Origin of the sequence: Lentzea nigeriaca, assembly GCF_016907955.1 — a bacterium.
Classification (GTDB): domain Bacteria; phylum Actinomycetota; class Actinomycetes; order Mycobacteriales; family Pseudonocardiaceae; genus Lentzea; species Lentzea nigeriaca.
The window spans coordinates 1-54,599 of record NZ_JAFBCX010000028.1; the positions used below are offsets into that span (position 1 = coordinate 1).

Consider the following 54,599-nt stretch of genomic DNA (forward strand, 5'->3'; position numbering starts at 1 on the left):
GGCTGGAAAACCCCGGCCGAAGCCCTCCACGAGCTACTGTTCCCACCAACACCACGTGTTGCGACGACCACGTGAATCCGCCCGTTTTCTGATCACCCCAACTGCTGCCAACCGTGCAGTTGGCAGCCATGAGAGCGCGACCTTCATGATCGAAGCGCGGCTGCCTGCCGGCCACATCGCAAGAGATAGCTGCAACACGCTACTAGAACCGTTCAACGCCCAGCGCGGTCAGTGCCAGGTCGAGGTTGCTCAACCCCTGCAGGGCCCTGCCGCGGCCGGTCTGCGCGTCCAGTTCCACGATCGCCGTGTTGCGCTGGTCGTCCGCCGACATGTGCCGCAACGCGGCGTCGTCGCGAATCCCGGTCTCCCGCAGGAACACCATCACCGCGCCCACGCCGGCGAGATCGGCGTCGTTGTAGGCCTGGTAGTCGTTCTGGTTGCTGTGGGCTGTCATCTCGACGATCAACGTGTTGCGCATGTCGTCGTCGGACATGGTGTTGAGCTGGTGCTGCGTCCGGAACCGCCCGGCCAGCAGCACACCGCGGATGTAGAAGCTCACCGAGCCGGGACGCCGGCCTCGGGTGGCGAGGTCGCTGCCCAGTCCTATTTGGACAAGCTGGAGGTTCGTGAACCCCTGCAGCTCGCGGCCGGCACCGGTCTGGGCGTCGAGTTCCACGATAAGCGTGTTGCGCTGGTCGTCGGAGGACATCTGCTTCAGGGCGTCGTCGTATCGCAATCCGTTGCGGCGGAGGAAGACCATCACCGCGCCCATGCCGGCGAGCGTGTCGTTGTCGTAGCGCTGGTAGTCGTTCTGGTTGCTGCGCGCGGTCAGCTCGACGATCAACGTGTTCCGCATGTCCTCGTGGGACATCGTGTCGAGCTCGTGCTGGGTGCGGAACCCGCCCGCCAGCAGCACACCGCGGATCGGGAACGAGATCACCGACCCCGCCCGCACCTCCACGTCGGCGAAGTCACCGCCCACACCGTTGATGCGCAACGTGAAGTCACCGGCGGGACAGGCCCAGTCGGTCTCCGTCAACCGCGCGACGCCCTCGTACTTGATGCGGCCGTCGGGGTTGCGTGAATGCACGGCCAGGCCCTCGAACCTGATCGCGCTGTCGTAGCCGCGGCGCTGGCGCAGCTCCACGAAGAACATCCGCCCGTCGCGCTTGAGTGACGGCACGGCGAGCAGCACGGGTTTGCCCGAGCCCGGCGACACGTAGTTGATCGCGTGAAGGCGTGCCGTCGCCGGGAAATCGCGCACGTGGACCACGGACGAGCTCACGCGGAACACCGGTTCGCGGTACAGCTGCGCCGCGGGCAGCATCGGGCCGACGATGCGGTTCGCCGGCTGTCCGACGTGCGGCGCCTGCTTGTTCGGTCCGCCGTCGGGCAGTTCCGGCTTCGGGGCGCGGATGAAGCTCGGCTGGAACTGGATGGGCAGGCCGTAGATCCGTGCGCTCATCATGGAGTACGGCGAGCCGTAGTCGGACGTGCCGTCGAGGCCGAGCTCGTGCTCCAGGCCGTAGCTGTGGCCGACCTCCTGACACGCCGCGTCGAACGGCGTGATCGAGTCGACCACGGTCACGGCGATCTCCTTCTCGCCACCGGGAACCGGCACGGACACGGTTCCGCCGCCCCACCAGCCGGTCGGCCGCGCGAGCCAGATCAGCAGGATGTCGGTGTGCTGCCAGTCGACCTGCGTGGCGGCCTTGACCACGGCGGAGTGCAGGTCGCCGCGCTTGTCGTTGGTGACCTGACCGGGGTCGGGAATCTCGACGGGGTCGTACACCTGGCTGCTCACGTCGAAGATCCCGCGCGAGGAGCGCCACCAGAAGTCGCCCATGCCGAACTCGACACCCGGCCGCATCCAGTGCTCGAACTGTTCGCGCGACCAGACGCTGTCCGTGGCCGCGTACCGCACCGGAACGACCGCGATCATGACCGCCTCCTCCGTGCCGCCTGAGTGGACACAGAGGAACTCGGTCGCCGCGCCAGAACGTTACGCGGCGGCCTCGTACACGCTCACGTGGCGCGTGCTGGCCGCCGTGAACTCCTCGCCGTTCCAGCCACCCCAGCGGTCGCGCAGCCGCAGCCCGGCGATCCTCGCCATGAGGTCGAACTCGGCCGGGTAGGCGAGGCGCTGCCGGATCGGGCCGAACCGGATGCCGTCCGCGCTGATCTCCACGTGGTTCTCGTCGAGGATCTGCGTGGCGGGGTCGTAGCGGTTGACGTCGAACCCGACGCGGTCGATCTCCAGGCTCTCCACGTCGATGAACTGGTGGCGTTGCCGCGCGGCCCAGCTCGGCAGGCCGCACTCGATCACGAACACGCCGCCGGGTGCGAGGTGCCGTGCCGCGTTCTCGAAGCAGCGCACCTGGTCGTCCTGGGTGAGCAGGTTCGTGATCGTGTTGTACACCAGGTAAACCAGGTCGTAGGCGCGGCCGGTGGTCGCCCGCGACATGTCGCCGATGACCACGTCGATGGCGTCGTTGCCGAGTTTCTCCCGCAGGCGGGCGACCATGTGCGGGGAGAGCTCGATGCCGTCGACGTCGACACCGGCTTCCTTGAGAGGCAACGCGATCCGGCCGGTGCCGATCGCGAACTCCAGCGCGTTCTTGCCGAAACCGGCGAGAAATCTCACGGTGTCGGCCTCGTCGCCGCGAGGCGAGTTGTCGTAGGTGACGGCTGTTTCGGGACCGAAGCTCGGGTTGAATCCCTTCACGCCTCCACGCTAACCACGGCCGCTACCCAATTTTCTCCTCCACGTCCCACGTGATCGGCAGGTGCCTCACGCCGAAGATCGTCGACGTCGTGCGCACGTGAACCTCTTCGGCGGGCACCGCGAGCCTGATCCCGGGCAGGCGCCGCAGCAGTTCGCGAAAGCTCACCGACATCTCGATGCGCGCGAGTTCGTTGCCCAGACACTGATGCACGCCGTGGCCGAACGAGAGATGCCTGCTGCGCGGCCGGTCGACGCGGAACCGGTGCGGCTCCTCGCACTCGGCGGGATCGCGGTTGGTGGCGATCACCGAGCACATCACCGTGTCGCCCTCGTTGATCGTGACGTCGCCGATCTCGATGTCCTCCAACGCATAACGAACGATCCCGGTGTCGACAATGGACAGATAGCGGAGCATCTCCTCGACCGCGGTCTCCATCAGCCCGCCGGGATCGTCCCGCAGCGCCTCCAGCTGGTCCCCGTGGTCCAGCAACGCGAGCACGCCGAGACCCAGCATGTTCGTCGTCGTCTCGTGGCCGGCGATCAGCAGCAGGTTCGCCAGGCCGACCATCTCGTCGTCGGACATGTCGCTGGTGTGCGCCAGCTCGGACAGCAGGTCGTCCTCGCGGTGGGCGCGCTTCTGCTGCACCAGGCCCCACATGTAGCGGTGCATGCGGGTGCCGACCTCGATCAGGCCCTCCAGGTCGGTGGCCAGGTCGAGCAGTTCGATGGTGTCGTCCTGGAAAAGCCCGCGGTCGGCCACGGGAACGCCGAGCAGCTCGCAGATCACCAGTGACGGCACCGGCAGCGCGAAGTCGCGGATCAGGTCCGACGGCGGTCCCGCGGCGATCATCGCGTCGATGCGGCCCGCGACGATCTCCTCGATCTGCGCGGTGAGCGCCCGCATCCGGCGCATCGTGAACTGCCGGGCGAGCAACCTGCGGTAGCGGGTGTGCTCAGGAGGATCCGTGGTGATGAACGACCCGGCGCGGCTCTCGGCGTCCGCGAACTTGTCGCGCATCTCCGCGCTGAGCTTGTCCCGCAACCGCTCCACCTTGAACCGGTCCGCGCTCATCCGCGGGTCGGCCAGCAGCGTTCTGGCGGTGTCCTGGCCGGTGACCAGCCAGAGCTGCTCGTCGTCGTGCTCGACGCGGTGGATCGGCCCGGCTTCGCTGAGGCGGGCGAGGCGCGGCGCCGGGTGGAACGTGTTCGCGCGGTCCATGAGGTCGGACGGCAGCACCGGTCTCATGGCTTCGAGTGCGGCGTCCGGTTTCGAGGCTGTTGTCATCGCGATCCTCTTCCGGGGAGTGGGATGTGCGATTTCTAAGCCGCGAGAAACTGGGGAAAGAACTGAACCGCCGCGCGTTCCGGAACGGCCGAAACTGGTTCGTGCCCAGTCGAGTTGGCCTGGTTGGCGCTGTGGCCTGCACTTACGGGGTTGACACGAGAATGACTTCTTTTGTCATCGGTGAAGGTCGGTTCTGAGAAATGTACTTTTGGGCCGACTTTGTCATACGTAATTCAAATCGATTGTTGCGGCAGATGGCGCAACTGGGCCAGGTCGTGCAGGTCACGTTCGCGCGGTTCGTAGCCCTGGTGGAAGTAGAGCTGCTGTTCGGCGGACAGGCACGGCACGGTCGTCCCGAGGATCGTGCCGGTGACGAAGCACCTCGCGGGGTAGCGGAACGGTTCGCCCGGCGTCGGCGAGGACTGCTCGGCGCTGCCGTCCGGCGAGAACCGGAGCGGGTGCAGGTCGATCTCACGGCCGCCGGGATCGGTGAGGACGAAACGCACCGGCCGCCACGACAACGTTTCGACGAACCCCAGGGCGGCCAGGGCGGTGAGGACAGCGGGTTCCTGGTCCTCGCGGTGCATGAGGTCGAGATCGTCGTGAGGACGGGTCTGCTCGCCCACCAGCGCGTCGACGCCCCAGCCGCCGCCGATCCAGACGTCGTGGCCCTGCAGCGCGGCCAAGATCTCCAGCACGTCCTCAGCCATCATGCGACAAACGCTATCGCTCTCGTCTACCGTGAAAACGTGCCGGATTTCAAGCTGCCGCTCTACGGCGCTGACACCGAACGCGGCGACCTCGCTCCCTGAGTCGCCCCGTCCCGACACCCTTCACCTCATCTCTCTCAGGGAGCTTTGCCATGCGCTCGTTCATCCACGCCCTGCCCAAAGTCGAGCTGCACGTCCACCTCGTCGGCTCGGCGAGTGCCGACACGGTTCTCGAGCTCGCCCGCCGCCACCCCGAGGCTGGCGTGCCGACCGACCGCGCCGAGTTGGAGCGCTTCTACACGTTCCGGGACTTCGACCACTTCCTGAAGGTCTACTGGGCGGTGCAGTCGATGCTGAAGGACCGCCACGACATCCACACCCTCGTCGTGGGGCTGGCCGGTGAGCTGGCGCGGCAGAACGTCCGGTACGCCGAGGTGACCGTGACGCCGTACAACCACTTCCTCGACGGGGTTTCCGGGGACGAGGTGCTGGCCGGCCTCGAGTCGGGCCGTGCCGCGGCGGCGGCGTTGGGCGTTGAACTGGCCTGGTGCTTCGACATTCCAGGTGAGAAGGGACTCGTCGCCGCGCGGGAGACTCTGGCGTTCGCCCTGAACGAGCGCCCGGAAGGCCTGGTGTCCTTCGGACTCGGCGGACCGGAGACCGGTGTCGGCCGGGCCCAGTTCGCGCCGTTCTTCGCCGCGGCGCGGGAAGCGGGCCTGCACTGCGTTCCGCACGCGGGGGAGACCACCGGGCCGGAGACGATCTGGTCGGCGCTGCGGGACCTGAAGGCCGAACGGATCGGGCACGGCACGAGCTGCGTCGATGATCCGGCGCTCCTGGCACACCTGGCGCTGAAAGGGATTCCGCTGGAGGTGTGCCCGACCTCGAACGTCCGCACCCGGCAGGTGGCGTCGATCGAAGCGCATCCGGTGCGTCGGATGCTGGAAGCCGGGGTGGTCGTCACGGTGAACACCGACGACCCGCCGTTCTTCGGTGCCAGTCTCGAAGGTGAGTACCTGGCGGTGGCTTCGGCGTTGGACCTGAGCCACGCGGACGTCGCCCGGCTGGCGGAGAACGCCGTGCTGGCTTCGTTCCTGCCCAACCCGCGCAAGACTTCGTTGCTGGAAGAGATTTCCACGGTGCTGGCGGCGGTCAGATGAAGATCTCGCCTGCAGGCCGGACCGTGACCGTCCCTCCATGATGGACGGCCGCGCTGAGGACCCCGGTGTGCCGCGTTCGCGTGCTTCGGCCGTCAGCTCCATGCCTTTCCACACGACCGGGATCACGTCCACTTCGGACAACCCTACCGGCGCCACTCTCGACCCGATCCGAACCGGTTCGACGGCCAGGAGCGGTCAGAAGAGGTATTCCACCCCATCCAGGATGGGCCCGTTCTGGCGATGGACACCGCCGGGCTGGACGAGGATCGTGCTGCACGTGGAGCAGATCGTCGAACTGACCGATCTGGACGAGGCGCAACACGTCCTCAGCGCGGCCTACGGCACGATGCGCATCGACGGTGGTCGTGAGCGATCGTGGATGCGGATGGCGTCGCGGCAGCTGGGGTCGATCCGTTTCGACGACGTCCGTGGTCTCATCGGGCTCGAGGTCACGAGCGAGCCGCAGCAGAGCTACATCTTCGGGCACCTGGAGAGCGGCAGGGTTCGGTATCGGACGAACCGCGACGAGTGCCTGGTGGCTCCGGGGGACGCCTTCCTCACGGCGCAGCCAGATCTGCCCTACACGGCGGCGATCGAAGACCCGCGGGCCATGCTGGTCATGGTCGACCAGTCAGTGGTCGACGGCGTCGTCGACGGTGCGCGGTTCGGCGGGGGCCAGGCTGTTTCCGCCTGTGACGCTGAGGCGTGGCGGTCGACGTGCGTTCATCTGCGGGACCAGGTTCTCGTGGGGTTCGCGCACGAGCCGTTGGTCGTGGCGAATGCGACACGTCTGCTCGTGGCTGCCACCCTCGCCACCTTTCCGCACTGCCGGCCGGAGGAGAGGGCGGCCGATCGGCGTGATGCGCACCCTTCGACCGTGCGGCGCGCAATCGCGTTCATGGAGGCCAACGCCACGAAGGACATCACGGCCGTCGACATCGCGCGCGCCGCACGCGTGTCCATCCGCGCCGTGCAACTCGCGTTTCGCCGTCACCTGAACATGACGCCGATGGCATATCTCCGCCGCGTGCGCCTCTCCTGCGCCCATGCCGACTTGCGCGCGGCCAACGGCACCGTCACGACGATCGCGGCCAGGTGGGGCTACGCCCGTCCGAGTGTCTTCGCCGCTCATTACCGCGCCGCTTACGGGGTGTCGCCGTCGAAGACCCTGCGGTCACGCTGAGGCACTTCGCTTTCCGGGTCGAAGGGTTCGCTTCCGCTGCTATCGCTCGGTCCCGGGGTGCGGTGAAGTGAAGTCCCTTTCCCCGATGCGAGGTCCGATGACCGCCAGTGAGACCAGTCCGTTCACCGTGCGGACGCAGCGCTCGGGCACCCGGTTCGTGGCCACCTGCCGCGGCGAGATGGACTTGACGACCTGCGAACTGTTCTTCGCCGCGGTGCTGCCCGGCATCACCGACCACACCGTCGACCGAGTGTCCATCGACCTGGACGAGCTGACCTTCATGTCCGCGAGCGGCCTGCGCAGCCTCCTGCTGGTGCTGTGCGCCGCGCACTACAACGGCAAGTCGTTCGACCTGCGCAACACGCAGCCCCCGGTCCGCCGGGTGCTGGACCTGTTCGGCTTCACCACCTTCAAGGCGGGCCTTGTGTGGGACGCGACCATGTCGCCCGAGGAGGGCCGTTCACTAGCTTGACCAGCTATGTTGCTCCCGCTGGTACTCGTACTCGCGCTGACCCCGCCCACAGTGGCGCTGACGGTCCCAGGCGCCGAACATCAGCAACTGGCCCGCCTCGCCGACCTCACCACCACCGGCACCACGGCCACCGGCCACACCGACCCGGCCGACTGGGCGGGCCTCACGAGCGCCGCGCTGCCCGTGCCCGCCGCCGTCCCCGGCATCCAGATCGACGGCTACTTCCCGGACACGTCCCACACCAACACCAACCACGGCTGGCACGACTCCCAGTTCGTGCTGAGGCTGCCGGACCGCTGGAACGGCGGCCTCGTCGTGACGGGCGCCCCCGGCGTGCGCGAGCAGTACGCCAACGACCGGGCCATCTCCGACTGGGTCCTCTCCCGCGGCTACGCCTTCGCCGCCACCGACAAGGGCAACACCGGCGCCCAGTTCTACCGCGACGGCCACGCGATGGAAGAGTGGAACCACCGCTTCACCCAGCTCACGATCGCGGCAAAGGCCACCGTCGCCCAACGCTACGGCCGCGCCCCGCGCCGAACCATCGCCACCGGCATCTCCAACGGCGGCTACCTCGTCCGGTGGCAACTGGAAAACCGCGCCCACCTCTACGACGGCGGCGTCGACTGGGAGGGGACACTGTGGACGGTCGACGGCCCGAACCCGCTGACCTTCCTGCCTCCCGTGCTGCGCGCCTACCCGGCCTACCTGGCCGGCGACCCGTCGGCGCATGCCGCGATGGTCGCGGCGGGCTTCCCGGCGGGCACGGAGTTCCTGTGGGACTACCACTACCGCTACTACTGGGATCTCACGCAACGGATCTACCGCGAGGAGTTCGATCCCGGCTACGACGGTTCGCTGGAGGCCGGGATCCCGTTCTGCGCCTCGGGAACACCGTCCTGCGATGCGGACTACTCCTATGCCGCACGACGTGCTGTCGCCGGGCCTGCCGTGGCGCCGATCGCCTTGACGGGCAAGGTGAAGAAGCCGCTGCTGACGGTGCACGGAACGGCTGACGTGCTGTTGCCGATCAGCCAGGACTCGGATGTGTACGCGTCGATGACGCCCGATCGGCTGCATCGGTACTACCGGGTGGAGCAGGGCACCCACGTGGACGGGCTCGTGGACGCCTACCCGGACCGGCTGCGGCCGCTTGCGCCGTGCCACCGGGCGGCGTTCGTGGCCTTGGAGCGGTGGCTGGACGGCATCGCGCCGCCGAAGTCCGCGACCCTGCCCAGGCCGGCTGACGTGGCCACCTGTCCGCTGTCGTGATCCAATCGACGGTGTGGCCACCATCGAGTACGTCCTGGGCGACATCACCGAGCAGCACGTCGACGTGATCGTGAACGCCGCCAACTCCTCGCTCCTCGGCGGCGGTGGCGTGGACGGCGCGATCCACCGCAAGGGCGGCCCCGAGATCCTCGCCGAGTGCCGCGGGCTTCGGGCGGGCCACTACGGCGGCGGCCTCAAGACCGGGCAGGCCGTGGCGACGACGGCCGGACGGCTGCCCGCGCGGTGGGTCGTGCACACGGTCGGCCCGGTGTGGTCGGCCACCGAGGACCGGTCGGAGCTGCTGGCCGACTGCCACCGCAACTCGCTGAAAGTCGCGGCCGAGCTCGGTGCGAAAACCGTGGCCTTCCCGGCGATCTCGACGGGTATCTACCGGTGGCCGCTGGAATCAGCGGCGGAGATCGCACGGTCTGCGGTGGTGGACGCACCCGTCGACCTCGTCCGGTTCGTGCTCTTCGACCGCGCGGCGTACGAGGCTTACGCCCGGCCGTAGACCGTCACCGGGTCACCGTGCTCTCCCTGACCAGCAGCGAAAACGGCGTCTGCACGTCGGCCAACGTCACGTCGGGGGCACCGGCGCGCTGGTGCAGCAGGTCGACGGCGGCGCGGGCGATGGCGGCCTTGTCGGGAGCGATGGTCGTCAGGGACGGTGAGCTGTAGGCGCTCTCGTCGTTGTTGTCGAAGCCGACGACGGCGAGGTCGTGGGGCACGCGCACGAATCGTTCGGCGGCGGTGCGCATGGCCCCGACGGCCAGCAGGTCGTTGAAGCAGAACACCGCGTCGGGCGGGTTTCGCAGGTCCAGCAACGCTTTCATCGCGGCGGCGCCGTCCGCGCGGTGGTAGTTCAGCGCGGGCACCACCAGCTCGGAGACGAACGGCAGCCCGGCTTCGGCCAGGGCTGTTCGGTAACCCTCCAGGCGCAGCGCCGCGGTGCTGCGGTGGGGGTGGGCGCCGATCGCGGCGATTCGCTTGTGGCCCAACGAGATCAGGTGGCGGACGGCGGTCGTGGCGGCGGCCACGTTGTCGATGCCGACGCGGGAGATCGGGACGTCGACGGCGTGTTCGCCCAGCATCACCGCGGGCACGGAGAGCTGGAAGTCCTCTACGTGCAACGCTTCCGGGCTCAGGATCGCCGCGTCCACCAGGTGCGGGCCCAAGGAGGCCAGCGCCTGGCGCTCGCCGGTCAGCGTGCCGAAGGTCTGCTCGATGAGCACGTTCCACTCGTGCTCCTGCGCGGCGGTGATCACGAGACCGGCCAGTTCGGCGAAGTACGGGATCGAGAGCTCCGGCAGGACGAGGGCGATGAAACCCGTGCGGCCGCGGCGCAGGTTGCGGGCGCCCAGGTTGGGGCGGTAGCCGGTTGCCTCCAGCGCCTCCTCGACGCGGCGGCGGTTGTCGGGTTTGACGAACGAGTAGCCGTTGACCACGTTCGACACGGTCTTCACCGAGACGCCCGCCAGCCGGGCGACGTCCTTGAGCGTGGCCAACGCAGTCTCCTCGCCGACAGTGCCGGTACCGGTACCGGGAAAAGTACCGGGAAGTCACGGTCTTTACATCGTTGGAACGGCGATGCAAATCTAACTGTGAGAGCGCGACCACGCACAGCCCGTGTAGGAGCCAACGATGTCTCGCATCCTGCTCATCGCCGTTGCCGCCCTGCTCGTCACCGGCTGCACCAGCAGAGAGAGCCGACAGGCCGCGGCCAGTGGCGGGGCGGCCGCGTGGCAGCAGAGCGGTGGTCCCGGTTGCGCGCGGAGCAGGACCGGCTATCCGCAGGTCGACGTGAAGGGCGCGACCGTCGGGTTCTCGCAGTCCGAGAAGGACGAGGCCGGGAAGAAGGGTGTGAACCTGCTCGTCACGAACGCGCAGAGCGACCTGAACAAGCACATCAGCGACATCAAGTCGTTGCTGAACCGCGGGGCGAAGCTGCTGATCGCGGCGCCGCTCAACTCCGACGGGCTGCAGCCGCGTTCGACGCGGCGAAAGCCAAGCAGGTGCCGGTGATCACCATCGACCGCAAGGTGACCTCGCAGGAGGGTTCTGGCGGCACCGCGCTGGAGTCGTACAACGTGCCCGGCTCCTTCGTGCGGCACTTCAACGAGACCGTGTACCTGGCGCGCAGCGGCGGCCCGAATCCTTGGGACACACCGAACCTGTTCGCCGCGGACACCACGTGGGCGATCGGCGTCGCGTTGTGGCGCAGCGGCGCGGACCTGCCGGTGGACCAGGCCCGGTCGTTCCGGGTCACCACGCCCGGCTTCACGGACCGCTACCTGCGCCACCGCGACGGACTGGCGCGCACCGACGTCGTGACCGGTTCGAGCGGCAGCCTGCTGAAGGCGGACGCGACGTTCGTGATCAGGCGCGGGCTCGCCGACCCGTCCTGCTACTCGATCGAATCCCGCGACTTCCCTGGCGACTACCTGCGGCACGCGGACTTCCGCGTGCGCCTCAACGGCAACGACAACACCGACCTGTTCCGCCGTGACGCCACGTTCTGCGCCCAGCCGGGCGAGGGTGGCGTCCGGCTGGAGCCGGTCAACGAGCTCGGCACCAACATCCGGCACTACGCGGAGGAGGTCTGGGTCGCCTCGAACGGCGGCGCACACACGTACGACAACCCTGCCTCGTACCACCAGGACGTGAGCTGGGCCGTGGGCTCACCCTGGACACCGTAGGAGAAAACATGCTGCTACGCATAGTTTCCGTGTCCGCGATCGTGTTGAGCACGATCACCATCCCTGCCGCGGCGGCTTCCGCGGACGTCGTCGACGCCATGAGCCGCGACTTCGGGATCAGCGCCGCGCAGGCGCTGACCAGGATCCGCCAGGAGAAGGTGGCGCTGAAGATCGCGCCGGCCGCCCAGGAAGCCGCTGGCGAGGCGTACGGCGGCAGCTGGTTCGCCGATGGCAAGCTGCGCGTCGCGGTGACCGACCCCGCGAAGGCCGACGCGGTCAAGGCCGCCGGTGCCGAACCCGTTCTGCGGACGAGGACCTTCGCTTCGCTGACCGCGGTGAAGACGGGCATCGACAGGCTGTCGAAAGCCGGTGCGGTCTCGAAGGACGTCGTCGGGTGGCGGGTCGACGTCCAGCGCGGCGCCGTGGTGGTCGACGCTCTGCCGGGCGCCGATCTTTCCGGCCTGCCCAAGGATGTTGTCGTCAACACCGACGGTGTCCAGCGGCCCCGGCCGTTCGCGGCCGGAACCGTGGGCGGTGACCCGTTCTACACGGGCAACGTCCGGTGCTCGATCGGCTTCTCCGTGCAAGGCGGGTACGTGACCGCCGGTCACTGCAACGTCGGTGCCTGGAACGTCTATGGCTGGGACCGGTCGTGGCAGGGCGAGTTCGTCGGTTCTTCCTTCCCCACCAACGACTACGGCTGGGTCCGCACCGGCGGCGGCTGGTGGAACGTGCCCGTGGTGCTCGGCTGGGGCCAGGTGAGCGACGCGCTCGTCCGCGGCTCGTGGGAGGCGCCGCCCGGCACGTCGGTGTGCCGTTCCGGCTCGACGACGCACTGGCACTGCGGTGTCGTCCAGGGCCGCAACGAGACCGTCAACTACGAGCAGGGCCCTGTCTACGAGATGGTCGGCACCAGCGTCTGCGCGGAACCGGGCGACTCCGGTGGCTCGTTCATCACCGGTGACCAGGCGCAGGGCGTGACGTCCGGCGGGTACGGCAACTGCTCCAGCGGCGGCCGAACCTGGTTCCAGCCCGTCAACGAGATCCTGCGGGTTTACGGGCTCACCCTGCTGACCGCCTGATCGGTCGTTGTCCACCGGGACACAGACGCGTAGTTTCTTGACGTCTGAGTCCCGGTGGATCTTCCCGAGGTGATCACGTGCTGGATCCTCGTGAACCCGGCGAGCACTCGGTGGTGTACCGGGTCGACACGGTCATCTCGGCGCCCCAGGAGCGTGTCTACGGCCTCATCACCGACTTCCCCGGTTACGCGCGCTGGAACCCGTGGGTGGTCAAGGCTTCGGGCAGCACCGCGCCCGGTGACGAGGTGAGGGTCGACGTCGTCCTCGGCTCGATCACCATGGCCGCGAAGCACACGGTGCTGGGCGGCGTGCCCGCTCGGCGGTTCTGCTGGAAGGACGCCGGGTGGAACGCGTGGTTCGTCTACGGTCAGCGTTGCCGCACGCTCACAACGCAGTCGGACGGGACCGTGCTGCTGTCCAACGAGCTGTTGATCGACGGCATCCTGTCCGGCTGGACCGACCACTTCATGGGCAGGGCGATGCGGGACGGCATGCAGGCCGAGAACGCTGCCCTGAAGCGCATCGCCGAGTCCTAAGTGAACAGAATCCGTTTGGCCGCGGCCTTCCCGATCGGGGTGCGCAACCCGGTGAACGCCAACTCCGCCAAGCCCGGCCCGCGAACCAGCGAAAGCCCGCGCCGCATCGTCGACCGGATGAGGTAACGGCGGCGCATCGCCGCGGCGTCGTAGTGCTCGAGGACGTACTTGTTGCCGCTGCACAGGTAGTCGAACGTGACCGAGGCGGCCAGCTCGGACATCCGCAGGCACGGGTCGAGCCCACCGGCGGTGAGCGGGGAGACCGCGCCCGCCGCGTCACCGACCAGCAGCCCTTGCGGCGACACGATTTTACGCAGCAGCCCTCCGACGGGGATCGGTCCGCCGCGGCGCTGGACCGGCCCGGCGGGTTCCGGTGTGGGGAAGCTGTCGCGGAACCGTCGCAGCAGCTGGGGGAGCGGCGCGGTGAACCGGTCGGCACGGCCGGCCAGACCGACGTGAGCATGCTCGCCGTCGTCGATGACCCACGCGATGTAGCCCGGTGCGAGGCGCGGGTCGACCACGCAGTGGAACGTCGGCGTCGAGCCCGTCCTGATCGGGTAGACCTCCTCGATGCCGGTGATCAGCTTCCGGTTGACGTCGAGGCCGAGCTGTTTCGCGACGGTGGAACGGGCACCGTCCGCACCGATCGTGAAGCGGGCCTTCGCCGCCTTCGCCGGATAGCCGGCGTTGAGGATGACCTGCGCACCGGCTCGTTCGGCGTCCTTGACGGCCTGGGCGTAGATGCCGGCCATGTCACCGACCCGGAACTCGTCGTGAGCGCTCACCAGCTCGACCGGCTCCCCGAGCGACGGCGGGTAGAGCAACACGCGCCGGACCGCAGGTCCGAGGTGCGGCAGCCGGTAGTCGGTGAGGGTGCGCCGGACGAAGATGCCGGTGGTGCGGATGCCGGTCTCGAGCGTTGTCCTGCGCTCACACACGGCCACGTCGAGGCCTGCTTCCGCGAGCAGCCGAGCGGTGTTCAGCCCGGCCAGCCCGGCGCCGACGACGAGCACGTCCACGGTGTCCATGCCCGACCGTAGAACTGATCAACGCGGCGGTTTCCGGTTCGCCGCAACACCTTCACCGGATCTGCACGGGTCCTCCACAAATGTGAGCCCTTGACACGTCGGAGGTCTGTCGCAGATCGTGGTCGGCACCGCCGCCTCGAACTCTGGTTCGAGGAGGAACCGATGCAGTTGTTCACCCGCCGCACGGCGATGCGAGGGGCGCTCGCCATCGCGGCAACGCCGTTCGCCGCCGGTGTCGCGTCCGCTGACGTGGGCGCCACGGCGTTCGTGCAGAAATGGGCGGCGAACCCCGCGACGGCCGGTCTCAAGGCGTTCGTCGGCATCGAGGACGACCGCGCCAACTCGCACCCGTCCGCCACGCACATCTTCGCCGAGCAGGACCAGTACCGGTTCGTGATGCACAAGTCCGATCGCGACGGATCCGACCGGCAGCGCCAGGAGGTCCGCGCGATCCAGACCGGCGGCACCCGCCACGACATGAAGAAGGGCGAGACCTGGCGCTTCACCCACCAGATGTACATTCCCACCTCGTTGAAGGGCACGACCAGCTTCACGCACATCTTCCAGGTCAAACACACCGGCGTGGCCTCGCCCGTCGTGACGATGTCGTTGTTCCGCTCGGGTTCGGCGGAGTCGGTCGAGATGCGGCTCTTCGGTGCGGGACAGGCGAAGCTCGGCAGCACGCCGTTGTCGCCGCTGCACAACAGGTGGATCGACGTCGCGATCGAGATCAAGGTCGCCGACTCCGGACGGGTGCGCTTCACGCTGAAGGACGGCGCCACCACGGTCGTCGACGCGTCGCGGTCCGGGTTCGACACTTGGCTGGGCGGTGACCAGGCGCATCCGAAGTGGGGCATCTACCGCTCGCTCGGCGACTCCGCGCAACTGCGGGACACCTATCTGTTGCTGCGCAACATGAAGGCATACCGCGACGAATGAGGTGTTCCCTCCTGGTCGTCCGGAGGTGAGAATTACTCGCGTGGGGGACCTTCACGGACGGACTGCCGAGAGCAGGGCCGGTGTCGCCGCCTTCCTGGCGGGCGTGTGGCTGATCGCCGCACCACCGGTCCTGCACTTCAGCGCGTCCCTGCACGCTTTCCGGCCCTATTGGTGGTCGATGGGACTGGCCGTCGTGATCATGCTGCTCGGCATGGTGCGGGCGATGGCACCGTTGGACGTGCCGTTCCTGCAGCCCATCACGATCGCTCTCGCCCTTTGGCTGATCATCATGGCGTTGCGCGCGGCAGAAGGTGGCGTTTGGGCCGTTTGGCTCAACCAGCTCGTCGTCGGTGTGCTGATCGCGTTGTCCGCGGGGCTGGCGCTGTTGATCGGTCACCGCCGGTGAAGAGCTGGCACATGGCGTCGGACGACTGCCTGATCTGCCGCGGCGAACAGGAAATCGTCATCGGCATCCGCGAGCGTGGCCCGTACGAGCGCATGCACGACTACACGCGCGTGCTGTTCTGCGCGGCCTGCGATGTCGGTGAGCTGCGAGCGTTCAGCTACGACGACTACGTGGTGTACGGGGAGGAAGACGACGTCATGGTGTGGTCGTCGCTGCTCTCGGCCGCGGACATCTCGCGGCTGCGCACCGGCTTCGCGTGCGCCACCCCGCTCGATCACGGATGCGCTTGTGCTCAGCACGTCCGGGCCTACAACACGAGTGTTGGCGCGAACAAGACCAAGCTGCCGGAGTACGGGCCCGACCGGCACAGTCCGGCCGGGCGTACCACCGTCACGGTTCAGGTGATCGACGGACTCGTGGAGTTCAGCAGCGCTCGCCCGTGTTCTTGAACAGGATGTAGCTGCTCCCGTCGACCTCGCCGTGAGCGCGCGTGCAGCTGTCGAGGGTGTCCGCAGGGCCGGACCACAGCTCCCGCTGCCCCCGCGCACCGGTCTTGTAACCGTGCGTGTTGTTGTCGCGCGTCAGGATGTACGTGCGGAGGGTGAAGTCCCTGCCGGCCCGCGCGATCCACGAGTCCCACACATACACGTAGGAGAAGTTGTAGCCGCAGCCCCTGAACTGCTTCACCGACGCCACGGTCTCTTCGTAGTTCTTCACGTGGACCGTCGACCCGATCTGCGTGACGCGGTCGCAGTACCGGTTGGACTCGGCGTGTGCGGTGCCGGTGCTCAGCAACGTGGCCGCCGCCGCCGCAGCGCCTGCCGCGGCCAGGATCTTGCGCATGGTGCTCCTCTCGTTTGCGAGGAGCCTCCGCCCGGCCGGTTGGCCGCCGGTAAATCAGATCACCGCGACCGCCTCGATCTCGACCAGGTGCTCCGGCACGTCCAGCGCGGCCACACCGATCAGCGTCGCGGGCGGCTTGGCGGTCTCGCCCACCTCGCTCATGGCGTTCTCGATGCCCTTGAGCAGGTCCGGCATCTTGTCCGGCGTCCAGTCCACGACGTACAGCGTGACCTTGACGAGGTCTTTGAACGACGCACCTGCCCCTTTGAGCGCGGTGTGAACGTTCATGTAGGCCTGCTGCGTCTGCCGTGCGAGGTCCGGCTCGGCGTCCCAGGCGACCTGGCCGGCCACGTAGATCGTCTTCGTCCCCGACGTGACGGCCACCTGGTGGTAGACGTCGATCTGCGGCAGGCCTTCGGGGTTGATCAGGGTGATGCTCATGGCTTCCTCTCTTGTGGTTACTGGGAAACCATAGGAGAGTGAGGCCTGACCTGGAAGAACGCACTTTTTCGTGAGTGGGGAACCTGAAGGTGAGTAAGCAGCTCAGCGGGGATCTGGCGCGTGCGGATTCGTTGGCGCGCGAGATCTTCTCCGACATCGCCAACAAGTGGGCGTTGCTGATCATCGAGACGATCGGCGACTCGACCAAGCGCTTCACCGAGCTGAAGGTCGAGGTCGACGGCATCAGCCACAAGATGCTGACCCAGAACCTGCGCCTGCTGGAGCGCAACGGGCTGGTGACGCGGGTCGTGTACCCGACCGTGCCGCCCCGCGTCGACTACACGCTCACCGAGCCGGGACAGGCGCTGCGGGCGACCGTCGACGCGATGTGCGACTGGACGCAGCGCTACCTCGGGGAGATCGAGGAGGCACGCAGCCGCTTCGACACCTAGTTGATCGACTCGGCGATCTGTCGCAGCGTCCGCAGGGCTCCTGGGCATCGCCGCATTCGCGATGTCCAACCGCGGACACCAGTTCGAGACCGCGGCCGAGTTCTTCGCGGCGTCAGTCCGAAGAGGACTGAAGAGGCACCGGCGAGTGCTGGAAGCCGGAGATTCGTTGCACCACCTGCACGGCGCAGACGGCGGCCACGATGCCGGTGACCGCGGCGATGGTTGAGAACACTGCCGCGTTGAGGAACGAGTCGGTCGTCATCTCGCCGTTGATGTAGGTACGCACGTACGCGCGGTCGAACAGCCACATGAGGACGAAGGCGATCCACCATTGCGTGGTCAGCCGGGCTTTCACCCGTTGCTGCAGCGGCACTCCCTGCTGCCGGGGGTCGCTGGCGCGCCAGATGTCGTCGATGATCTGCTTGGGGAACCAGAGGTTCACGACCGGCACGAGCCAGCCCAGCCACACCCACACCCTGCTCTGGCGGTGCTCGTTCGCGTACGTCAGGCGCTCGGCGTTGATGCGCGCGTTGTACGTCCACATCATGAACACGATGCCCGCCACGAGCGTCAGCAACGTCACGGACGTGCCGGTCAGGAGGCTGATCTTGTCCGCGGTGCGGAGATCCGCGACGGGCACCACTCGGTCGCGGTAGTCGCGGATCGTCGCGTAGGTGAACCAGTCGCTGGCGGCGTTCGCGACGTTGCCCACCGCGACGACGCCCACGAGGATGGACGCCGCGCGCGCCAAGCCATGTACGGGCTGGAAGTGCTCCATGAAATCCCCCCTGAAGATCGGTTCACGGCGTAGACGTGCTCCAGGGAGGAATTGTTGAGTGGCCCGTCGCGGGACGGACCACTCAGGTGATCAGCTCCGCGGTTCGTAGAGGCTGAACGGCGTGCCCTGGTCGTCCCAGCAGTGGGCGATCCGGCCGACGTCCGGCACCGTCTGGACGTCGTCGCTCTTGCCGCCGAGCTCGGCGACCTTGTGCACGGACGCGTCGATGTCGGTGGTGTGGAAGTAGATACGCGGCTGGGTGAGCTGGGCGTCCTTGGCGGCGATCGCGCCCGACGCGCCGTTGGTGATCACGTGGTAGTCCTCGCCCATCGGGCTCGTCTCCCAGCCGAACACACCGGCGAAGAACGCCCGTGCCCGCGCGGTGTCCTCCGCGGGCAGTTCGAACCAGTTGACCTGTCCGGACATCTCTCGCTCCTTCTGTGTTGTCGTGCTTTGAGCGGAGGACGAGCGAGCGGGCCGGAACTCGACATCAGCCGCCGAGAATGTCGAGACTTTTCGTGGTGGTCCAGAGCTGCGCTGACGGCGGTGACGTTCACCGGGGCTGGTGTCGCGCGTGCGGATGTCCGACGTGCCGAAAGCCCTGTTGTACCGTCCCGATTTCAGCCGAGGAACAACCGGGCGTGCAGGCGGTGAGCGCGGTGAGACGTATCAGGAGGTCTCCAGGGAACGCAGGCGCCCGGCGAGGAAACGGCGATCGGCGGGGCTGACCGCCAGCTCGTGGGCGAGCCGGTACGCGGCGATGGCTTCGTCGCACCGGTTCAGGCGGCGCAGCAGGTCGGCGCGGGCGGAGTGCAGCAGGTGGTAGTCGTTCAGGCCGGTGATGCCGTCGATCAGCTCGAGCCCCGCCTCGGGTCCGTCGACCATCGCGACGGCGACCGCGTGGTTGAGCTCGATCACCGGGGTCGGTGCCACGGCGAGGAGTTCGGCGTAGAGGGCGGCGATCCGCGTCCAGTCGACCCGATCCTGCACGTGCAGCGCGGCGATCACGGCGTGCAGCACGTACGGGCCGGGCGTGCCGAACCGCAGTGCGCGGTCGAGCAGCGTCATGCCCTCGGCGATCTCGTCGGCGTTCCACAGCGCGCGGTCCTGGTCTTCGAGCAGCACGACGTCGCCTTCGGTCGTCAGGCGCGCGGCGCTGCGGGAGTTGTGCAGTAGCATCAACGCGACCAGGCCGTGCGCCTCGGGTTCGTCGGGCATCAGGGCGGCGACGAGCTTGCCGAGCCGGACCGCCTCGTGGCGCAGCTCGGCGTCCGCGGTCGTGTAGCCCCTGGTGAAGATCAGGTAGATCACCGTGAGCACGCCCGACAGCCGTTCGGGCAGCAGATGGTCCGCGGGCACCTCGAACGTGATGCCGGCGTCGCGGATCTTGCGCTTGGCCCTGACCAGGCGCTGGGCCAGCGCGGGTTCGGCGACGAGGAACGCCCGCGCGATCTGGGCCGCGGTGAATCCCGCCACCGCTTGGAGCGTGAGCGCCAACCGCGCCTCCTCGTTCAGCGCGGGGTGGCAGCACGTGAAGATCAGGCTCAGCCGTTCGTCGCCGATGTCCACCAGCTGCTTCTCTGTCATCGTGACCGGTTCGGGAGGAGGCGCCGGCAGCTTCGCGCGCGCCATCTGAACGTGCCGGAGCCGGTCGAGCGCGTGGTTGCGGGCGACCGTGAGCAGCCACGCGAACGGGTCGTCCGGCACCTGTGAGCGTGGCCATGTGCGCAACGCCTGGGAACAGGCCTCCTGCAGCGCGTCCTCGGCCAGCTCGAAGTCGCCCAGCGCCCGCACGAGTGCGGCGAGCATCCGGGTGCGATGCTCGCGGTACACCCGTTCGACCGCGGCCGACGCCAGGTCGCTCATGCCACCCCGTGGTTCAGGCCGGGGATGTGGTCGACCGGGCGCACCTCGATCGTGGCGCCGAAGTGCGCCTGCGGAACCATCTCGGCCAGTTCCAGCGCCTCGTCGAGGTCGCGGCAGTTGAGCAGGTAGTACCCGCCGAGGTGCTCGTGCGTCTCGGCGAACGGCCCGTCCGTCAGCACCGCCTTGCCCGCCTTCACCCGCACCGTCGTCGCCGTGCTGACGGGCTTGAGCGGGTCGCCGCCCACGAAGACACCTCGCCGCCGGCACTCGTCGGCGAACGCGTTGACCCGCGTGAGGATCTCCTCGAACCGCGGGTCACCCGGCTTCGGGCGGTCCTCGCAGTTGTAGATCAGGAACATGTAGTGCATGCGTGCCCTCCAGTCGTCGTTCCGAGGACGAACGAGCTCCCCGGAACTCGACATTCGAGCACGACTTGTTTCTCAGGGCGCGGTGAGTGCCGCCGCGATCGGCGCGACCAGCTCGTAGCTGACTGCCACACTGGGGAGATGCGTATCGATCGGCTCGACCACCTGGTGCTCACCGTCGCCGACCTGACCCGCACGATCGGCTTCTACGCCGGTGTCCTCGGCATGGAGGAGGTGACGTTCGGCGACGGCCGCAAAGCGCTCGCGTTCGGTCGCAGCAAGATCAACCTGCACGAGGCGGGGCACGAGTTCGAACCCAAGGCGCGCCAGGCCGTTCCCGGCAGCGCGGACCTGTGCTTCATCACCGAGGACCCGCTCGACGACGTGATCGCGACCCTGCGGAACCACGGCATCGCGATCATCGAAGGCCCGGTCGAGCGCACGGGTGCGGCGGGCACGATCCGCAGCGTCTACGTCCGCGACCCGGACGGCAACCTCGTCGAGATCAGCAACTACTAGGCCCTGCATCGAGGTCAGCGCTGACTCTGATGGCGTCTGCAAGTACCACCAACTCAACATCGACAGGCACTTTCCCACTACCAACAGATCTCGCGGCCTGCTGCGGGCGCGAGCGTCGTTCGGCAGGCGGCGAACAGGTTGGGGGTAGGTAGCGGCTGTTCGATCAAGTGTTGGCGGTACTTGCAGACGCCGGCCAGGCCAAGGCGGACTTCGACACAGGCGTTAGCAGCGCTCGTCCGTCTGTGCCCAGTAGACGTTGCCGTCGCCCCACACCTCGCCGTACGCCCTGGTGCACTTGTCGAGCGTTTTGGTGCCCTTGGACCAGACGTCCTGGTCGTTGGTCCCGTTGACGGTGCTGTTGAGGTCGCGCGTGCCGTTCACGACGATCTCCGCGCTGGAGGAGAAGTTGCCCGGCTTGGACGCCCACGAGTCCCACACGTAGGTGTAGCCCCAGTTCTTGCCGCAGCCCTTGAACTGCTTCACCGAGGCGATGATCGTGCTGCCCTTCTTCACGTGCCCGGTGGAGCCGATCTGCACCGTCGACGAGCATCCCGGCGCCCGCTCGGCCTGGGCGGTGCTCGTCAGGCCCAGCACGGACAGCGCCACCGCGGGCAGGACAACCATGACTTTGCGCATTGCCCCACGGTGGCGCGTGCCGGTAAGTCAGCGGTAAATCGCCGTACCGGTCCGTTCTTGAGCCGTTTCGAAGGTGACGTCCGGTGCCAGTTCGACGAGCCGCAGGCCGTCCGGCGTCACGTCGAACACCCCCAGGTCGGTGATCACGCGGTCCACGCACGCCTTGCCGGTCAACGGAAGCGTGCACTCGCCGACGAGCTTCGGGCTGCCGTCCTTGGCGTTGTGCGTCATCACGACGATCACCCGGCGGGCGCCGTGCACGAGGTCCATCGCGCCGCCGATGCCGGTGACGAGCTTGCCGGGCACCGCCCAGTTCGCCAGGTCGCCGTGTGCGGACACCTGCATCGCGCCGAGCACCGCCACGTCGACGTGACCGCCGCGGATCATGCCGAACGACAACGCCGAGTCGAAGAACGACGCTCCAGGAAGGACGGTCACGGTCTCCTTGCCCGCGTTGATCAGGTCGGGGTCCACTTCGGAGTCGAGCGGGTACGGACCGACGCCGAGGATGCCGTTCTCGGACTCCAGCACCACCTCGACGCCGGGCGGCAGGTGGTTCGGGATCAGCGTCGGCACGCCGATGCCGAGGTTGACGTACTCGCCGTCACGCAGTTCCGCGGCCGCGCGGGCCGCCATCTCGTCACGACTCCACACGGCGCACCGTCCTGAACTCCACGCTCTTGTCGGCGACCTGCTCCTGCGACAGCTCCACGACCCGTTGCACGAAGATGCCCGGCAGGTGCACCTCGTCGGGGTCGACGGCGTCGACGAGCTCCTCGGCCTCGGCGATCGTGACCCGGCCGGCCATCGCGGCGAGCGGGTTGAAGTTGCGGGCCGACTTCTCGAACACGAGGTTGCCGAACCTGTCGGCGCGCGCTGCTCGCACGAGCGCGAAGTCGGTGCGGATGCTGTGCTCCAGCACGTAGGAACGACCGTCGAACTCGCGCACCTCCTTGGGCGGAGAGGCGATCGCGACGGTGCCGTCCGGGTGGTAGCGCCACGGCAGACCGCCGTCGGCGACGAGCGTGCCGACGCCGGCGGGCGTGTAGAAGGCGGGGATGCCGGTGCCGCCCGCGCGCAGCCGTTCGGCGAGCGTGCCCTGGGGGATCAGCTCGACCTCGATCTCGCCCGCAAGGTACTGGCGGGCGAACTCCTTGTTCTGGCCGATGTACGAGCCCGTGACGCGGGCGATCCGGCCCGCCGACAGCAGGACGGCGAGGCCCTGGTCCATCGCGCCGCAGTTGTTCGACACGATGCCCAGCGAGCCGACACCCTTGTCGTACAGGGCGTTGATGAGCACCTTCGGCACCCCGCACAACCCGAACCCACCCACGGCGACGGTTGCGCCATCGTCCACATCGGACAGCGCGTCCGCCGCGGACGCCACGACCTTGTTCATGACACCCTCTCGAAGACCGCCGCGAGCCCCTGCCCGCCGCCGATGCACATCGTTTCCAGGGCGTAGCGTCCGCCGCGGCGTTCCAGCTCGCGCAGCATCGTCGCGAGGATCCGCGCGCCGGTCGCACCGACCGGATGACCGAGCGCGATGCCGGACCCGTTGACGTTGAGCCGCTCGAAGTCGGAGAGGCCCCACTCGCGCGTCACGGCCAGCACCTGCGCGGCGAACGCCTCGTTCAGCTCGATCAGGTCCATGTCGTCGAGCTTCAGCCCGGCGATCCGCAACGCCCGTGCGGACGACGGCACCGGCCCGATCCCCATCCGCGACGGCTCGACCCCGGCCGAGGCCCACGACACGAGCCGCGCCAACGGACGCAGGCCGAGCTCGGCAGCACGAGAAGGGTGCGTGACGACGCAGATCGCGGCGCCGTCGTTCTGCCCGCTCGCGTTGCCCGCGGTGACCGTCGCGCCCTCGACGTCCATGACGGGCTTCAACGACGCCAGCTTCTCCAGCGTCGAACCGGGTCGCGGGTGCTCGTCCGCCACGAAGTCGCCGACAGGAACGAGCTCGTCCGCGAAACGATCCCGTGCGGCCACCGCGCGTTCGTGGCTGCGCAACGCCAGTTCGTCCTGCTCCGACCGGGAGATGTCGTACTCGCGCCGAAGGTTCTCGGCGGTCTCCAGCATTCCACCCGGTACCGGGAAGTTGACTCCACCCGCGGTGACCCTGCCGCGTGCCAAGGCTTCCACACCCGCGTTCGACATGCTCTCGACACCGCCCGCGAGCACGAGGTCCTGCACGCCGGTCTGCACGGCCATCGCCGCGTTGAGCACGGCCTGCAGGCCGGACCCGCAACGGCGATCCAGCTGCACACCCGGCACACCGACACCGAGACCGGCGTCGAGGGCCACGACGCGGCCGATCGCCGGTGCGTCCATGGTGGGGTAGCAGTGGCCGAGGACCAGATCGTCCACATCGGACGGATCGAGCCCGGTGCGGCGCATCAGCTCCTGAACGACGATCGCGCCGAGCTCCTGGGCGGTGCGGTCCTTGATCGCACCGTTGTAGCGGCCCACCGGTGTGCGGATGGGCTCGCAGATCACGGCGTCACGCATGAACTCTCCTCGTCGACTGGATCACGGTTGGGCCGCCAGATCGGAGGGGTGTTGCGCCAGCGGCGTCACCTCGACCCGCATGAACTCCCACAGCGGCAACGACGACAGGAAGGCATGCAGCTCGTCGTTGGACGGCACGTCGAAGATCCCGATGTCGCCGTACTGGCCGACGACTCGCCACAGACACGGCAACACACCCAGTTTCTGCAGCTCCACCGTGCGTTCCTGCTCGGCGGCGGTGAGTTCGGCGCGGCGGTTGTGGTCGAGGTCGTGAGGGAGCGAGACGTCCATGCGCACGTGGAAGAGCAACGGTTACCTCCTGGTGAAGGCCGCAACTGCGGCGTGGCCAGGAATACCCGTCGTCGCGGCGATCGAAGCGATGGCGACCAACTCCTCATGTACGCTCTGCGTACAACCTGTACGGGATGCGGTTACATGAGGGTGCCCCGAGTTCGTTGAACTGTCAACCGGGAGGATGGCGCGATGGCGGACGAGCGCGACTTCATCCAGAGCATCGAGCGCGGATTCGCGGTGCTGCTCGCGTTCGACGAGGAGCGGATCACACCGAACCTGGCCGAGCTGGCCGCGGCGACCGGGTTGTCACGCCCGGCGGTGCGGCGGATTCTCCTCACCCTGCAACGACTCGGCTACGTGAAGTCAACGGGCAGCAGGTGGTCGCTGACGCCTCGCGTGCTGAGCATCGGGCAGCACTACTCGGCGTCGAACGCGATGATCGAGATCGCGCAGCCGCACCTGCTGGAGCTGTCCGCGCACACCGGTGAGTCGGCGTCGCTGGCGGCGCTCGACGGACGCGACGCGGTGTACGTGGCACGCGTGCCGGTGCGGCGGATCATGAGCATCAACGTGTCGATCGGCACCCGGATCCCCGCGTTCGCGTCGTCGATGGGACGGGTGCTGCTCGCGTGGGCGCCGGACGCCGTGGTCGACGAGATCATCGCGGCCGGCCTGCCCGCGTTGACGAAGCACACCGTCACCGACGTCGAGGCGTTTCGCGCCGTGCTGCGGCAGGTCCGCTCGGACGGGTGGTCGATCGTCGCGGAGGAACTGGAGATCGGCCTGCTCTCGGTGTCCGCTCCCGTCCGCGACCGCACCGGCGATGTCGTGGCGGCCCTCGCGTCCTCCACGTCGGTCGGACGATCCTCCGTCGAGGAGATTCGGCGTGACGTGGTGCCAGTGCTGCTCGACGTCGCCGAACGGATCAGTGCCGACCTGGGGTACCGGGTCACACCCCCGTGACGCCGTCGATGCCCTCACGCAGGAAGTCCGCGTGGCCGTTGTGCCGCGCGTACTCGTGGCACAGGTGGTGCATGACCAGCCTCAACGACACGTGCTCCTCCCACCGCGGCTGGTAGCCCGTCACGTCCAGCGACTCGGCCTCGCGCTCGATCTTGCGCGCGTGCTCGACCTCGTTCTGCCAGGCCGCGAACGCCTCGCCGCGGCTCGACCGCGAGGCGTCGTAGGCGACCTGGTAGTCGTTCTCGTCCGACCACACCAGCGGGATGTCCTCGCCGTTGATGACCTTGCGGAACCAGGTGCGTTCGACCTCCGCCATGTGCCGGACCAGGCCGAGCAACGTCAGCGTGGACGGGGCCATCGAGCGGCGGCGCAGGTCGTCGTCGGACAGGCCTTCGCACTTCATCGCGAGGGTGGCGCGGTGGAAGTCGAGGAACGCGCGCAGGGTCTCGCGCTCGTCTCCCTGAAGCGGCGGGCTGATTCGTTCGGTGGTCATGCGGCCAGTCTTTCACCACGATGATCTAGTAGACCGTCGCCTCTAACCTTTGGTATGGGCGGGTCGTCCGCGTGTCGCGCGGCGTGTCGGCGATGTGATCGTGAGTTGGCGGTAGGTGGCGTGATCAGCAAACGTTTGCCTCGGCTCGCAACTACAACCAACTCAAGATCGCGGACCACACAACTAAGCCGCGACGGCCTACTAGTAGAGCGTCGCGGCTTGGTTGTGCTCCGTTGAGTCGGGCAGGGGGCTGGGCGGTCTGGTGCTCGTCACCGAAAGCCCGGATGGTCGCGCTCTCATGCACGTCGCTGCCGAGTTGGCGGTAGAGAAATGCTGACGCAAACGTTTTCTGATCAACCCCGACTGCTGCCAACCGTGCAGTTGGCAGAAGCTGCGACACGCTACTAGCGGACCTGGAGGAGGTGTTGGAATCGTCGGTGACGTGCGCGCCACACGAACCGCTTCGACGATCGGCGCTACGGTGGCGATCGGAGGAAGGGAGCGGTTCGATGACGCAGCTGGAGCAGGCTGAGTCGGTGTTCGCGGCGGCTCGGCCGAGGCTGTTCGGCATCGCCTACCGCATGACCGGCAGTGTTGCCGACGCCGAGGACCTGGTGCAGGAGGTCTGGGTGCGCTGGCAGCTCGCGGACCGCACGGCGGTGGTCAACCCCGAGGCCTACCTGGCGACGGCGATCACCCGGCTTGCGATCAACGAGTCGCAGACGGCGCGTGCCCGCAGGGAAACCTACGTCGGGCCGTGGCTGCCAGAGCCGGTCGACACGGCCGCCGACCCGCAGCTCGGTGCCGAACAGGGCGCAGTGCTGGAGCTCGCGGTGTTGCTGCTGCTGGAGAAGCTCACACCGACCGAGCGGGCCGCGTACGTGCTGCGCGAGGCGTTCGACTACCCGTACCGGGAGATCGCCGAGATCGTGCAGACCAGCGAGGTGGCGGCACGGCAGCTGGTCAGCAGGGCGCGCAAACACCTCGCCGACGAGCGCAGGGCGCCCGTCGAACGCGCAGAGCAGCGCAAGCTCCTCGAAGCGTTCGTGGCGGCCGCGCAGGCCGGTGACCTGGCCGGACTGGAGAAGCTCTTCGCCGAGGACGTCGTGAGCTACTCCGACAGCAACGGCACGGTGCGTGCGGCCGGGCGGCCGCTGTTCGGCGCCGCGACCCTCGCGAGGATCTTCGCGGGGTGGGCGCCGAAGTTCTGGGAAGGCGCGGACGTCAGCTACGTCGACGCGAACGGCCTGAGCGCGGTCCGGTTGCGCAAGAACGGCACCACCTATGCGGTGATCACCGTGACGGCCTCCGCGGAGGGGATCGACCAGGTGATGTGGCTGGTCAACCAGGAAAAGCTGAACGCCTTCCAGTAGGTCTGTCACAACGGCGGGGGCTGTCCTGTCCTAGCTCGTGAACACCCGCACGGGGCGGGCTCACGAGAGGGACGGACCCATGAGGATCGTTGTCATCGGCGGCACCGGGTTGATCGGCAGCCAGGTAGTGAAGCGGCTCGCTGAGCACGGCCACGACGCCGTGCCCGCGTCCCCGAACAGCGGTGTGAACACGGTGACCGGCGAGGGCGTCAAGGAGGTTCTGCAAGGCGCCGACGTGCTCGTCGACGTGTCGAACTCGCCGTCGTTCGCCGACGACGACGTCATGAACTTCTTCACCGCCGCCACCACCAACCTGACGCAGGCCGCCGAGGCCGCGGGCGTCGGCCACTACGTCGCGCTGTCGATCGTCGGCGCCGACGAGCTGCCCGACTCCGGCTACCTGCGGGCGAAGGTGGCCCAGGAAAACCTGATCACCTCGTCCGGCCTGCCGTACTCGATCATCCGCGCGACCCAGTTCTTCGAGTTCGCCGGTGCGATCGCCGACTCGGCGACCGTCGACGGCGTCGTGCGCCTGCCCCACGGCGGCGTGCAGCCGATCGCGGCCTCCGAGGTCGCGGCGGTGGTTGCCAGGACCGCGGCGACCGGTCCGATCAACGGCGTGCAGGAGATCGGCGGGCCGGAGGAGTTCACGCTGGACGGCTGGATCCGCACCGTGCTCCAGGCGCGCGACGACTCGCGCGAGGTCGTCAGCGACCCGCAGGCCCAGTACTTCGGCACGTTGCTGACCGGCAAGCAGCTCGTGCCGAACGCGGGCGCGCAGCTGCAGGCGACCAGCCTGGAGCAGTGGCTGGCCGCGGGCAACTGAGCGTCCACAGTGGACGGGCGGACAGCCCGTCCACTGCAACGGCCGTCACAGTGCGGAGAAGTGGGCCGCGTCCCCGGTGACCGGTGTGCTGGCCACGCCGTCGACGCTGACCGGGACGTCACCCGCGATGGTGACCCGGTGCAGCCGGCGGCGCTGGTCGTCGTAGTCCGCGACACCGTAGTGCTGGGTGGCGCGGTTGTCCCAGATCGCGATGTCGCCGTCGGACCATTGCCAGCGCACCGTGTTCTCCAGCCGGGTCACCCGCTGCTGCAGCAGCGCGAAGATCGCCTGCGACTCCGTCGGCGTCACGCCCACGATCCGCTTCACGAAGTGGCCCAGCAACAACGCGCGTTCGCCGGTCTCCGGGTGGACGCGCACCAGCGGGTGCTCGGTCTCGAACACGTGCGAGCGGAACTCGTCGCGGTACGACTGCTCCTTGACGTCGATGCCGCCGATGCGGGTCGAGTCCACGTGTCCCGCGTAGTCGTAGAGGTTGGTGTGCACAGCCCACAACCGGTCCACCAGCGCCCGCAACGCTTCCGGCAGATCCGCGTACGCCTGCACGGTGTTGGCCCACACCGTGCTGCCACCGTACGGGGGCAGTTCGATCGCACGCAGGATGCTGATCGCGGGCACCCTGTCGACGAACGTCACGTCGGTGTGCCAGCTGTTGGCCTTGCCGTACTCGGAGTCGATGGCGAGGACCTGAGCGTGCTCCTGGCCCTTGACGGTCGGGTGGGCGAGCGTCGGCTGGCCGAGCAGGCGGGCGAACGCGAGCTGCCCCGCGTCGTCGAGGTGCTGCTGGCCCGAGAAGAACACGACCTTGTGCGCCAGCAACGCGGCCCTGATCTCGGCCACGGTGTCCTCCGGCAGGTCGCCGGAGAGCTGGACGCCGTCGATGCGCGCACCGATGTGCGCTCCCAGTCGGTGGACGGTGATCGTTCTGGTGAGTTGCGCTGTCATGCCTCAACCATTCCGTTGCCCGTCGGCCGGATCTAGTTTGCACGCTGGGAAAATAAGTTCGTCCCACGAAGCGGACGACTTTCTTGCGGCGGGAAAATTAGGTCACGCTGTCCAGCGCGGCTTCACCATGTGAGACGTCTGATCACGTCGTTGACCCTGCTCCGGGCGGATGTGACGCTCTGCGCCGTGAGCCAAGCCGCCTTCCTCACCTCGCGCCGGCACGTCGATCTCCGACGGCACGCCAGCGCTTTCTGTCGCGCCGGTCGCTGAACCCCAAACCGTCAATTCCCCCCGTTCAGCAAAGGAATCGGCCGTGACCACCACACGACGGAACTTCCTCGGACTCACCCTGCTCGGCCTCACCACGGCGACCGTCGGCTGCTCGACCGCCGCCGGGGCCGGCCAGGAGACCAAGACCCTGCGCTACCAGGGCTGGGCGGGCGACGTCACCCTGCCCGAGCTCGCCGCCGACCTCGGCTACCTGGGCGACGTCAAGCTCGAGTGGGTCGGCAACACCACGAGCGGCCCGCAGGACATCCAGTCCGCGGCCACCGGCCAGGTCGACTTCGGCGGTGCCTTCAACGGCGCGGTCGTGAAGCTCAAGGCCGCCGGAGCACCGATCAGGTCCGTGATCGGCTACTACGGGTCCGACGCCCAGGCCTACAGCGGTTTCTACGTGCTCGAGGACAGTCCTATCAGGACGGCACGGGACCTCATCGGCAAGAAGGTCGGCATGAACACGCTCGGCGCCCACCACGAGGCGATGCTCGGAATCTACCTCAAGCGCAACGGGCTGAGCCAGGACGAGGCCAAGAAGGTCGAGGCGACGGTCGTGCCGCCGGTCAACACCGAACAGGCGGTGCGGCAGAAGCAGATCGACGTCGGCGTGCTCGGCGGAATCCTGCGGGACAAGGCGCTGGAGAAGGGCGGGGTGCGCAAGCTGTTCTCCGACTTCGACCTCCTCGGCGCGTTCACCGCCGGCACCTATGTGTTCACCGAGAAGTTCCTGAGGGACAACCCGAACACCGTGCGCACCTTCGTGTCGGGCGTCGCCAAGGCGATCGAATGGGGCCGCACCACGCCGTCGGAGCAGGTCGTCGCGCGCAAAGTCGAGATCCTCGCCAAGCGCGGCCGCAACGAGGACCCCGGCGCGCTCAAGTACTGGAAGTCCACCGGTGTCGCGGAGAAGGGCGGCAAGATTCTCGACCGGGAGCTGCAGGTCTGGGTCGACTGGCTCACCGAACGCGGTGAGATCAAGGCCGGTCAGGTGAAGCTTTCCGACCTCTACACCAACGAGTACAACGAGCTCGCGAAATGAGCCCGCACATCAGCTTCCGCGGCGTCACGAAGCGGTTTCCGGTCAAGGGCACCGAGTTCACCGCCGTCGACGGCATCGACCTCGACGTCGCCCGCGGCGAGTTCCTGGTGCTCGTCGGCCCGAGCGGGTGTGGCAAGTCGACGTTGCTGGACCTGCTGGGCGGCCTCACATCGGCCTCCGAGGGCGAGATCCTGCTCGACGATGTCCCGATCACCGGACCGGGGCTGGACCGCGGGATCGTGTTCCAGCAGTACGCGCTGCTGCCGTGGCGGACCGCGCAGGGCAACGTCGAGTTCGGCCTGGAGGCCACGGGTGTGCCGCGCCGGCAACGGGCGGAGCGCGCCAGGGAGTTCCTGAACCTGGTGGGCCTCACCGGGTTCGAGGACCGGCATCCGCACCAGCTCTCCGGCGGTATGCGGCAGCGGGTCGCGATCGCCCGCAGCCTCGCCTACGACCCGGCCGTGCTGCTGATGGACGAGCCGTTCGCCGCGCTCGACGCGCAGACCAGGGAATCGTTGCAGGACGAACTGGTGCGCATCTGGCAGCGCACCGGCAAGACGATCGTGTTCATCACGCACGCCATCGACGAGGCCGTGCTGCTCGGGCAGCGCGTGGCCGTGCTGACATCGCGGCCAGGCCGGGTGAAGGAGGTCGTGCCGATCGACCTCGGCGACCGGCGCGGCACCGGCGACCCGCGGTCGAGCCCCGAGTTCGCCCGCTACCGGCACCGCATCTGGGATCTGCTGCACGACGAGGTCACCCGCGCACAGCAACTCGAGAAGGAGGTGGTGGGGCGATGACCGCACTGCTGGAAGCCCGTCCCGCGACCAGGACCACACCGGTCGCCATCCGTCCACAACGGACTCGCCGGGCGCTGGACGCGCTGCTGACCGGCGTCGGCAAGAGCGTCGCGATCGTGGCACTGCTGGTGGTGTGGGAGGCCGCACCCCGGCTCGGCCTGGTCGACGCCACGTTCCTCCCGTCGTTCTCCACCGTGCTGGGCGCGTGGTGGGACCTCCTGGTGAGCGGCCAGCTGCTGGAGAACACGCAGGCGAGCCTCGCGCGGTCGCTGGCGGGCTTCGGCCTCGCGGTGGCGGGCGCGGTGCCGCTCGGGTTGCTGATCGGCTGGTACAAGCCGGTGGCCACGGTGCTCGGCCCGCTGCTGGAAGTGTTCCGCAACACCGCCGCGCTCGCGTTGCTGCCGGTCTTCGTGCTGCTGCTCGGCATCGGCGAGACGTCGAAGATCGCGATCGTCTTCTACGCCTGCACCTGGCCCATCCTGCTGAACACGATCAGCGCGGTCGGCGGCGTCGACCCGACGTTGCTGCGCCTCGCGAAGTCCATGAACCTGGGCGGCTTCCGGCTGTTCCAGAAGGTGATCCTGCCGGCGGCGGTGCCCACCGTGTTCACCGGCATCCGGCTGGCGGGCGCGGTGTCGATCCTGGTGCTGGTGGCCGCCGAGATGATCGGTGCCAAGGCCGGGCTCGGCTACCTGATCAACGCCTCGCAGTACAACTTCGCCATCCCGCAGATGTACGCGGGCATCATCACGATCTCCGCCATCGGCGTGCTGTTCAACCAAGTGCTGGTCAGCGTGGAACGCCGCTTCACGTCGTGGCGCGTTCCGGTGGGAGCCTGAGATGACACTGGAACTCACCACGGACGTGCTGGTGGTCGGCGGAGGACCGGCCGCGACCTGGGCCGCGTTGAAGGCGGCCGAGGAAGGTGCCTCGGTCGTGCTGGCCGACAAGGGTTACTGCGGAACGAGCGGTGCGACGGCCTCGGTCGGCACCGGCGTCTGGTACGTGCCGCCGGAGCCCGATGCCCGCGAGGCCGCGATGGCGAGCAGGGAGGCGCTCGGCGGTTACCTCGCCGACCGGCGCTGGATGGCCAGGGTGCTCGACGAGACCTACGAGCGGATCAACGAGCTGGCCGACGCGAAGTACCCGTTTCCCGCCGGGCCGGACGGCACGTCGCTGCGCACCGGCCTGCAGGGGCCGGAATACATGCGGCGCCAACGGATCCGCGTGCGCCGGGCCGGTGTCACGATCCTCGACCACAGCCCGGTCACCGAGCTGCTGACGTCGTTCGACGGCGCGGTGGCCGGGGCCGCGGGGCACCAGCGGCAGGCGGACCGGCCGTTCCGGGTTCGCGCGGGCGCGGTGGTGCTCGCGACCGGTGGGTGCGCGTTCCTGAGCAAGGCTTTCGGCTGCAACGTGAACACCGGCGACGGTGCGTTGTTCGCGGCCGAGGCGGGCGCCGAACTGTCCGGAATGGAGTTCTCCAACTCCTACGGCATCGCGCCGGAGCACACGTCGGTGACCAAGACGGCGTTCTACAACTACGCGACCTTCTACCGCGCCGACGGCTCGGTGCTGGAGGGAGCGGGCAGCCAGCGCGGCCGGTCGGTGATCGCACGAACCCTGTTGTCCGAGAAGGTGTTCTGCAAGATCGACCTCGCCGACGAGGCAGCCCAGAAGGCGATGCGCCTGGCGCAGCCCAACTTCTTCCTGACGTTCGACCGGCTGGGCGTCAACCCGTTCACCGACCCGTTCGCGGTCACGCTGCTCGCCGAGGGCACGGTCCGCGGCACCGGTGGCATCCGGATCGTCGACGACGGCTGCGCCACCACCGTGCCCGGCCTGTACGCGGCCGGTGACGCGGCGACCAGGGAGCTGATCTGCGGCGGGTTCACCGGCGGTGGCAGCCACAACGCGGCCTGGGCGATCTCGTCCGGTTCGTGGTCTGGTCGTGCCGCTGCCCGGTTCGCCCGCTCGATCGGCCGCGGGACCCGGCGTGTACAGGCCGTGGGCGGCGCCGGGCTGCGGCCGGCGGGGAAGGTGGCGGACGTCGACGTCGCCGAGGTCGTGCGCACGGTACAGGCCGAAGTGCTGCCGTACGACAAGAACTACCTGCGGCACGGCGATGTGCTGCGCGACGCGCTGGGCGTGCTGGACGGTGTCTGGGAGTCGTTGCGGTCGCTGGAGTCGGTGGGCACCGCGTCGGTGACGGCACGGCAGGCGGCCGCGATGGTCGCTCATGCCCGATGGATGTACACGTCGGCCTTGGTGCGCAACGAAAGCCGGGGCATGGCCAAGCGGCTGGACCATCCCGAGCTGGATCCGTTGCAGCATCACAGGATCACGAGTGGCGGCCTGGACCGGGTCTGGGCACGGCCGGAGGTGGTGGCGGCGTGATCGAACTGATCTCCACCCAGCAGTGCATCGCCTGCGACAAGTGCATCCTGGTGTGCCCGACCAACGTCTTCGACCGCGGCGCCGACGGTCTGCCGGTGATCAGCAGGCAGTCCGACTGCCAGACGTGCTTCCAGTGCGAGGCGAACTGCCCGGCCGACGCGCTGTTCGTCGCCCCGCACACGCATCCGTTGCCGGAGGCGTCGTTCGCGCACGACGAGGAACACCTGCGCCGCACCGGACTGCTGGGCAGCTATCGCAGGGACATCGGCTGGGGCAAGGGCCGCACGCCGGGAGCAGCGCTCGCGGTCGGGCCCGCGCTGTCCCCGTCCGGCCCTCCGCTGATCTCATGACCACCCCGGCCGGAACCGCGCTGCGGGCCCTGCTGCGGCACGGTCCGATCGCCCGCAGCACGATCGCCCGCGAAACGGGACTGAGCCCCGCCGCCGTGACCCGCACCTGCTCGGCGCTCGCCGAGGCAGGGCTGCTGGTCGAGGCCGCGCACCCCGTGCCGTACCAGGGGATCGGGCGGCCGCACGTGCCGGTGGACATCGCCGCCGGACGGCACGTCGTGGCGGGGCTGCACGTCGCGCACGAGTACTGCACGCTGGCGTTGCTCGACCTGCGCGGCCGGATGCTGACGCGGGAGGTGATCACGCACCGCGACCCGTCCGACCCGCTCGACGTCCTGACCACGGCCGCCGACCGGTTGCTGCGACTGCACGAGGAGCAGCTGCCCGGCCTCGTGCCGATCGGCCTCGGCGTGGCGGTGGGCGGCTGGGTGGACACCGAGCAGGGCGTGCTGGTCCAGCACGCCTCGCTCGGCTGGCGCGACGTGCGGTTGCGGGAGCTGCTGACCGCGCGCACCGGGCTGCCCGTGCTCGTGGACAGCCACGCCCGTGCGCTCGCCCAGGCCGAGCAGCTCTTCGGCCGGGCGGGGAACCGGGAGTCGATGCTGCACCTGTTCGTCGGCAACGTGGTCGACGCGGCCATCGTCACCGGCGGCACGCCGCACCGCGGCGCGCGGTCGGCCGCGGGCGATGTGGCGCATCTGGCGCTGGGCGATCCCGCGGTCGACTGCCCGTGCGGCCGTTCCGGCTGCCTGCAGGCCACCGTGGCCGACCAGGCCTGGGCACGGCGGGCCTGGCAGGCCGGGGTGGTGGCGCGACCGTCCATGATGGACCTCGCCCACCTCGCCAAGGCCGGTGACCCGGCCGCCGTCGCGGTGCTGGTGGAACGTGCCGGGATCGTCGGGCGGGCCGCCGCCGTGCTGTTCGACTTCATCAACCCCGACGTGCTCGTCGTGACCGAGATCGGCACGAACTGGCTGCCCGAGTGCGTCGACGCGCTGCGCGCCGAGGTGGCGGCGGCGTCAGGTCTCTGCACGTCGCCCGAGCTCGTGCTGCCGAGCAGTTTCGGCGAGGACGTGCTCGGGGTGGCAGCCGGTGCCGTCCAGCTCGGCGCCCTGTACGCCGATCCTCTGCAATTCTCGTTGGCAGGAGTCTGAAAGTGACCGAACGTCAGCTGCACCTGAACGCGTTCCTGATGGGCGTCGGCCACCACGAGGCGGCCTGGCGGCATCCGCGCACCGACCCGAAGGCGCTCGACGACGTCGCGCACTTCCAGAACCTCGCCCAGATCGCCGAACGCGGCACGTTCGACTCGGTGTTCCTCGCCGACGGCGTCCAGATCTGGGGCGACGTCCGGCACACCGCGGCCGGCCGGTTCGAACCGCTCACCCTGCTGACGGCGCTCTCGCAGGTGACCGACCACATCGGACTGATCGCGACCGCGTCCACCGGCTTCAGCGAGCCGTACAACCTGGCGCGGCTGTTCTCGTCGCTCGACCACATCAGCGGCGGCAGGGCGGGGTGGAACATCGTCACCACCGCGCAGGACCGGTCGGCGCAGAACTTCAACCGCGACAAGAACACCGAGCACGGTGAGCGTTATCAACGCGCGGACGAGTTCCTCGACGTCGTCACCGCGCTGTGGGACTCGTGGGAGGACGACGCGCTGGTCGTCGACCAGGACTCCGGCGTTTTCGCCGACGAGACGAAGGTCCACGAGATCGGGCACAGGGGCCGGTTCTTCTCCGTGCGTGGCCCGTTGAACGCCGTGCGCAGCCCGCAGGGACATCCGCTGCTGGTGCAGGCGGGGTCGAGCGAGGACGGCAAGGCGTTCGCGGCACGGTGGGCGGAGGCGGTCTTCACCGCTCAGCAGACGCACGAGGAAGCCGTGGCGTTCTACGGCGACCTCAAGCGCCGCGTCGTCGCGTCCGGTCGTTCCGCCGACGAGCTGAAGGTGCTCCCCGGCATCGTGCCGGTGCTCGGCGGCACCGAGCGGGAGGCCGCGGCGCTCGCGGACGAACTCACGTCGCTGATCATCCCGGAGCGGGCGGTACGCCAGCTCACCGACATGATCGGCGTGGACCTCACCGGCCACCCGCTCGACGCGCCGCTGCCGGAACTGCCGCCGGTGACGGACATCAACGGCGCGAAGAGCCGGTTCGAGCTGGTGCGCGACCTGGCGGTGCGGGAGCGGCTGACGCTGCGCCAGCTGCTCGGCAGGCTGGGCGGCGGGCGCGGGCACCAGGTCGTGGCCGGTACGCCCGAGCAGATCGCCGACCACATCGAGCTGTGGTTCCGCACGGGTGCGGCGGACGGCTTCAACGTCATGGCGCCGCTGCTGCCGTCCGGGCTGGAGGAGTTCGTCGACCAGGTGGTGCCGTTGCTGCGGGCGCGGAAGCTGTTCCGCACCGAGTACACCGGACGGACGCTGCGTGACCACTACGGGCTGGCGCGGCCGGCGAGCCGGTACGCCGCCGGCTGAAATCCGCTCCTCCGGGTGAGAGCGATCATCTGGTCGCTGCGGTGACGGCGACCGTCGTCAACGACGCGGGTGTGGTGAGCTGACTGCTCAGAACGTGGCGTCGCGGAGCTGCCTCCGCGACGTCACGCCGAGCTTGCCGAACACCTTGCGCAGGTGCCATTCCACGGTCCGAGGACTGATGAACAGGCGAGTGCCGATCTCCGGGTTCGAGAAGCCCTCACGGGCCAGCCGCGCGATCTGGTACTCCTGCGCGGTCAGCTCGTCGGTGGGCTCGGCAGTGCGCTTGCGGGCCGTTTCGCCCGTCGCCTGCAGTTCTCGCCACGCGCGCTCGGCGAACGTCGTCATACCACACGACGTCAGCATCTCGTGAGCCGTCCGAAGATGCTCGCGCGCTTCGACGCGTTGACCCTCGCGGCGCAACCACTCGCCGTAGAGCAGGTGGGCGCGGGCCAGTTCGCTCTTCAAACCCGTACGGGCGAAGCAGTCGATCGACTCCCGGAAGCCGTCAGGAGAGCCGTTCAACGCGCGCAGCCGAGCCTTGAGGCCCAACGACCAGTCGGTGTCGACCCAAGCCGATGACCGTTCCAACGCCTCGGAAACCAGCCCTGCGTCACCGGTGCGGGAGGCCGCCTCGGCCAGCTCGGCGGTGGCCAGGCCGCCGTAGACGAGGGCGTCGGAGTCGACCACGCGCACCGCGGCCTCGCGGGCGAGGTCGTGGCGGTCCAGTCCGTTGTGGAGGATCGCGAGCGTCCAGTCCGCGATGACCGCCAGGCGCCCCTGACCGTCCGCACGTGCTTGCGCGCCAACGGTTGTGGCCAGGTCCTCGCCGCGGTAGGCGGCCTGCAGCAACATCGCGTAGGCGACCGGGGGCGTGCCGGTGACCTCGGAGATCCGCTGGTCCTCCTCGATCAACGCCTGCGCGGCGGCCGGTTCGCCCGCCAGGAGTTCGTTGTCCGCCAGGAAGTTCACCGCGAACTGCAGCTGGACGAGGGCACCGGCGTCACGGGCCAGGCGGACCTGCTGCTGGGCGAATACGTGGCGCGTCTCGAAGTCCCACATCTCGGTGGCGACGATGCCGCCCGCGCGGTAGCCGAAGAGCCACGGCAGGCGGCTGATGTCCTCGGCGCCGACCTTGAGCGCACGCACCTCGTCCAGCGCGCGGGTCATGTGCGGCACGGACGCCGCGTAGCCCGCCGTGACGCGGGTGCTGAGCGCTTCCAGGACCAGATCGATCGCGCACGGCGGGGTGCGCGGCGGGGGAGCGGTGCGGGAGGCGTCGGCCGGTGCGGAACCGGCCCAGATCGCCGCCGACAGCGCCTCCAGGTGCGTCTCGCGGGCGAGGTCGGCGTCGAACGGGGTGAGCCGGCGGGCCGCGCTGAACAGCAGCGAGGCGGCCTCGGCGACGCGGCGCCGGTCGAACGCGACGTGCCCGCGCAGGTGTTCGATCTCGGCGCTGCGGCGCTCGTCCGGCGGACCGGCTTCCACGGCCGACAGCAACCGCAACGCCGCATCCAGCGCGCCCGCGTCGCGTTTGGCGCGTGCGGCGGCGAGTTCCCGGGAAGCGCGGAGGCCGGGTTCCGGCGTGAGCACCGCCGCCTGTTCGAGGAACGCGGCGGCGGCGAGCAGTCCGCCGCGGGCCTGGGCGCGTGACGCGGTGTTCTCCAGGTCGGCGGCGACCTCCTCGTCCGGCGAGGTGGTGGCCTGGGCCCGGTGCCACGCCCGGCGGTCGGGGTCGATCGCGGGATCGGTCACGTCGGCCAGCGCCCGGTGCACGCGTTGACGGTCCACAGTGGACGCCGACCGGTACACGGCCGAGCGCACCAGCGGGTGCCGGAACTGGACCCGCGCCCCGAACTCGATCAGCCCGGTGCCGAGCGCCGCCGCCGCCGGGTCCGCGCCCAGCCCGAGCAGCCCGGCCGCGCGCCACAGCAGCGTCGCGTCACCGAGCGGTTCGGCGGCCGCGGTGAGCATGAGCAGGCGGGTGTCGGCGGGCAGCGGTTCGACCTGGCGGACGAAGCTCTGCTCGATCCTGCTGGTCAGCGGCCCGGCGTGGAGCCCGTCGGCCACCTCGCGCGGCAGTTCCAGCAGCGCGAGCGGGTTGCCGCGGGCCTCGGCGACGATCCGGTCGCGCACCCGGCCGTCCACCGGCCCCTTGATCACCGAGTCCAGCAACGCGCGGGCGTCCGCGTCGTCCAGGCCCCGCACGAGAAGCTCGGGCAGCCCGTCGAGGTAGTCGTTGTCCTCGCGCAGCCCGAAGACCAGCACGATCCGTTCCGCGAGCAGCCTGCGCGCGACGAACCCGAGCACCGCCGACGACATCGAGTCGAGCCACTGCGCGTCGTCGACCAGGCACACCAGCGGCTGCTCGTCGGCAACCTCGGCGAGCAGCGTCAGCACCGCCAGACCGACCATGAACCGCGTCGGCCGGGGCCCGGACGCCATCCCGAACGCCGTGCCGAGCGCCTCGCGCTGGGGTGCGGGCAGCCGGTCGACCCGGTCGAGGAACGGCACGCACAGCTGGTGCAGCCCCGCGTACGGGAACGCGCTCTCCGCCTCGACACCCGCGGCCCTGGTCACGCGGAACCCCGTGGCCCGCGCCGACACGTGGTCGAGCAGGGCGGTCTTGCCGATCCCCGCCTCGCCCCGCAGCACCAGGACCTGGCCCGCACCCGACCTGGCCAGTGTCAACAGGCGGTCCAGGTGTTCGCCCTCGGTGCGTCTGCCCAGGAGATCGTCCGACACGGGCCCGAGCCTACGGGCCAGGGCGTCACCAGGGTGTTCCACGGGTTCGAAGGGGTCCCTGGCCGGAGCAATCTCGAGTCATCGACAACGAGGGAGATGAACGAGATGGACTTCAAGCTCGAGGTGGCGGTCCTCCCGGTGGCGGACGTGGACCGCGCCCAGCACTTCTACAAGACCCTGGGCTGGCGCCTCGACGCCGACTTCACCGCGGAGGACGGCCTGCGCGTCGTGCAGCTCACCCCGCCCGGATCGGGCGCGTCGGTGATCTTCGGCAGCGGCATCACCGACGCCGAGCCGGGCAGCGCGCAGGGCCTCTACCTGATCGTCGACGACGTCGTGGCCGCCCGCGAGGAACTGGCGAGCCAAGGCGTGCGGATCAGCGAGGTCTTCCACGACAAGGGCGGCGTCTTCCACCACGCGGGCACCACCGCGCGGGTCGAGGGACCCGACCCGGAGCGCCGCAGCTACTCCTCGTACGCCTCGTTCAGTGACCCTGACGGCAACGGCTGGGTGCTGCAGGAGGTCACGACTCGCCTTCCTGGACGGGTGTGATGAACTCCTACGACGTCATCGTCATCGGCGGCGGTTCACCCGGAGAGCACTTCGCCGCCGCCGTCGCCGACGGAGGACCGCGGGTCGCGATCGTCGAGCGGGAGCTGCTCGGTGGTGAGTGCTCGTTCTGGGCGTGCATCCCGTCCAAGACGCTGCTGCGGCCGGGCGAGGCCGTGGCTGCCGCACGGGACGTTCCCGGTGCCCGGCAGGCCATCACCGGCGAGATCGACGCCAAGGCGGCGCTGGAGTGGCGTGACTTCATGGTGTCGTCCTACGACGACGCGGGCGGCGAGAAGTGGGCCCGCGACGCCGGCATCGACGTGCTGCGCGGCACCGGCCGGATCGCCGGGCCGCACCGGGTCGCGGTGGGCGACCAGATCCACACGACCGACCACATCGTGGTGGCCACGGGTTCGGAGGCGTTCATCCCGCCGATCCCCGGTCTGCGCGAGCTGGACGTGTGGACGAACCGCGAGGCCACCGGCGTCGAGGAGATCCCCGGCAGGCTGCTGATCCTCGGCGGCGGACCGGTGGGTGTCGAGATGGCGCAGGCGTTCCGGCGGCTCGGTTCCGAGGTCGCCCTGGTCGAGGGCGCCGACCGGCTGCTGCCGCGGGAACCGGAGTCGGTCGGCCGCGCGCTCGGCGAGGTACTGACCGCGGACGGCGTCGAACTGCACCTCGGCGCGCACGCCACCGCGGCCCGGTTCGAGGACGACGAGTACGTGCTCGACCTCCCGGAGGGCACGCGGTTGCGCGGCGACAAGCTCCTCGTGGCCACCGGCAGGCGCCCTCGGGTCGAGGGCATCGGGCTCGAAACCGTTGGTGTCGAACCGAATCCGCACGGCATCGGCACGGACGCCACGATGAACTTCGGCCCAGGCCTGTGGGCTGTCGGCGACGTGACCGGCCAGTGGAACCTGACCCACGTCGGCAAGTACCAGGGCCGCGTCGCCGCCGCGAACATCCTCGGCCACGACGCCCAGGTCGACTACGACGCCGTGCCGCGGGTCGTGTTCACCGACCCGCAGGTCGCCGCAGTTGGTGCGGCAGAAGGAAAGTACACCGCAACGGCCTACCTGTCCGGCGTCGCGCGCACGGCCACCCACACCCGTGAGTACGCCACGCGGCCCGGCTTCCTGACCCTCGTCTCCGACGGCGAAGTCCTCACGGGCGCCCACGCCATCGGTCCCGAGGCGGGCGAGTGGCTCCAGCAGGCCACCCTCGCGATCCGCGCGAAGGTCCCGCTGTCCGTGCTGCTCGACGTCATCCAACCGTTCCCCACCTTCTCCGAGGCGTTCCTCAACGCCCTCCGCGATCTGGCAAAGGAAGCAGCGAAGTGAAGAAGCTCGAAGAGATCGACATGAAGCTCGAGGTCACCGTCATCCCCGTCACGGATGTCGAGCGCGCCAAGGAGTTCTACAGCCGCCTCGGCTGGAGGCTCGACGTGACACCGCCGTGGGTCGTGCAGTTCACCCCGCGCGGCTCGAACACGTCCATCCACTTCGGCGAGGGCGTCACGACCGCGGAACCCGGTTCAGGACGGCACTTCCTGATCGTCTCGGACATCGTGGAGACGCACGAGGCCCTGCTCGCCGCAGGGATCAAGGTCGGCCCGCTCTACCACGGCGGCCCGGACGGCCCGGTCGAGGGCGCCGACCCCGAGCGCCGCAGCTACTTCACCCGCGCCGAGTTCGCCGACCCGGACGGCAACACGTGGATCCTGCAGGAGGTGACCACCCGCCTGCCAGGCCGGGTCGACGCCGACGACACGTCCTACGGGTCGATCGCGGACCTCGCGTCGGCGTTGCGCCGGGCGGCTCTGGCCCACGGTGAGCACGAGAAGCGCACCGGCGGGGAGTACGACGAGAACTGGCCCGACTGGTACGCCGAGTACATGGTCAAGGAGCAGACGGGCGACGAGCTGCCGCTCTAGGCCACGGATGTCACACAGAACAAGCGCTGCGCGGAACGCCGGGGAACTGGCGTTCCGCGCGCTTTGTGCTGCTACCAGGGGTCGTGTGCTGGAGCTTCGAGAGGTCGAACGGTGCCGGGCGCCGGTGCGGTGCTCGTGCGGGTGCGGGCGTCGTCGGTCAACGCCGCCGACTGGCACGTCATGCGGGGCGACCCGTACTTCGCGCGGCTGTTCCTGGGGCTGCGCGCGCCGAAGACGCGGATGCGCGGTCTCGACTTCGCGGGGGTTGTCGAGGCGGTCGGCCCTGGGTGAACGGGCTCGTGCAGGTCGGGGACGAGGTGTTCGGCGAGGTCGAGGGGACCTTCGCCGAGTACGTGTGCGTGTCGCAGGATCGGGTGGCGCACAAGCCGTGGAACCTGACGTTCGAGCAGACGGCGACGCTGACGGACGCGCCCCATGCGATCCGGCATGTCGAGCACGCGCGGGCGAAGGTCGTGGTCACCGCCTGGGCGGAAATTCCGTGGCGCGGCCGGGGCCGAACGACCACTATCCGCGCATGGTCGAGGTTCGAGTCAGTGGCGGAATGGTTCGGGGCGCTATGGAATCGGGCGTCGCGGTGTTCCGCGGTATCCCGTTCGCCGCGCCTCCGGTGGGTGCTTTGCGTTTCGCCGCACCTCAACCCGCGCCCGAGTGGAAGGGCGTGCGGGAGGCACTGGCGTTCGGACCGCCGCCACCGCAGCCCGGCATCTTCGGCATGGACCGGATGGGGGCCGAGGGCGACGACTGGCTCACCGTGAACGTCTGGTCGCCGGACGTCGCCGCACAGCTTCCCGTCATGGTGTGGATCCAGGGCGGCGCCTACGTGTTCGGCACGTCCGGCCTGCCCGAGTACGACGGCACGCGCCTCGCCGAGGACGGCGTGGTGGTCGTGACGTTCAACTACCGCGTCGGCATCGAGGGTTTCGCGCACGTCGAGGGCGTGCCGCCGAACCGGGGCCTGCTGGACCAGGTCGCCGCGCTGGAATGGGTGCGCGACAACATCAGCGCGTTCGGTGGCGATCCCGGTCACGTCACGATCTTCGGCGAGTCCGCGGGTGGTGGCTCTGTCGCCGCGCTGCTGGCGATGCCGCGTGCGGCAGGGCTCTTCCACCGCGCGATCGCGTGCAGCGTGCCCGGCCCGTTCTTCACGCCGGAGCTGGCCGCGGACGTCGCGACCGCCTGCGCGGCCGAACTCGGCCTGACGCCGGCCGAACTGTCCACTGTGGAGCCCGAGCTGCTGGCGTCCGTGAGCGACGAGATCCTGGCCAAGATCGGGCAGTTCACCGGGCGGTGGGGACAGGCGGCGCACAAGCAGGTCCCGTTCGCGCCCGTCGTCGACGGCGACGTTCTGCCGGTCACGCCCTGGGAGGCGGTCGCCGCCGGTGCGGCGAAGGACATCGAGCTGATCGTCGGGCACACGCGCCACGAGCAGCGCATCCTCACCATGATCGACGGCAACCTCGGCGAGGTGACCGACGAGCAGGCGGCCACCGCGCTGGACATCTTCGCGCCCGGCCAGGACGGCGCGCGCCGCTACCGCGAGAGCTTCCCGGACGCGGGCCCGGACGAGCTGTACGAGCTGGTCTGCTCGGACTGGCTCTTCCGGATGCCGTCGTTGCGGCTGGCGGAGGCGCAGGTCGCGGCCGGCGGCAGGGCCCACGTGTACGTGCTGGCCTGGCCCGCGCCCGGGATGGGTGGTGTGCTGGGCGCGTGCCACGGGCTGGACGTGCCGCTGATGTTCGGCAACCTCGACCGCGGTCAGCCCGCGATGCTGATCGGTGACGTGACACCGGAAGCGCTGGAGCTGTCGGACCGCATCCGTGGCGCGTGGACGGCGTTCGCGACGAGTGGTGATCCCGGCTGGCCCGCCTACTCCGCCGATCGACTGACGCGCGTCTTCGACGCCGAGGACGAGGTGACCACGTACCCGGAGGAGGAGTCCCGGCTGATCTGGCAGAACCACCGGTTCGTGCCTATTTCCGCTGATCTGCGAAGTTGATCTGCCTGTTGGCGCTAGTTGCGGCAATAGGAGACGGACCGGCCGATCATGCGGGACGAGGCCTGGTAGCGACGCGCGGGAATACCTCCTGCCCGGCGACGTTGCAGACGTCCGGAAGGGAGGTTCGATGAGGGACAACTTCACCGAGTACCAGCCGAATGGCGAGGTAGCGGCCGACCGCTGGGTCACCGCGACGCACCTGTTCGACACCGATCACGCCGAGACGACAGCCGAGCGGTGGGAACGCGCACAACTGCTGTTCGAGGCCAAGGACTACACCAGGGCCGCGCAGCTGCTGGCCGGGATCGTCGAGGAAGTGCCGTTCCAGACGGACCTCTGCCTGCTGCTCGCCCGCGCCTACTACCACTCGGCGCAGCTGGGCAAGGCCGAGGCGCAGCTCCGCGTGATCGTGGACCGCGACCCGGTCGAGCACTACGCGCACCTGCTGCTCGGGCGCACGCTGGAGCGGCAGGGCCGGCCGGAGGAGGCCGCGCCGTGGCTCCGGCTCGCCGCCGCGTTCGGCGGGGAGCTAGCCGACGTCTAGTTTGGCGAACGCGCGCAACAGGCCCGGCGCGGCACGGCTGGCGAGTCGTGCGGCCTTGGCCTCGGCCGTCACCGGCACCACGGGACGGTTGCGGCGCACCGCGCGCACGATCTCGCGCGCCACGCCCTCGGGCCCGAAACCGCGGCGGGCGTAGACGCGGGCCGCGCGGGCCTGCTTGCGGCTCTGCTCCTCGGCGCTCACGCCGGAGAACGTCGTGGTGGCCGTGATGTTCGTGTTCACCAGGCCGGGGCAGACTGCGCTGACGCCGATGGCGTGCGGTGCGAGCTCGGCCCGCAGGCAGTCCGACAGCATGAACACCGCGGCCTTGCTGGTCGCGTACGCGGAGAGGATCTTCGACGGCGTGTAGGCCGCCGCCGAGGACAGGTTCACGATGTGACCGCCCTCTCCGCGTTCGACCATCAGCTCACCGAACGCGCGGCAGCCGTGCACCACGCCCCACAGGTTGACGTCCAGCACCCGTTGCCACTGCTCGGTCGACGTGGACAGGAACGACCCGGAGTGCCCGATGCCGGCGTTGTTCACGATCACATCCGGCACGCCGTGCTCGTCGGCGACCTGGCGTGACCAGGCCCTCACCGCCTCCTCGTCGCGCACGTCGACCTCGTAGGCGTGGCCGTCGATCATCTCCGCGGTCTCCTTGGCCGCCGCGAGGTCCACATCGGACACCAGGACCTTCGCGCCGGTCTCGGCGAACGCCACCGCGGTGGCCCTGCCGATGCCGCTGCCGCCACCGGTGATCACGACGAGCTCACGCGGGGGAGCGGGGTTCGTGATGAACTCGCTGATCATCCGGGCGAGCGGCTCCGGGTGGCTGAGCGGCGCCCAGTGCCCCGCCGCGATCCTGCGCCTGCGCAGCGACGGTACCCAGTGCTCCAGGTCGAGGGGCCCGGTCTGGATGTAGCGGTCGCGGGTCGGCTGGATCACCTGCACCGGCATGGGGGCGATGCGCTGCCGCGGCGCACGCATGACCCGCCGGATGTTGGCCCGGTACAACGAGATTCCGCGCACCGCGTCCCTGGAGATCGTGCTCGCCGGCGTGACCTTGACGCCCTCGAGCCTCCTGAGCACGCCTCCCCAGCGCGGGCCGAGATAGAGGCGCCAGAACAGCGGCGCCACGACCGGCAGGTGGAACGCACCGATGTACCAGGACCTCAGGAACTGGCGGAGGTGAGCGATCGACAAGCGTTTGCGCGACCAGTGGCCCATGTGGTCGAGGCACGGGCCGGAGATCGAGGTGAACGTGGCGATCCGCGCTCCCGGCTCGGTCACCGCCTCCCACGACTGGATCGAGCCACAGTCGTGGCCGACCAGGTGCACGGGTTCGTCCGGGCTGACCGCGTCGATCACGGCGAACAGGTCCCTCGCCAGGTGTTCGAGCCGGTAACCGTCCTCAGTGGACGGCGGCGTCGACCCGCCGGCGCCGCGCACGTCGTAGGTGACGACCCGGAAGTCCTTCTCCAGGATCGCCGCGACCCGGTCCCACACGGCGTGCGTGTCGGGATAGCCGTGCACGAGCACGACCGTCGGCCCGCTCGTGCCGCGCACCTGGACGGCGAGTTCGACTTCTCCGGAGCGCACGTTCACAGTTCCTCCACCACGAGCCGGTCACCGGTAGGCCTGTCCACGCAGATCCGCACGCCGCCGACCTCGCACGTGCCGCAGAACCCCTGCCGGCACGAGTAGGCGACCGACGGCCCGGAAGTCCCTGATCACGTCCAGCGCCGACCGGTCGGCGGGCACGTGCAGGGATACCCCGCTGCGCCGGAGTTCCACCGTGAACGGCCCGAGGGCGAGCGGTGGTTCGGGCGGACGTTCCAGCAGGCCGTGCCGTTGATCAGCGACGTCACGTTGCGCGAGGACGCAGCAGGTGGAGAACGCACGTCACGAAGCGGCGGGACGAGGTTGTCCGGCTCCATCACGTACCTCCGCCAATTACTACGCCCGCGTAGCTTTGTGAAAGCTACGCCACCGTAGCAATATGGACCCGTGAGCACAACGCGCCGGAAGTACGCCCGCCGCCTGCCACCCGACCGGCGCCGCGAGCAGCTGCTGGACGCCGCCCTGAGCCTGATTCCGGCCGGCTTCGACACGGTGACGATGGAATCCGTCGCCAAGCAGGCCGCCGTGACCAAACCTGTCCTCTACGACCTCTTCGCCAACCGGGCCGAACTGATCAGCGCCCTGCTGGAACGTGAGGCGGCCCGTGCGACCGAGCAGGTCCTGGCCGCCCTCCCGACCGACTTCGCGACCCGCTCACCGGACGACGCGTTCGCCGACGCGGTCCGCGCCTTCGTGAACGCGGTCGTGGAGGCTCCCGACCGCTGGCGGCTCGTGCTGCTGCCGCCGGAGGGCACGCCGCGCGAGTTCCGGGCGCAGGTCGAGCTGGTGCGCGCCGGGGTGCTCGCTCAGATCGAGGACCTGGCGGCGCTGGGGTTGAAGGAGCTGGGAGGGCTCGACGACCTCGACTCGGCGCTGCTGGGCCACGCGATGCTCGCGCTCGCCGAGATGTCCGGTCGTCTCGTGCTGACCGATCCGGAGAGGTTCACGCCTGACCGGCTGGTGGCGTTCGTGACCCGCATCGCGCACGGCCTGCGGTGATGTGAGCGTTCACACCCGCACGTGCGTGAGTAACGCCAGACCCGTCGGATCGACACCGACCGACACGTTGCGTCCCGGCAGCAGGGCGCGCACGGCCGCTTCGTCGCGCTCGATCAGCGACCACTCCATCAGGAACTCGAGCGGCCACCGGAACGGGTTTCCCACGCCGGTGCAGGAGAAGTAGAACGTGCTGCCCGGATGGCACAGCCTGGTCAGCACGGCCTCGGTGAGGCGGACGGCCGCGCGGTCGTTGAGGTAGTCGTACAGGCCGTTCACCAGGACGAGGTCGAACGGCCCGAGCTCGGCCAGCTGGCCGAGCGCGCGGAAGACGTTGCCGGGCACGACGGTGGTGAAGTCGTTCAACAGGCCGAGGCGTTTCTGGGCCAGGGACAACGCGTCCGGGTCGACGTCGGTGAGCACGAACCTGTCGCCGGGCCGCACGATGCCCGGCGGGATGAGGCGCAGGTCGGGGGCGGCCGCGGAGGCGATCAGCAGCACCGAGCGCGGGCCGTTGCGCCGCGCGGTGAGCACGTCGCTGATCAGCCGGGTCTGGTGCATCACCCGGTTGCGCAGCTGGTGGGTGATCGCCGAGTTCTGCAGGCTGGCCTCGACGTGCCAGGCGAGCGTGCCCGGCGTGGCGCCGTTGGCCTGCGCCATCACGTGCTCGACCAGCTGGTGGTCGCCGGGGTAGCCGCGGGCCCATTCCTGTTCGCTGCGCATGAAAGGTGAACGTGCGCAGGCGGACCTGGCCGGCTGGACGATCGCGGCGATGTCCTCGTCCGGCACGCCCGCGAGCACGCTGGCGCCGATCTGTGTGCCGAGGGTGCGGAAGCGGCCGCCGACCAGCATCTGCGTCGCGGGATCGGTGAGGTTGAACTCCTTCTCACTGCGCAGGAAGCCGTCGACGGCGTCGCTGAGCCGGTGCAGGGCGTCCATGCTTTGCGGGAGCACTGTCATCGAACACTTCCTCGCTGCGGCAACGGTTCCAGAGCCTGACAGGCGATGCGGCCCGCCGACAGAGTCTTTCGGGTAATACGGCGCCAACCCCGTAAGCAGTTCACGGGATGTCCTCGTAGTGGGGAAGGAGTGTTGGCGCGAACTCTGGGGCGGAGGCGCTCACGAACGCGGTCGAGCACTCGCAGGCCCGCGTGAGGTGGCGATCGCGGGCGCTTGCGCGGATGGAGTGGGCACAGTCGATGTGAGCGATACAGGATCGGCGGCGCGACCGGGCGGGACGCCGGTGCGGGCGGTGTTCAGCGACCCGCCGCGGTGACGGCCTCCGCGATCGCCTGGTGACCCGCGGGCGTCGGGTGCACGTCGCTGCGGTCGCAGAAGTAGGTGAGCGTGCACACCTGGGCGACCGAGGCCGGGATCTGGCCGTACTTCGGGTCCTGGGTCAGGTCCGTGAGCGCGCCGTAGCCGCCGGTCGTGTTGGTGACGTCGGCGAACTTCGCGCCGGCCTTGGCGTACTCGGCGGCGATCGTGGTGTTGAAGTCCTGGAACATCGACACCGACAGGCGGGCGATGTTCTTGCCGTTCGGGATGGACGGGTTCACCCACGCGCCGAGGAAGATGTCCGGGTAGGTGAGACCGACGATCTTCACGTCCGGCGCGACCGCGCGGAGCTTGGCGAGGGTGGCGGCGACGTTGGTCCTGATGCCCGCGACGGTCGTGGTCGCGCACTGCAGCGGATCCTGGGCGATCGCGCACGGCGCCAGGTCGTTGCCGCCGATCACGATGGTGACCAGGCTGGTCTTGGTGGTGCGCAGCGCGTCCACGGCCGCGTCGAGCTGGGTCTTGCCGCCCGCGTCCTGCCCGCACGCCGGTTTGGTGGCGAGGTCGGCGGACGTGGCGCCGTTGCACGCGAGGTTGACCAGCTTGAGGCCCGACTGCTTGGCGACGATCTGGGCGAAGCTCTCGCCGGCCCCGCCGGGTGCGAAGCCGGTGGCGTAGGAGTCGCCGATCGACACGTAGGTCTGCTGAGCGGGCGGGGTGCTCGACGTCGACCCAGGCGCCGGAGTGTGCGTGGGCGGAGTCGAGGTGCACGCGCCCAGCGCCGTCAACAACGCCACGACCAGCGCAAACCTGAGCACACCCGCTCCCTTTCGTCGACTTGACGTGCCGAGGCTACGAAACGTGCCGTGAGGCCTCTGTGTTAGCGGCGGATTGCTCCGAGAGCGAACAGCGATCACCGGAGACCCCGGTTGATGTTTGGGTGGGGCGTGACCGAGCATGCCTACACCAAGTACCTCGGCCTCACACCGACCACCGAGCGCCCCAGCGTGGCGATGGTCGCGGGCATCCCGGGCGCGGGCAAGAGCACACTCGCGGAGTCGCTCGCCCGCCACCTGAAGTCGCCGATCGTCTCGATGGACTGGCTGCTGGGCACGATGACGCCGTTCCGCGAGCTGAGCGACGAGACCGCGACAGCGCTGGTGGACCTGAACGTCGTCGCCTCGATCGCCCGGCACGTGCAACTCGGGATCGACGTGGTCGTCGACGTGGCCGGGCACACGCGTGAAGCGCGCGCACGTCTGCGTGAGGTCACCGAACGGCTCGGCGGTGTGTTCGTCGGGGTCGAGTGCGTCTGCTCGGACGAACGCCTGCACCGGGAACGGGTCGAAGGCCGGTCGCGGGGCATTCCTGGTTGGCACGCAACGGTTCCGTGGGCGCACGTCGAACGGATGCGCGGCCTGTGGGAGCCGTGGGAGGACGACCACCTGGTGCTCGACTCGGCCGTCGAGACCCCGGACAGCTCGCTCAAACGCGTCCTCGACGCGCTGGGAAGGTGACCGGCCGGGGCACGAGCCCCGGCCGGTCCGTCAGCTCAGAGGCGGTAGAAGTTCCGGTAGTGGTCCGGAGAGAAGTAGACGACACCGGTGGTGCGGTCGACGACGATCCGGTACGCGTCCCGGCGAGCGTTGCACGCGCGTGGGTAGACGTCGAACTCCTGGAAGGTGTGGTCGTCGCCCGGCAGCTGGCCGTCGCGGTTCTGGAAGAAGCCGCCCGAGAAGTTGCACTTCCCGTTGGGCCAGTCGTACCAGTCGCGCGAGCTCGGGTAGCCCATCGACGACCACGTCGAGTTGGCGGAGCGCGCCGCCGAGCAGCGGGACTGGGTACAGGAGTTGAACACGTCGGCGCTGGCGGCAGGGGCCATCGCGGTGGTCACGCCGAGCACGGAAGCGACGATGGCGAGCGCGGCGAGCAGGCGGCGCGCCCAGTGTGGTTGCAGGGATTGCACTTCAGACCTCCATCGGCAGGGAACCTGGATGTCGTGATCTTGTCTGTTGATCACCACGAGCCGGTGAACGGCAGAGAACCTCCCGCGAAACGGCTGTGGCCTCTTCACGTTCGCACAGTCGACGCGGTCGTGGGTGGTTTTGGATCAACCAGGGCTCTGAACGCCCGAGTTGATCAACTCCGAACAGCCGATTGCATGCCCTGCCACCGGGGATAGATTTGGTTTATGGCAGCACGGAAGCGCTTGGTGGTGCTGTTGGTCCTGTTCACCGCGGCGTGCACGACAGCATGTACGGCTGAGCAGGGCGGCAGGCCCTCGCCGGCACCACAAAGGTCTTCCTCCTCACCCGCCGAGGCGGGATCGTCCACAAAGGTGCGCGCCGTTCTCGACGGCCGCACCGTGGACCTCGCCGACGGCACCCGCGCGCGCATCTCGTTGCTCGCCGAGCCCTCCTCGTGCGCTGCCGCCGCCGCGCTGGAGTTCGCGACGAAGACGTTGCTGGACAAGGATGTTCGCGTGTCCAGCATCACCCCAGGTGAAGTCTCGCTGGTCCTGCCGGACGGCACCGACTTCGCGCTGCTGGCCGTCCGCAGCGGCATGATGCGGACCTCCGGGGTGGACGGTGGCCCGCTCACCGAGGCGGAGACCAAGGCGCAGCAGGCGAAGCTCGGGCTGTGGTCGCAGGACTGTCCAACGTCGACATCGCCACCTGCGCCGATCACGACCACTCCGCCTCCACCGGCGCCCCCTTGTGTCGTCGTGTACCGGGTCAACAGTGAATGGCCCGGCGCGTTCCAGGCCGAGGTGACGGTGCGCAACGTCAGCGGTGCGCTGATCAACGGCTGGACGCTGCGCTGGCGGTTCGCCGACGGGCAGACCGTGACGCAGCTGTGGAACGCCACGGTGTCCCAGTCCGGCGCGGACGTGACGGTCACCAACGCCGCCTACACCGCGTTGATCGTGCCCGACGGTTCGGTCTCGGTCGGCTTCAACGGCTCGGTGACCGGCCCCAACTCCGCTCCGGCCGCCTTCACCCTGAATGGTGCGCCCTGCACCACCGGCTGAGGGTCTTCCACTGAGTGGAAAACAATGGTCGACGGGAACCGGGGCACATCCCTAGCGTTCGATCGCGTGACGATCAGCCAGCACGAGATCAGCGACGAGATCGCGAAGATCCAGGCCGACTCACCGAAGGGTGCGCCGCTGCTGGACTTCCCGCCCTACCGCAGCAGCCTGCTGCGGCACCCGACCAAGGAGCTCCAGTTCGTCGACCCCGAGGGCGCCGAACTGCTCGCCCCGGTCTTCGGCCACTCGGACGTGGCGCCGATCGAGGCGGACCTGACGATCCAGCGCGGTGGCGAACCCATCGGCGAACGCATCCGCGTGCACGGCCGGGTGCTCGACGGCGACGGCCGCCCGGTGCGCCGCCAGCTCGTCGAGATCTGGCAGGCCAACGCCGCCGGCCGCTACACCCATCAGGGCGACCAGCACCCGGCGCCGCTGGACCCTCACTTCACCGGCGTCGGCCGGTGCCTGACCGACGACGACGGCTGGTACTCGTTCACGTCGATCAAGCCGGGCCCCTACCCGTGGCGCAACCACCACAACGCCTGGCGGCCCGCGCACATCCACTTCTCGTTGTTCGGCACCGACTTCACCCAAAGACTGATCACGCAGATGTACTTTCCCGGCGACCAGCTGCTCGCGCTCGACCCGATCGCCCAGTCGATCACCGATCCCGCCGCGCTGTCCCGGCTGATCGCCACCTACGACCACGAGCAGTCCGAGCACGAGTGGCTGCTCGGCTACCGCTGGGACATCGTGTTGACCGGCAGCCACGCGACCTACCTGGAGCCGTCCGATGACTGAAACCCCTGGCCAGACGGTCGGGCCGTTCTTCCACCACGCGCTCGCCTATCCGGGCGACTCCGAGCTGGTGCCCTTCGGGTCGGCCGGATCCGTGGTGTTGCACGGGTACGTCTACGACGGCGCCGGGAACGCGGTGCCGGACGCGATGATCGAGATCCGGCAGGCCGACGCGTCCGGCGTGGTGCCCGCCGTCGGTGGCTCGCTGCGGCGCGGCGGGGCCGCGTTCACGGGCTGGGGCCGGTCCTGCACCGACGCGGCCGGGCACTACTGGTTCAGCACGGTCGAGCCGGGGCTGCCGTTCTTCGCGGTGACGGTGTTCGCCCGCGGGCTGCTCGACCGGTTGTTCACGCGGATCTACCTGCCGGGTGCCGCGAACGCGGTGGACGGGCTGGTCGCCGCGCGCGAGGCGGACGGCCGGCTTCGGTTCGACATCCACCTGCAGGGGCCGTCCGAGACGGTGTTCCTCAAGTTCCCGCGGACCTGATCGTGCTGCCGGGTTCGTATCGCGCTGCCGGACTGGTGGAGGACGCCGCGCTGGTCAGGGCGATGCTGGACGTCGAGGTCGCGTGGGCGCGGGTGCTCGGCACCGAGGTCTCGCTCGGGTCCTGGGAGCCCTCGCTGGACCCGGTCGAGGTCGAGGCCGCGGGAAATCCGGTGTTGCCGCTGGTCTCGGCCTTGCGGGAACGGGTTTCCGGTCCAGTCCACACTGGACTCACCAGTCAGGACGTGCTGGACACGGCGTTGATGGTGCTGGCCCGCAGGGTGCTGGGCCGCGTCTCCGGGGATCTGCGACTGGCCGGCGCGGCGCTGGCCCGGCTGGCCGACGAGCACCGGTCGAGCGTGATGGCCGGGCGGACGCTCACGCAGTTCGCCGTGCCGATCACGTTCGGGCTGAAAGCCGCGCGCTGGCTGGTGGGGGTGCTGGACGCCCTCGACGAACTGGACGTGGTGTCGCGGAACCTGCCGGTGCAGTGCGGAGGTGCGGCGGGGACGCTGGCCAAGGCGGCGTCGGTGGTGGACCCGATCGCGGCGGCTTCGGCGTTCGCCGGCCACCTGGGACTCGTGTGGCCGGGCCTGCCTTGGCACACCTACCGCGCTCCGGTCACGCGGCTCGGCGACGCGTTGGTGCGTACGTGCGACACGCTCGGCGTCATGGCCGCGGATCTGCTCACGCTGGGACGCCCGGAGATCGGTGAGATCAGTGAGGGCTCGGTGGCCGGGCGGGGCGGGTCGTCGACCATGCCGCACAAGCGGAACCCGGTGTTGTCGGTGCTGGTGAACAGCGCCGCGCTGCAGGCTCCGCAGCTGGGATCCCAGCTGCACCTGTGTTCGGCGCGGGCCGTGGACGAGCGGCCTGATGGGGCTTGGCATGCGGAGTGGCCCGCCTTGCGCGCGTTGCTGGAGCTGACAGTCGTGGCGGCGTCGCAGGCGGCTGAACTGGTTGAGGGACTTGAGGTGCACTCGGACGTGATGGCGCGCAGGGCTGCAGAAGCCGCCGGTGAACTGCTGGCCGAGCGGGGTGGCGGCACGGATCCGGCTGCGTATCTCGGGGCAGCTGAGTCCTTTGTGGACGATGTGCTGAAGCGGTGGGAGGCCCGGTGACCGTCGAACTGACCCTGACGAGGCTTGCCGGTTCCGAGGACTCGGCACGGCTGCTGGTCGTCGGGCCTTCGCTGGGAACGTCCGTCGCGCTGCTGTGGCGGGACTGCGCGGCGGCGCTGAGCGGGTTCGAGGTGATCGGCTGGGATCTGCCCGGCCACGGCTCTGGCAAGCCTGCCACGGAGCCGTTCACCGTGCCTGACATCGCCGACGAGCTGACAAAGCGCATCGAAGCGCTGGCCGGTGGAAGGTCCGTCGCGTACGCCGGGGTGTCGTTCGGCGGTGCTGTCGGGTTCGAGCTGGCGACGCGCGGCGGGAGTCCGTTCGAGGTGGTCGTGTGCATCGGTGCGGCGCCGCGGATCGGCGAGCCGGCGATGTGGCGAGAGCGGGCGGCGCTGGTGCGCAGGGCCGGGACGCCGGTGATGGTCGAGGGTTCGGCGCAGCGGTGGTTCGCGCCGGGGTTCGTCGAGCGTGCGCCGCGGGTCGCGGGCACGTTGCTGCGGGCGTTGGCCGACACGGACAAGGAGTCGTACGCGTTGGCCTGTGAGGCGTTGGGCTTCTACCAGCCAGGCGAAGCGGTGAAGCCCGTGCGGGTGTTGGTGGGAGAGCACGACGTCGTGGTGTCGCCGGAGACAGCTGATCGGGTGCTCGTGGGATGTGGACATCTGCCGCCCGCCGAGGATCCGGCGGGCGTGGCGGCGGTGTTGATCGAGGAGATGCGGTGTCCTACGACGACGGCATGAAGGTTCGGCGTGAGGTGCTGGGTGACGCGCATGTGGACAGCGCGGCGCCGGACGAGTTCACGCGGGACTTCCAGGACTTCATCACGCGGTACGCGTGGGGCGAGATCTGGACGCGGCCGGGGCTGGACCGCCGGATGCGGAGTGCGGTCACGCTGACGGCACTGATCGCGCGAGGGCATTGGGAGGAGCTCGCGCTGCACGTGAAAGCCGCGCGGCGCAACGGGTTGAGCGTCGACGAGATCGGTGAGGTGATCCTGCAGAGCGCGATCTACTGCGGAGTGCCTTCCGCCAACCACGCGTTCTCGGTCGCGCGGCAGGCCCTGAAGGAGGAGGCGTGAACGCGCTGGAGGCCGTGGCGGACACGGCGGACGGCTCGACCGTGCTGATCGGCGGGTTCGGGCCTGCCGGTGAGCCGGTGCAGCTCATCGAGGCGCTGCTCGACAGCGGGGCGAAGGAGCTGACGGTGGTCAGTAACAACGCCGGGTCCGGTGAGACCGGAATCGCCGCCCTGATCAGGGAGAAGAGGGTGGTGAAGATCGTGTGTTCGTATCCGCGGCAGGTCGACTCGCGGCACTT

General features: G+C 69.2%; 64 protein-coding genes (1 of these 64 running past the window's edge). 40 read left to right on the forward strand and 24 right to left on the reverse strand.

The annotated features are described in order from the left end of the window. Positions 1–202: 202 nt before the first annotated feature. From JOD27_RS42765 to JOD27_RS42780, 4 genes are all read right to left on the reverse strand, one after another. Complete coding sequence (locus JOD27_RS42765; protein ID WP_204768117.1) at positions 203–1,942, reverse strand: hypothetical protein; 1,740 nt, start codon at positions 1,940–1,942, stop codon at positions 203–205. A gap of 60 nt (positions 1,943–2,002) precedes the next feature. Continuing rightward, positions 2,003–2,725 (reverse strand): class I SAM-dependent DNA methyltransferase, encoded by a 723-nt coding sequence (locus JOD27_RS42770; protein WP_204768118.1) that lies wholly within the window; start codon positions 2,723–2,725, stop codon positions 2,003–2,005. A 22-nt stretch (positions 2,726–2,747) separates the two neighbouring features. After that, positions 2,748–4,010 (reverse strand): cytochrome P450, encoded by a 1,263-nt coding sequence (locus tag JOD27_RS42775; protein WP_204768119.1) that lies wholly within the window; start codon positions 4,008–4,010, stop codon positions 2,748–2,750. Positions 4,011–4,243: 233 nt separating this feature from the next. After that, positions 4,244–4,723 (reverse strand): nucleotidyltransferase domain-containing protein, encoded by a 480-nt coding sequence (locus JOD27_RS42780; RefSeq protein ID WP_204768120.1) that lies wholly within the window; start codon positions 4,721–4,723, stop codon positions 4,244–4,246. Positions 4,724–4,872: 149 nt separating this feature from the next. On the opposite strand from JOD27_RS42780, the gene add reads away from it, so the two are divergent. From add to JOD27_RS42805, 5 genes are all read left to right on the forward strand, one after another. After that, positions 4,873–5,880 (forward strand): adenosine deaminase, encoded by a 1,008-nt coding sequence (gene add, locus JOD27_RS42785; protein ID WP_204768121.1) that lies wholly within the window; start codon positions 4,873–4,875, stop codon positions 5,878–5,880. Positions 5,881–6,103: 223 nt separating this feature from the next. Then, positions 6,104–7,063, forward strand: a complete 960-nt coding sequence (locus JOD27_RS42790; protein WP_204768122.1) for a helix-turn-helix transcriptional regulator — start codon at positions 6,104–6,106, stop codon at positions 7,061–7,063. A 97-nt stretch (positions 7,064–7,160) separates the two neighbouring features. After that, complete coding sequence (locus JOD27_RS42795; RefSeq protein WP_204768123.1) at positions 7,161–7,535, forward strand: STAS domain-containing protein; 375 nt, start codon at positions 7,161–7,163, stop codon at positions 7,533–7,535. A 6-nt stretch (positions 7,536–7,541) separates the two neighbouring features. Beyond that, positions 7,542–8,807, forward strand: a complete 1,266-nt coding sequence (locus JOD27_RS42800) for a prolyl oligopeptidase family serine peptidase (protein ID WP_204768124.1) — start codon at positions 7,542–7,544, stop codon at positions 8,805–8,807. A gap of 13 nt (positions 8,808–8,820) precedes the next feature. Then, on the forward strand, positions 8,821–9,318 hold the full coding sequence (locus JOD27_RS42805) for an O-acetyl-ADP-ribose deacetylase (protein WP_372441803.1): 498 nt from the start codon (positions 8,821–8,823) through the stop codon (positions 9,316–9,318). A 4-nt stretch (positions 9,319–9,322) separates the two neighbouring features. Here JOD27_RS42805 and JOD27_RS42810 read toward each other — a convergent pair whose 3' ends face one another. Further along, positions 9,323–10,312 (reverse strand): LacI family DNA-binding transcriptional regulator, encoded by a 990-nt coding sequence (locus JOD27_RS42810; protein ID WP_204768125.1) that lies wholly within the window; start codon positions 10,310–10,312, stop codon positions 9,323–9,325. A 136-nt stretch (positions 10,313–10,448) separates the two neighbouring features. Between JOD27_RS42810 and JOD27_RS45650 the strand changes: the two genes are divergently transcribed. The 4 genes from JOD27_RS45650 to JOD27_RS42825 all read left to right on the forward strand — a co-directional run bounded on the left by JOD27_RS45650 (position 10,449) and on the right by JOD27_RS42825 (position 13,121). Further along, entirely contained in the window at positions 10,449–10,829 is a 381-nt protein-coding gene (locus JOD27_RS45650) for a type 1 periplasmic-binding domain-containing protein (RefSeq protein WP_239571549.1), read from the forward strand. After that, a complete protein-coding gene (locus JOD27_RS45655; protein ID WP_372441804.1) occupies positions 10,826–11,503 on the forward strand; it encodes an AbfB domain-containing protein in 678 nt (225 codons plus the stop codon). Before JOD27_RS45650 ends, JOD27_RS45655 begins: the two co-directional genes overlap by 4 nt. Positions 11,504–11,511: 8 nt before the next feature. Further along, positions 11,512–12,585, forward strand: coding sequence for a S1 family peptidase (locus JOD27_RS42820; RefSeq protein WP_204768126.1), 1,074 nt, complete (start codon positions 11,512–11,514; stop codon positions 12,583–12,585). A gap of 77 nt (positions 12,586–12,662) precedes the next feature. Further along, positions 12,663–13,121: an SRPBCC domain-containing protein gene (locus tag JOD27_RS42825; protein ID WP_204768127.1), complete on the forward strand. Its 459-nt coding sequence runs from the start codon at positions 12,663–12,665 to the stop codon at positions 13,119–13,121. Here JOD27_RS42825 and JOD27_RS42830 read toward each other — a convergent pair. Continuing rightward, positions 13,118–14,149 carry an FAD-dependent oxidoreductase gene (locus JOD27_RS42830; RefSeq protein ID WP_204768128.1) on the reverse strand — a complete coding sequence of 344 codons (1,032 nt, stop codon included), beginning with the start codon at positions 14,147–14,149 and terminating at the stop codon, positions 13,118–13,120. The two genes, JOD27_RS42825 and JOD27_RS42830, sit on opposite strands and share 4 nt — an antisense overlap. A 162-nt stretch (positions 14,150–14,311) precedes the next feature. On the opposite strand from JOD27_RS42830, the gene JOD27_RS42835 reads away from it, so the two are divergent. From JOD27_RS42835 to JOD27_RS42845, 3 genes are read left to right on the forward strand one after another with little or no spacing between them, the layout of a single operon-like run. Next, positions 14,312–15,088 (forward strand): heparin lyase I family protein, encoded by a 777-nt coding sequence (locus JOD27_RS42835; protein WP_204768129.1) that lies wholly within the window; start codon positions 14,312–14,314, stop codon positions 15,086–15,088. A gap of 40 nt (positions 15,089–15,128) precedes the next feature. Then, positions 15,129–15,494: an SPW repeat domain-containing protein gene (locus JOD27_RS42840; RefSeq protein ID WP_204768130.1), complete on the forward strand. Its 366-nt coding sequence runs from the start codon at positions 15,129–15,131 to the stop codon at positions 15,492–15,494. 11 nt (positions 15,495–15,505) lie between these two features. Then, a complete protein-coding gene (locus JOD27_RS42845) occupies positions 15,506–15,943 on the forward strand; it encodes a hypothetical protein (RefSeq protein ID WP_204768131.1) in 438 nt (145 codons plus the stop codon). Here the strand turns inward: JOD27_RS42845 and JOD27_RS42850 are convergent. Next, positions 15,918–16,337: a hypothetical protein gene (locus tag JOD27_RS42850; RefSeq protein ID WP_204768132.1), complete on the reverse strand. Its 420-nt coding sequence runs from the start codon at positions 16,335–16,337 to the stop codon at positions 15,918–15,920. The two genes, JOD27_RS42845 and JOD27_RS42850, sit on opposite strands and share 26 nt — an antisense overlap. Before the next feature lie 54 nt (positions 16,338–16,391). Beyond that, the gene (locus tag JOD27_RS42855; RefSeq protein ID WP_204768133.1) at positions 16,392–16,778 is read right to left on the reverse strand and encodes a RidA family protein; all 387 of its coding nucleotides are present in this window, start codon (positions 16,776–16,778) and stop codon (positions 16,392–16,394) included. Positions 16,779–16,867: 89 nt separating this feature from the next. Between JOD27_RS42855 and JOD27_RS42860 the strand changes: the two genes are divergently transcribed. Then, entirely contained in the window at positions 16,868–17,230 is a 363-nt protein-coding gene (locus JOD27_RS42860; RefSeq protein ID WP_204768134.1) for a winged helix-turn-helix transcriptional regulator, read from the forward strand. A gap of 112 nt (positions 17,231–17,342) precedes the next feature. Here JOD27_RS42860 and JOD27_RS42865 read toward each other — a convergent pair whose 3' ends face one another. The 4 genes from JOD27_RS42865 to JOD27_RS42880 all read right to left on the reverse strand — a co-directional run bounded on the left by JOD27_RS42865 (position 17,343) and on the right by JOD27_RS42880 (position 20,242). After that, the gene (locus tag JOD27_RS42865; RefSeq protein ID WP_204768135.1) at positions 17,343–18,008 is read right to left on the reverse strand and encodes a DUF4328 domain-containing protein; all 666 of its coding nucleotides are present in this window, start codon (positions 18,006–18,008) and stop codon (positions 17,343–17,345) included. A gap of 90 nt (positions 18,009–18,098) precedes the next feature. Further along, a complete protein-coding gene (locus JOD27_RS42870) occupies positions 18,099–18,434 on the reverse strand; it encodes a VOC family protein (protein ID WP_204768136.1) in 336 nt (111 codons plus the stop codon). 243 nt (positions 18,435–18,677) lie between these two features. Further along, positions 18,678–19,874 carry an RNA polymerase sigma factor gene (locus JOD27_RS42875; protein WP_204768137.1) on the reverse strand — a complete coding sequence of 399 codons (1,197 nt, stop codon included), beginning with the start codon at positions 19,872–19,874 and terminating at the stop codon, positions 18,678–18,680. Continuing rightward, a complete protein-coding gene (locus JOD27_RS42880) occupies positions 19,871–20,242 on the reverse strand; it encodes a YciI family protein (protein ID WP_204768138.1) in 372 nt (123 codons plus the stop codon). Before JOD27_RS42880 ends, JOD27_RS42875 begins: the two co-directional genes overlap by 4 nt. A 138-nt stretch (positions 20,243–20,380) precedes the next feature. Between JOD27_RS42880 and JOD27_RS42885 the strand changes: the two genes are divergently transcribed. Continuing rightward, a complete protein-coding gene (locus JOD27_RS42885) occupies positions 20,381–20,758 on the forward strand; it encodes a VOC family protein (protein WP_204768139.1) in 378 nt (125 codons plus the stop codon). Positions 20,759–20,980: 222 nt separating this feature from the next. On the opposite strand, the gene JOD27_RS42890 is transcribed toward JOD27_RS42885, so the two are convergent. Genes JOD27_RS42890 through JOD27_RS42910 form a run of 5 tightly spaced genes read right to left on the reverse strand, consistent with a single transcriptional unit; the run spans position 20,981 to position 24,217 of the window. After that, a complete protein-coding gene (locus JOD27_RS42890; RefSeq protein WP_204768140.1) occupies positions 20,981–21,394 on the reverse strand; it encodes a hypothetical protein in 414 nt (137 codons plus the stop codon). A gap of 27 nt (positions 21,395–21,421) precedes the next feature. Then, entirely contained in the window at positions 21,422–22,030 is a 609-nt protein-coding gene (locus tag JOD27_RS42895) for a CoA transferase subunit B (RefSeq protein WP_204768187.1), read from the reverse strand. A gap of 4 nt (positions 22,031–22,034) precedes the next feature. After that, positions 22,035–22,793: a CoA transferase subunit A gene (locus JOD27_RS42900; protein ID WP_204768141.1), complete on the reverse strand. Its 759-nt coding sequence runs from the start codon at positions 22,791–22,793 to the stop codon at positions 22,035–22,037. After that, positions 22,790–23,908, reverse strand: coding sequence for an acetyl-CoA C-acetyltransferase (locus JOD27_RS42905; RefSeq protein WP_204768142.1), 1,119 nt, complete (start codon positions 23,906–23,908; stop codon positions 22,790–22,792). The genes JOD27_RS42900 and JOD27_RS42905 overlap by 4 nt, the downstream gene beginning before the upstream one ends. A gap of 21 nt (positions 23,909–23,929) precedes the next feature. After that, entirely contained in the window at positions 23,930–24,217 is a 288-nt protein-coding gene (locus JOD27_RS42910) for a muconolactone Delta-isomerase (protein WP_204768143.1), read from the reverse strand. A 174-nt stretch (positions 24,218–24,391) separates the two neighbouring features. Between JOD27_RS42910 and JOD27_RS42915 the strand changes: the two genes are divergently transcribed. After that, positions 24,392–25,165: an IclR family transcriptional regulator domain-containing protein gene (locus tag JOD27_RS42915; RefSeq protein WP_204768144.1), complete on the forward strand. Its 774-nt coding sequence runs from the start codon at positions 24,392–24,394 to the stop codon at positions 25,163–25,165. Here the strand turns inward: JOD27_RS42915 and JOD27_RS42920 are convergent. Beyond that, positions 25,152–25,658, reverse strand: coding sequence for a DinB family protein (locus JOD27_RS42920; RefSeq protein WP_204768145.1), 507 nt, complete (start codon positions 25,656–25,658; stop codon positions 25,152–25,154). The two genes, JOD27_RS42915 and JOD27_RS42920, sit on opposite strands and share 14 nt — an antisense overlap. Before the next feature lie 509 nt (positions 25,659–26,167). On the opposite strand from JOD27_RS42920, the gene JOD27_RS42925 reads away from it, so the two are divergent. Next, positions 26,168–27,031, forward strand: a complete 864-nt coding sequence (locus JOD27_RS42925; RefSeq protein WP_204768146.1) for an RNA polymerase sigma-70 factor — start codon at positions 26,168–26,170, stop codon at positions 27,029–27,031. Positions 27,032–27,110: 79 nt separating this feature from the next. Further along, positions 27,111–27,857, forward strand: a complete 747-nt coding sequence (locus tag JOD27_RS42930) for an SDR family oxidoreductase (protein ID WP_204768147.1) — start codon at positions 27,111–27,113, stop codon at positions 27,855–27,857. Positions 27,858–27,902: 45 nt separating this feature from the next. On the opposite strand, the gene JOD27_RS42935 is transcribed toward JOD27_RS42930, so the two are convergent. Then, on the reverse strand, positions 27,903–28,820 hold the full coding sequence (locus JOD27_RS42935; RefSeq protein ID WP_204768148.1) for a TauD/TfdA dioxygenase family protein: 918 nt from the start codon (positions 28,818–28,820) through the stop codon (positions 27,903–27,905). Positions 28,821–29,006: 186 nt separating this feature from the next. Here JOD27_RS42935 and JOD27_RS47345 point away from each other — a divergent pair, with 186 nt between their 5' ends. Genes JOD27_RS47345 through JOD27_RS42970 form a run of 8 tightly spaced genes read left to right on the forward strand, consistent with a single transcriptional unit; the run spans position 29,007 to position 36,164 of the window. Then, positions 29,007–29,090, forward strand: coding sequence for a putative leader peptide (locus JOD27_RS47345; RefSeq protein ID WP_368856141.1), 84 nt, complete (start codon positions 29,007–29,009; stop codon positions 29,088–29,090). Between the two features lie 43 nt (positions 29,091–29,133). Next, positions 29,134–30,138, forward strand: a complete 1,005-nt coding sequence (locus JOD27_RS42940; protein ID WP_204768149.1) for an ABC transporter substrate-binding protein — start codon at positions 29,134–29,136, stop codon at positions 30,136–30,138. After that, entirely contained in the window at positions 30,135–30,938 is an 804-nt protein-coding gene (locus JOD27_RS42945) for an ABC transporter ATP-binding protein (protein WP_204768150.1), read from the forward strand. The genes JOD27_RS42940 and JOD27_RS42945 overlap by 4 nt, the downstream gene beginning before the upstream one ends. Then, positions 30,935–31,777, forward strand: a complete 843-nt coding sequence (locus tag JOD27_RS42950) for an ABC transporter permease (protein WP_204768151.1) — start codon at positions 30,935–30,937, stop codon at positions 31,775–31,777. The genes JOD27_RS42945 and JOD27_RS42950 overlap by 4 nt, the downstream gene beginning before the upstream one ends. A 1-nt stretch (position 31,778) precedes the next feature. Then, positions 31,779–33,335 carry an FAD-dependent oxidoreductase gene (locus JOD27_RS42955; RefSeq protein WP_204768152.1) on the forward strand — a complete coding sequence of 519 codons (1,557 nt, stop codon included), beginning with the start codon at positions 31,779–31,781 and terminating at the stop codon, positions 33,333–33,335. After that, entirely contained in the window at positions 33,332–33,685 is a 354-nt protein-coding gene (locus JOD27_RS42960; protein ID WP_204768153.1) for a 4Fe-4S dicluster domain-containing protein, read from the forward strand. The genes JOD27_RS42955 and JOD27_RS42960 overlap by 4 nt, the downstream gene beginning before the upstream one ends. Then, complete coding sequence (locus tag JOD27_RS42965; RefSeq protein ID WP_204768154.1) at positions 33,682–34,839, forward strand: ROK family transcriptional regulator; 1,158 nt, start codon at positions 33,682–33,684, stop codon at positions 34,837–34,839. Before JOD27_RS42960 ends, JOD27_RS42965 begins: the two co-directional genes overlap by 4 nt. Before the next feature lie 2 nt (positions 34,840–34,841). Next, positions 34,842–36,164, forward strand: a complete 1,323-nt coding sequence (locus JOD27_RS42970; protein ID WP_307830651.1) for an LLM class flavin-dependent oxidoreductase — start codon at positions 34,842–34,844, stop codon at positions 36,162–36,164. 87 nt (positions 36,165–36,251) lie between these two features. Here JOD27_RS42970 and JOD27_RS42975 read toward each other — a convergent pair whose 3' ends face one another. Beyond that, on the reverse strand, positions 36,252–38,906 hold the full coding sequence (locus JOD27_RS42975; RefSeq protein ID WP_204768155.1) for a helix-turn-helix transcriptional regulator: 2,655 nt from the start codon (positions 38,904–38,906) through the stop codon (positions 36,252–36,254). A 96-nt stretch (positions 38,907–39,002) separates the two neighbouring features. Between JOD27_RS42975 and JOD27_RS42980 the strand changes: the two genes are divergently transcribed. The 6 genes from JOD27_RS42980 to JOD27_RS43005 all read left to right on the forward strand — a co-directional run bounded on the left by JOD27_RS42980 (position 39,003) and on the right by JOD27_RS43005 (position 43,952). After that, positions 39,003–39,458: a VOC family protein gene (locus tag JOD27_RS42980; protein WP_307830652.1), complete on the forward strand. Its 456-nt coding sequence runs from the start codon at positions 39,003–39,005 to the stop codon at positions 39,456–39,458. Beyond that, the gene (locus tag JOD27_RS42985; protein WP_204768156.1) at positions 39,458–40,798 is read left to right on the forward strand and encodes a dihydrolipoyl dehydrogenase family protein; all 1,341 of its coding nucleotides are present in this window, start codon (positions 39,458–39,460) and stop codon (positions 40,796–40,798) included. The genes JOD27_RS42980 and JOD27_RS42985 overlap by 1 nt, the downstream gene beginning before the upstream one ends. Beyond that, complete coding sequence (locus JOD27_RS42990) at positions 40,795–41,391, forward strand: VOC family protein (protein ID WP_307830653.1); 597 nt, start codon at positions 40,795–40,797, stop codon at positions 41,389–41,391. Before JOD27_RS42985 ends, JOD27_RS42990 begins: the two co-directional genes overlap by 4 nt. Before the next feature lie 111 nt (positions 41,392–41,502). Further along, complete coding sequence (locus tag JOD27_RS42995; protein ID WP_204768157.1) at positions 41,503–41,682, forward strand: alcohol dehydrogenase catalytic domain-containing protein; 180 nt, start codon at positions 41,503–41,505, stop codon at positions 41,680–41,682. Positions 41,683–41,926: 244 nt separating this feature from the next. Beyond that, positions 41,927–43,408, forward strand: coding sequence for a carboxylesterase/lipase family protein (locus JOD27_RS43000; protein WP_204768158.1), 1,482 nt, complete (start codon positions 41,927–41,929; stop codon positions 43,406–43,408). A 127-nt stretch (positions 43,409–43,535) separates the two neighbouring features. Continuing rightward, on the forward strand, positions 43,536–43,952 hold the full coding sequence (locus tag JOD27_RS43005; protein WP_204768159.1) for a tetratricopeptide repeat protein: 417 nt from the start codon (positions 43,536–43,538) through the stop codon (positions 43,950–43,952). Here JOD27_RS43005 and JOD27_RS43010 read toward each other — a convergent pair. Continuing rightward, entirely contained in the window at positions 43,938–45,557 is a 1,620-nt protein-coding gene (locus tag JOD27_RS43010) for an SDR family oxidoreductase (RefSeq protein WP_307830655.1), read from the reverse strand. The two genes, JOD27_RS43005 and JOD27_RS43010, sit on opposite strands and share 15 nt — an antisense overlap. Before the next feature lie 402 nt (positions 45,558–45,959). On the opposite strand from JOD27_RS43010, the gene JOD27_RS43015 reads away from it, so the two are divergent. Next, positions 45,960–46,571 (forward strand): TetR/AcrR family transcriptional regulator, encoded by a 612-nt coding sequence (locus JOD27_RS43015; protein WP_204768160.1) that lies wholly within the window; start codon positions 45,960–45,962, stop codon positions 46,569–46,571. A gap of 9 nt (positions 46,572–46,580) precedes the next feature. Here the strand turns inward: JOD27_RS43015 and JOD27_RS43020 are convergent, their stop codons facing one another. Both JOD27_RS43020 and JOD27_RS43025 read right to left on the reverse strand, forming a co-directional pair. Beyond that, on the reverse strand, positions 46,581–47,528 hold the full coding sequence (locus JOD27_RS43020; protein ID WP_204768161.1) for a class I SAM-dependent methyltransferase: 948 nt from the start codon (positions 47,526–47,528) through the stop codon (positions 46,581–46,583). 296 nt (positions 47,529–47,824) lie between these two features. Continuing rightward, complete coding sequence (locus tag JOD27_RS43025; protein ID WP_204768162.1) at positions 47,825–48,664, reverse strand: GDSL-type esterase/lipase family protein; 840 nt, start codon at positions 48,662–48,664, stop codon at positions 47,825–47,827. Positions 48,665–48,793: 129 nt separating this feature from the next. Here JOD27_RS43025 and JOD27_RS43030 point away from each other — a divergent pair, with 129 nt between their 5' ends. After that, positions 48,794–49,363 carry a P-loop nucleotide/nucleoside kinase family protein gene (locus JOD27_RS43030; protein ID WP_204768163.1) on the forward strand — a complete coding sequence of 190 codons (570 nt, stop codon included), beginning with the start codon at positions 48,794–48,796 and terminating at the stop codon, positions 49,361–49,363. A gap of 35 nt (positions 49,364–49,398) precedes the next feature. Here JOD27_RS43030 and JOD27_RS43035 read toward each other — a convergent pair whose 3' ends face one another. Then, on the reverse strand, positions 49,399–49,812 hold the full coding sequence (locus JOD27_RS43035; protein ID WP_307830656.1) for a ribonuclease domain-containing protein: 414 nt from the start codon (positions 49,810–49,812) through the stop codon (positions 49,399–49,401). 372 nt (positions 49,813–50,184) lie between these two features. Here JOD27_RS43035 and JOD27_RS43040 point away from each other — a divergent pair, with 372 nt between their 5' ends. The 7 genes in view from JOD27_RS43040 to JOD27_RS43070 are tightly spaced (at most 24 nt apart) and all read left to right on the forward strand, a layout consistent with a single transcriptional unit that may run on beyond the window. Further along, a complete protein-coding gene (locus tag JOD27_RS43040; protein ID WP_204768164.1) occupies positions 50,185–50,877 on the forward strand; it encodes a cellulose binding domain-containing protein in 693 nt (230 codons plus the stop codon). Positions 50,878–50,901: 24 nt separating this feature from the next. Beyond that, entirely contained in the window at positions 50,902–51,681 is a 780-nt protein-coding gene (pcaH, locus tag JOD27_RS43045; RefSeq protein ID WP_204768165.1) for a protocatechuate 3,4-dioxygenase subunit beta, read from the forward strand. Further along, the gene (locus JOD27_RS43050; RefSeq protein ID WP_204768166.1) at positions 51,674–52,165 is read left to right on the forward strand and encodes a peptidase associated/transthyretin-like domain-containing protein; all 492 of its coding nucleotides are present in this window, start codon (positions 51,674–51,676) and stop codon (positions 52,163–52,165) included. Before pcaH ends, JOD27_RS43050 begins: the two co-directional genes overlap by 8 nt. A gap of 2 nt (positions 52,166–52,167) precedes the next feature. Beyond that, positions 52,168–53,283 carry a lyase family protein gene (locus tag JOD27_RS43055; protein WP_307830657.1) on the forward strand — a complete coding sequence of 372 codons (1,116 nt, stop codon included), beginning with the start codon at positions 52,168–52,170 and terminating at the stop codon, positions 53,281–53,283. After that, a complete protein-coding gene (locus JOD27_RS43060; protein WP_204768167.1) occupies positions 53,280–54,023 on the forward strand; it encodes an alpha/beta fold hydrolase in 744 nt (247 codons plus the stop codon). The genes JOD27_RS43055 and JOD27_RS43060 overlap by 4 nt, the downstream gene beginning before the upstream one ends. Beyond that, positions 54,020–54,361 carry a carboxymuconolactone decarboxylase family protein gene (locus JOD27_RS43065; protein WP_239571593.1) on the forward strand — a complete coding sequence of 114 codons (342 nt, stop codon included), beginning with the start codon at positions 54,020–54,022 and terminating at the stop codon, positions 54,359–54,361. The genes JOD27_RS43060 and JOD27_RS43065 overlap by 4 nt, the downstream gene beginning before the upstream one ends. Next, positions 54,358–54,599, forward strand: the beginning of a protein-coding gene (locus JOD27_RS43070) for a 3-oxoacid CoA-transferase subunit A (RefSeq protein ID WP_204768169.1). Its footprint extends 403 nt past the window's final position; the window shows 242 of its 645 coding nt (coding positions 1–242); it begins with the start codon at positions 54,358–54,360; its stop codon lies beyond the right edge, outside the window. Before JOD27_RS43065 ends, JOD27_RS43070 begins: the two co-directional genes overlap by 4 nt.

Coding starts and splice junctions, on each gene's coding strand:
- JOD27_RS42765 (WP_204768117.1), bottom strand. CDS start 1,942: ATGATCGCGGTCGTTCCGGTGCGGTACGCGGCCACGGACAGCGTCTGG.
- JOD27_RS42775 (WP_204768119.1), bottom strand. CDS start 4,010: ATGACAACAGCCTCGAAACCGGACGCCGCACTCGAAGCCATGAGACCG.
- JOD27_RS42780 (WP_204768120.1), bottom strand. CDS start 4,723: ATGATGGCTGAGGACGTGCTGGAGATCTTGGCCGCGCTGCAGGGCCAC.
- add (WP_204768121.1), top strand. CDS start 4,873: ATGCGCTCGTTCATCCACGCCCTGCCCAAAGTCGAGCTGCACGTCCAC.
- JOD27_RS42790 (WP_204768122.1), top strand. CDS start 6,104: ATGGGCCCGTTCTGGCGATGGACACCGCCGGGCTGGACGAGGATCGTG.
- JOD27_RS42795 (WP_204768123.1), top strand. CDS start 7,161: ATGACCGCCAGTGAGACCAGTCCGTTCACCGTGCGGACGCAGCGCTCG.
- JOD27_RS42800 (WP_204768124.1), top strand. CDS start 7,542: ATGTTGCTCCCGCTGGTACTCGTACTCGCGCTGACCCCGCCCACAGTG.
- JOD27_RS45650 (WP_239571549.1), top strand. CDS start 10,449: ATGTCTCGCATCCTGCTCATCGCCGTTGCCGCCCTGCTCGTCACCGGC.
- JOD27_RS42820 (WP_204768126.1), top strand. CDS start 11,512: ATGCTGCTACGCATAGTTTCCGTGTCCGCGATCGTGTTGAGCACGATC.
- JOD27_RS42830 (WP_204768128.1), bottom strand. CDS start 14,149: ATGGACACCGTGGACGTGCTCGTCGTCGGCGCCGGGCTGGCCGGGCTG.
- JOD27_RS42835 (WP_204768129.1), top strand. CDS start 14,312: ATGCAGTTGTTCACCCGCCGCACGGCGATGCGAGGGGCGCTCGCCATC.
- JOD27_RS42845 (WP_204768131.1), top strand. CDS start 15,506: ATGGCGTCGGACGACTGCCTGATCTGCCGCGGCGAACAGGAAATCGTC.
- JOD27_RS42850 (WP_204768132.1), bottom strand. CDS start 16,337: ATGCGCAAGATCCTGGCCGCGGCAGGCGCTGCGGCGGCGGCGGCCACG.
- JOD27_RS42855 (WP_204768133.1), bottom strand. CDS start 16,778: ATGAGCATCACCCTGATCAACCCCGAAGGCCTGCCGCAGATCGACGTC.
- JOD27_RS42865 (WP_204768135.1), bottom strand. CDS start 18,008: ATGGAGCACTTCCAGCCCGTACATGGCTTGGCGCGCGCGGCGTCCATC.
- JOD27_RS42870 (WP_204768136.1), bottom strand. CDS start 18,434: ATGTCCGGACAGGTCAACTGGTTCGAACTGCCCGCGGAGGACACCGCG.
- JOD27_RS42875 (WP_204768137.1), bottom strand. CDS start 19,874: ATGAGCGACCTGGCGTCGGCCGCGGTCGAACGGGTGTACCGCGAGCAT.
- JOD27_RS42880 (WP_204768138.1), bottom strand. CDS start 20,242: ATGCACTACATGTTCCTGATCTACAACTGCGAGGACCGCCCGAAGCCG.
- JOD27_RS42885 (WP_204768139.1), top strand. CDS start 20,381: ATGCGTATCGATCGGCTCGACCACCTGGTGCTCACCGTCGCCGACCTG.
- JOD27_RS42890 (WP_204768140.1), bottom strand. CDS start 21,394: ATGCGCAAAGTCATGGTTGTCCTGCCCGCGGTGGCGCTGTCCGTGCTG.
- JOD27_RS42895 (WP_204768187.1), bottom strand. CDS start 22,030: ATGGCGGCCCGCGCGGCCGCGGAACTGCGTGACGGCGAGTACGTCAAC.
- JOD27_RS42900 (WP_204768141.1), bottom strand. CDS start 22,793: ATGAACAAGGTCGTGGCGTCCGCGGCGGACGCGCTGTCCGATGTGGAC.
- JOD27_RS42905 (WP_204768142.1), bottom strand. CDS start 23,908: ATGCGTGACGCCGTGATCTGCGAGCCCATCCGCACACCGGTGGGCCGC.
- JOD27_RS42915 (WP_204768144.1), top strand. CDS start 24,392: ATGGCGGACGAGCGCGACTTCATCCAGAGCATCGAGCGCGGATTCGCG.
- JOD27_RS42920 (WP_204768145.1), bottom strand. CDS start 25,658: ATGACCACCGAACGAATCAGCCCGCCGCTTCAGGGAGACGAGCGCGAG.
- JOD27_RS42925 (WP_204768146.1), top strand. CDS start 26,168: ATGACGCAGCTGGAGCAGGCTGAGTCGGTGTTCGCGGCGGCTCGGCCG.
- JOD27_RS42930 (WP_204768147.1), top strand. CDS start 27,111: ATGAGGATCGTTGTCATCGGCGGCACCGGGTTGATCGGCAGCCAGGTA.
- JOD27_RS42935 (WP_204768148.1), bottom strand. CDS start 28,820: ATGACAGCGCAACTCACCAGAACGATCACCGTCCACCGACTGGGAGCG.
- JOD27_RS42945 (WP_204768150.1), top strand. CDS start 30,135: ATGAGCCCGCACATCAGCTTCCGCGGCGTCACGAAGCGGTTTCCGGTC.
- JOD27_RS42950 (WP_204768151.1), top strand. CDS start 30,935: ATGACCGCACTGCTGGAAGCCCGTCCCGCGACCAGGACCACACCGGTC.
- JOD27_RS42955 (WP_204768152.1), top strand. CDS start 31,779: ATGACACTGGAACTCACCACGGACGTGCTGGTGGTCGGCGGAGGACCG.
- JOD27_RS42965 (WP_204768154.1), top strand. CDS start 33,682: ATGACCACCCCGGCCGGAACCGCGCTGCGGGCCCTGCTGCGGCACGGT.
- JOD27_RS42980 (WP_307830652.1), top strand. CDS start 39,003: ATGAACGAGATGGACTTCAAGCTCGAGGTGGCGGTCCTCCCGGTGGCG.
- JOD27_RS42985 (WP_204768156.1), top strand. CDS start 39,458: ATGAACTCCTACGACGTCATCGTCATCGGCGGCGGTTCACCCGGAGAG.
- JOD27_RS43000 (WP_204768158.1), top strand. CDS start 41,927: ATGGTCGAGGTTCGAGTCAGTGGCGGAATGGTTCGGGGCGCTATGGAA.
- JOD27_RS43005 (WP_204768159.1), top strand. CDS start 43,536: ATGAGGGACAACTTCACCGAGTACCAGCCGAATGGCGAGGTAGCGGCC.
- JOD27_RS43020 (WP_204768161.1), bottom strand. CDS start 47,528: ATGACAGTGCTCCCGCAAAGCATGGACGCCCTGCACCGGCTCAGCGAC.
- pcaH (WP_204768165.1), top strand. CDS start 50,902: ATGGTCGACGGGAACCGGGGCACATCCCTAGCGTTCGATCGCGTGACG.
- JOD27_RS43050 (WP_204768166.1), top strand. CDS start 51,674: ATGACTGAAACCCCTGGCCAGACGGTCGGGCCGTTCTTCCACCACGCG.
- JOD27_RS43065 (WP_239571593.1), top strand. CDS start 54,020: ATGAAGGTTCGGCGTGAGGTGCTGGGTGACGCGCATGTGGACAGCGCG.